50 protein-coding genes and 1 tRNA gene (1 of these 51 cut by a window edge) are annotated in these 57,671 nt (G+C 72.7%); 30 read left to right on the top strand and 21 right to left on the bottom strand.

Annotation, left to right across the window (positions count from 1 at the left end):
- From HUN58_RS07515 to HUN58_RS07490, 6 genes are all read left to right on the top strand, one after another.
- Window positions 1-382: the 3' portion of an amidohydrolase gene (locus HUN58_RS07515; RefSeq protein ID WP_180225577.1), read on the top strand. 812 nt of this gene lie to the left of the window's left edge; 382 of the gene's 1,194 nt are visible here — the last part of the coding sequence; its start codon lies beyond the left edge, outside the window; it ends in the stop codon at window positions 380-382.
- A 107-nt stretch (window positions 383-489) separates the two neighbouring features.
- Window positions 490-1,029, top strand: coding sequence for a hypothetical protein (locus tag HUN58_RS07510; protein WP_180225576.1), 540 nt, complete (start codon window positions 490-492; stop codon window positions 1,027-1,029).
- Window positions 1,030-1,048: 19 nt separating this feature from the next.
- Window positions 1,049-2,272 (top strand): PIG-L family deacetylase, encoded by a 1,224-nt coding sequence (locus HUN58_RS07505; RefSeq protein ID WP_180225575.1) that lies wholly within the window; start codon window positions 1,049-1,051, stop codon window positions 2,270-2,272.
- A 37-nt stretch (window positions 2,273-2,309) separates the two neighbouring features.
- Window positions 2,310-2,627, top strand: coding sequence for a ferredoxin (gene fdxA / locus HUN58_RS07500; RefSeq protein WP_058741473.1), 318 nt, complete (start codon window positions 2,310-2,312; stop codon window positions 2,625-2,627).
- 13 nt (window positions 2,628-2,640) lie between these two features.
- Window positions 2,641-3,759 (top strand): succinyldiaminopimelate transaminase, encoded by a 1,119-nt coding sequence (dapC, locus tag HUN58_RS07495; protein WP_180225574.1) that lies wholly within the window; start codon window positions 2,641-2,643, stop codon window positions 3,757-3,759.
- A 226-nt stretch (window positions 3,760-3,985) separates the two neighbouring features.
- Complete coding sequence (locus tag HUN58_RS07490; protein WP_141863258.1) at window positions 3,986-5,284, top strand: citrate synthase; 1,299 nt, start codon at window positions 3,986-3,988, stop codon at window positions 5,282-5,284.
- A 118-nt stretch (window positions 5,285-5,402) separates the two neighbouring features.
- Here the strand turns inward: HUN58_RS07490 and dapD are convergent, their stop codons facing one another.
- The gene (gene dapD / locus HUN58_RS07485; RefSeq protein WP_180225573.1) at window positions 5,403-6,371 is read right to left on the bottom strand and encodes a 2,3,4,5-tetrahydropyridine-2,6-dicarboxylate N-succinyltransferase; all 969 of its coding nucleotides are present in this window, start codon (window positions 6,369-6,371) and stop codon (window positions 5,403-5,405) included.
- 129 nt (window positions 6,372-6,500) lie between these two features.
- Here dapD and dapE point away from each other — a divergent pair, with 129 nt between their 5' ends.
- Window positions 6,501-7,583: a succinyl-diaminopimelate desuccinylase gene (gene dapE, locus HUN58_RS07480; protein ID WP_180225572.1), complete on the top strand. Its 1,083-nt coding sequence runs from the start codon at window positions 6,501-6,503 to the stop codon at window positions 7,581-7,583.
- Window positions 7,568-8,818 carry a hypothetical protein gene (locus HUN58_RS07475; RefSeq protein ID WP_254631642.1) on the top strand — a complete coding sequence of 417 codons (1,251 nt, stop codon included), beginning with the start codon at window positions 7,568-7,570 and terminating at the stop codon, window positions 8,816-8,818. Before dapE ends, HUN58_RS07475 begins: the two co-directional genes overlap by 16 nt.
- Here the strand turns inward: HUN58_RS07475 and HUN58_RS07470 are convergent.
- Window positions 8,797-9,957, bottom strand: a complete 1,161-nt coding sequence (locus HUN58_RS07470) for an AI-2E family transporter (RefSeq protein ID WP_217488585.1) — start codon at window positions 9,955-9,957, stop codon at window positions 8,797-8,799. The two genes, HUN58_RS07475 and HUN58_RS07470, sit on opposite strands and share 22 nt — an antisense overlap.
- A 145-nt stretch (window positions 9,958-10,102) precedes the next feature.
- On the opposite strand from HUN58_RS07470, the gene HUN58_RS07465 reads away from it, so the two are divergent.
- Together HUN58_RS07465 and HUN58_RS07460 are read left to right on the top strand one after the other, a co-directional pair.
- Complete coding sequence (locus HUN58_RS07465) at window positions 10,103-10,273, top strand: DUF3117 domain-containing protein (protein ID WP_017887054.1); 171 nt, start codon at window positions 10,103-10,105, stop codon at window positions 10,271-10,273.
- A gap of 120 nt (window positions 10,274-10,393) precedes the next feature.
- Window positions 10,394-11,137: an AAA family ATPase gene (locus HUN58_RS07460; RefSeq protein ID WP_180225570.1), complete on the top strand. Its 744-nt coding sequence runs from the start codon at window positions 10,394-10,396 to the stop codon at window positions 11,135-11,137.
- Here HUN58_RS07460 and HUN58_RS07455 read toward each other — a convergent pair.
- On the bottom strand, window positions 11,134-11,766 hold the full coding sequence (locus tag HUN58_RS07455) for an O-methyltransferase (protein WP_058741479.1): 633 nt from the start codon (window positions 11,764-11,766) through the stop codon (window positions 11,134-11,136). The genes HUN58_RS07460 and HUN58_RS07455 overlap by 4 nt on opposite strands.
- Before the next feature lie 65 nt (window positions 11,767-11,831).
- Here HUN58_RS07455 and HUN58_RS07450 point away from each other — a divergent pair, with 65 nt between their 5' ends.
- Window positions 11,832-12,212: a twin-arginine translocase TatA/TatE family subunit gene (locus HUN58_RS07450; RefSeq protein ID WP_058741480.1), complete on the top strand. Its 381-nt coding sequence runs from the start codon at window positions 11,832-11,834 to the stop codon at window positions 12,210-12,212.
- Window positions 12,213-12,433: 221 nt separating this feature from the next.
- Here HUN58_RS07450 and HUN58_RS07445 read toward each other — a convergent pair whose 3' ends face one another.
- The 4 genes from HUN58_RS07445 to HUN58_RS07430 form a co-directional block, all read right to left on the bottom strand.
- Entirely contained in the window at window positions 12,434-13,285 is an 852-nt protein-coding gene (locus tag HUN58_RS07445; RefSeq protein ID WP_180225569.1) for a bifunctional 2-polyprenyl-6-hydroxyphenol methylase/3-demethylubiquinol 3-O-methyltransferase UbiG, read from the bottom strand.
- Between the two features lie 95 nt (window positions 13,286-13,380).
- The gene (locus HUN58_RS07440) at window positions 13,381-14,541 is read right to left on the bottom strand and encodes a P-loop NTPase (RefSeq protein ID WP_180225568.1); all 1,161 of its coding nucleotides are present in this window, start codon (window positions 14,539-14,541) and stop codon (window positions 13,381-13,383) included.
- Entirely contained in the window at window positions 14,534-15,082 is a 549-nt protein-coding gene (locus HUN58_RS07435; protein WP_175326666.1) for a DUF1003 domain-containing protein, read from the bottom strand. The genes HUN58_RS07440 and HUN58_RS07435 overlap by 8 nt, the downstream gene beginning before the upstream one ends.
- Window positions 15,066-16,385 (bottom strand): CBS domain-containing protein, encoded by a 1,320-nt coding sequence (locus HUN58_RS07430; protein WP_058741482.1) that lies wholly within the window; start codon window positions 16,383-16,385, stop codon window positions 15,066-15,068. The genes HUN58_RS07435 and HUN58_RS07430 overlap by 17 nt, the downstream gene beginning before the upstream one ends.
- A 169-nt stretch (window positions 16,386-16,554) precedes the next feature.
- Between HUN58_RS07430 and HUN58_RS07425 the strand changes: the two genes are divergently transcribed.
- The gene (locus HUN58_RS07425; protein ID WP_180225567.1) at window positions 16,555-17,472 is read left to right on the top strand and encodes a general stress protein; all 918 of its coding nucleotides are present in this window, start codon (window positions 16,555-16,557) and stop codon (window positions 17,470-17,472) included.
- A 21-nt stretch (window positions 17,473-17,493) separates the two neighbouring features.
- Here HUN58_RS07425 and HUN58_RS07420 read toward each other — a convergent pair whose 3' ends face one another.
- Both HUN58_RS07420 and HUN58_RS07415 read right to left on the bottom strand, forming a co-directional pair.
- Complete coding sequence (locus HUN58_RS07420; protein ID WP_254631641.1) at window positions 17,494-18,045, bottom strand: GNAT family N-acetyltransferase; 552 nt, start codon at window positions 18,043-18,045, stop codon at window positions 17,494-17,496.
- Between the two features lie 9 nt (window positions 18,046-18,054).
- Window positions 18,055-19,539: an aminopeptidase P family protein gene (locus HUN58_RS07415; RefSeq protein WP_180225566.1), complete on the bottom strand. Its 1,485-nt coding sequence runs from the start codon at window positions 19,537-19,539 to the stop codon at window positions 18,055-18,057.
- Between the two features lie 102 nt (window positions 19,540-19,641).
- On the opposite strand from HUN58_RS07415, the gene HUN58_RS07410 reads away from it, so the two are divergent.
- On the top strand, window positions 19,642-20,514 hold the full coding sequence (locus HUN58_RS07410; protein ID WP_114848970.1) for a PHP domain-containing protein: 873 nt from the start codon (window positions 19,642-19,644) through the stop codon (window positions 20,512-20,514).
- Between the two features lie 174 nt (window positions 20,515-20,688).
- Here the strand turns inward: HUN58_RS07410 and HUN58_RS07405 are convergent, their stop codons facing one another.
- Window positions 20,689-22,185, bottom strand: coding sequence for a DEAD/DEAH box helicase (locus tag HUN58_RS07405; RefSeq protein ID WP_114848971.1), 1,497 nt, complete (start codon window positions 22,183-22,185; stop codon window positions 20,689-20,691).
- Window positions 22,186-22,293: 108 nt separating this feature from the next.
- Between HUN58_RS07405 and HUN58_RS07400 the strand changes: the two genes are divergently transcribed.
- Window positions 22,294-23,010 carry a ferritin-like fold-containing protein gene (locus HUN58_RS07400; RefSeq protein WP_229666750.1) on the top strand — a complete coding sequence of 239 codons (717 nt, stop codon included), beginning with the start codon at window positions 22,294-22,296 and terminating at the stop codon, window positions 23,008-23,010.
- Between the two features lie 43 nt (window positions 23,011-23,053).
- Here the strand turns inward: HUN58_RS07400 and HUN58_RS07395 are convergent, their stop codons facing one another.
- Together HUN58_RS07395 and HUN58_RS07390 are read right to left on the bottom strand one after the other, a co-directional pair.
- Window positions 23,054-23,341 carry a hypothetical protein gene (locus tag HUN58_RS07395; protein ID WP_114848972.1) on the bottom strand — a complete coding sequence of 96 codons (288 nt, stop codon included), beginning with the start codon at window positions 23,339-23,341 and terminating at the stop codon, window positions 23,054-23,056.
- A gap of 1 nt (window position 23,342) precedes the next feature.
- Entirely contained in the window at window positions 23,343-23,567 is a 225-nt protein-coding gene (locus HUN58_RS07390) for a DUF3107 domain-containing protein (protein WP_058741489.1), read from the bottom strand.
- A gap of 105 nt (window positions 23,568-23,672) precedes the next feature.
- Between HUN58_RS07390 and HUN58_RS07385 the strand changes: the two genes are divergently transcribed.
- Window positions 23,673-26,828: a UrvD/REP family ATP-dependent DNA helicase gene (locus HUN58_RS07385; RefSeq protein ID WP_167510022.1), complete on the top strand. Its 3,156-nt coding sequence runs from the start codon at window positions 23,673-23,675 to the stop codon at window positions 26,826-26,828.
- Window positions 26,825-30,088 (top strand): ATP-dependent DNA helicase, encoded by a 3,264-nt coding sequence (locus HUN58_RS07380; RefSeq protein WP_180225565.1) that lies wholly within the window; start codon window positions 26,825-26,827, stop codon window positions 30,086-30,088. Before HUN58_RS07385 ends, HUN58_RS07380 begins: the two co-directional genes overlap by 4 nt.
- A 100-nt stretch (window positions 30,089-30,188) precedes the next feature.
- On the opposite strand, the gene HUN58_RS07375 is transcribed toward HUN58_RS07380, so the two are convergent.
- Window positions 30,189-31,187 (bottom strand): phosphotransferase, encoded by a 999-nt coding sequence (locus HUN58_RS07375; protein WP_180225564.1) that lies wholly within the window; start codon window positions 31,185-31,187, stop codon window positions 30,189-30,191.
- Window positions 31,188-31,307: 120 nt separating this feature from the next.
- On the opposite strand from HUN58_RS07375, the gene nudC reads away from it, so the two are divergent.
- Window positions 31,308-32,243 carry an NAD(+) diphosphatase gene (gene nudC / locus HUN58_RS07370; RefSeq protein WP_141860603.1) on the top strand — a complete coding sequence of 312 codons (936 nt, stop codon included), beginning with the start codon at window positions 31,308-31,310 and terminating at the stop codon, window positions 32,241-32,243.
- 48 nt (window positions 32,244-32,291) lie between these two features.
- Window positions 32,292-34,043 carry an ATP-dependent helicase gene (locus HUN58_RS07365; RefSeq protein WP_114848977.1) on the top strand — a complete coding sequence of 584 codons (1,752 nt, stop codon included), beginning with the start codon at window positions 32,292-32,294 and terminating at the stop codon, window positions 34,041-34,043.
- Here the strand turns inward: HUN58_RS07365 and HUN58_RS07360 are convergent.
- The gene (locus tag HUN58_RS07360; protein ID WP_180225563.1) at window positions 33,928-34,791 is read right to left on the bottom strand and encodes a TOMM precursor leader peptide-binding protein; all 864 of its coding nucleotides are present in this window, start codon (window positions 34,789-34,791) and stop codon (window positions 33,928-33,930) included. The two genes, HUN58_RS07365 and HUN58_RS07360, sit on opposite strands and share 116 nt — an antisense overlap.
- 66 nt (window positions 34,792-34,857) lie before the next feature.
- Complete coding sequence (locus HUN58_RS07355) at window positions 34,858-36,252, bottom strand: zinc-dependent metalloprotease (RefSeq protein WP_180225562.1); 1,395 nt, start codon at window positions 36,250-36,252, stop codon at window positions 34,858-34,860.
- A 146-nt stretch (window positions 36,253-36,398) separates the two neighbouring features.
- Here HUN58_RS07355 and HUN58_RS07350 point away from each other — a divergent pair, with 146 nt between their 5' ends.
- The 4 genes from HUN58_RS07350 to HUN58_RS07335 all read left to right on the top strand — a co-directional run bounded on the left by HUN58_RS07350 (window position 36,399) and on the right by HUN58_RS07335 (window position 41,802).
- Window positions 36,399-37,508: a PDZ domain-containing protein gene (locus HUN58_RS07350; RefSeq protein WP_141860607.1), complete on the top strand. Its 1,110-nt coding sequence runs from the start codon at window positions 36,399-36,401 to the stop codon at window positions 37,506-37,508.
- A gap of 265 nt (window positions 37,509-37,773) precedes the next feature.
- Window positions 37,774-40,761 carry a UPF0182 family protein gene (locus tag HUN58_RS07345; protein WP_180225561.1) on the top strand — a complete coding sequence of 996 codons (2,988 nt, stop codon included), beginning with the start codon at window positions 37,774-37,776 and terminating at the stop codon, window positions 40,759-40,761.
- A 63-nt stretch (window positions 40,762-40,824) separates the two neighbouring features.
- Window positions 40,825-40,901, top strand: a tRNA-Met gene (locus HUN58_RS07340).
- Between the two features lie 88 nt (window positions 40,902-40,989).
- Window positions 40,990-41,802: a carbon-nitrogen hydrolase family protein gene (locus HUN58_RS07335; protein ID WP_141860609.1), complete on the top strand. Its 813-nt coding sequence runs from the start codon at window positions 40,990-40,992 to the stop codon at window positions 41,800-41,802.
- 26 nt (window positions 41,803-41,828) lie between these two features.
- Here HUN58_RS07335 and HUN58_RS07330 read toward each other — a convergent pair whose 3' ends face one another.
- On the bottom strand, window positions 41,829-43,031 hold the full coding sequence (locus tag HUN58_RS07330) for an aminotransferase class I/II-fold pyridoxal phosphate-dependent enzyme (RefSeq protein WP_141860612.1): 1,203 nt from the start codon (window positions 43,029-43,031) through the stop codon (window positions 41,829-41,831).
- Window positions 43,032-43,222: 191 nt separating this feature from the next.
- Here HUN58_RS07330 and HUN58_RS20220 point away from each other — a divergent pair, with 191 nt between their 5' ends.
- From HUN58_RS20220 to HUN58_RS07305, 5 genes are all read left to right on the top strand, one after another.
- Complete coding sequence (locus HUN58_RS20220; RefSeq protein WP_217488584.1) at window positions 43,223-45,244, top strand: S1C family serine protease; 2,022 nt, start codon at window positions 43,223-43,225, stop codon at window positions 45,242-45,244.
- 212 nt (window positions 45,245-45,456) lie between these two features.
- Entirely contained in the window at window positions 45,457-46,500 is a 1,044-nt protein-coding gene (locus HUN58_RS07320; protein WP_058741500.1) for a glycosyltransferase family 2 protein, read from the top strand.
- 9 nt (window positions 46,501-46,509) lie between these two features.
- Window positions 46,510-47,328, top strand: coding sequence for a CDP-alcohol phosphatidyltransferase family protein (locus HUN58_RS07315; protein WP_180225560.1), 819 nt, complete (start codon window positions 46,510-46,512; stop codon window positions 47,326-47,328).
- Window positions 47,325-48,233, top strand: a complete 909-nt coding sequence (locus tag HUN58_RS07310; RefSeq protein ID WP_180225559.1) for a glycosyltransferase family 2 protein — start codon at window positions 47,325-47,327, stop codon at window positions 48,231-48,233. The genes HUN58_RS07315 and HUN58_RS07310 overlap by 4 nt, the downstream gene beginning before the upstream one ends.
- 27 nt (window positions 48,234-48,260) lie before the next feature.
- Window positions 48,261-49,493: a CDP-glycerol glycerophosphotransferase family protein gene (locus HUN58_RS07305; RefSeq protein WP_058741503.1), complete on the top strand. Its 1,233-nt coding sequence runs from the start codon at window positions 48,261-48,263 to the stop codon at window positions 49,491-49,493.
- A gap of 94 nt (window positions 49,494-49,587) precedes the next feature.
- On the opposite strand, the gene HUN58_RS07300 is transcribed toward HUN58_RS07305, so the two are convergent.
- The 4 genes from HUN58_RS07300 to HUN58_RS07285 all read right to left on the bottom strand — a co-directional run bounded on the left by HUN58_RS07300 (window position 49,588) and on the right by HUN58_RS07285 (window position 52,331).
- The gene (locus HUN58_RS07300) at window positions 49,588-49,890 is read right to left on the bottom strand and encodes a hypothetical protein (RefSeq protein WP_144802355.1); all 303 of its coding nucleotides are present in this window, start codon (window positions 49,888-49,890) and stop codon (window positions 49,588-49,590) included.
- A 109-nt stretch (window positions 49,891-49,999) separates the two neighbouring features.
- Window positions 50,000-50,770, bottom strand: a complete 771-nt coding sequence (locus HUN58_RS07295; RefSeq protein WP_058741505.1) for an ABC transporter ATP-binding protein — start codon at window positions 50,768-50,770, stop codon at window positions 50,000-50,002.
- A complete protein-coding gene (locus tag HUN58_RS07290; RefSeq protein WP_058741518.1) occupies window positions 50,770-51,549 on the bottom strand; it encodes an ABC transporter permease in 780 nt (259 codons plus the stop codon). Before HUN58_RS07290 ends, HUN58_RS07295 begins: the two co-directional genes overlap by 1 nt.
- A gap of 86 nt (window positions 51,550-51,635) precedes the next feature.
- Complete coding sequence (locus HUN58_RS07285; protein ID WP_180225558.1) at window positions 51,636-52,331, bottom strand: NTP transferase domain-containing protein; 696 nt, start codon at window positions 52,329-52,331, stop codon at window positions 51,636-51,638.
- Window positions 52,332-52,645: 314 nt separating this feature from the next.
- Between HUN58_RS07285 and HUN58_RS07280 the strand changes: the two genes are divergently transcribed.
- From HUN58_RS07280 to HUN58_RS07270, 3 genes are all read left to right on the top strand, one after another.
- On the top strand, window positions 52,646-53,932 hold the full coding sequence (locus tag HUN58_RS07280) for an ABC transporter ATP-binding protein (protein WP_254631640.1): 1,287 nt from the start codon (window positions 52,646-52,648) through the stop codon (window positions 53,930-53,932).
- Window positions 53,908-55,479, top strand: coding sequence for an ABC transporter permease (locus tag HUN58_RS07275; RefSeq protein WP_180225557.1), 1,572 nt, complete (start codon window positions 53,908-53,910; stop codon window positions 55,477-55,479). The genes HUN58_RS07280 and HUN58_RS07275 overlap by 25 nt, the downstream gene beginning before the upstream one ends.
- Window positions 55,480-55,666: 187 nt before the next feature.
- Window positions 55,667-55,927 carry a DUF3039 domain-containing protein gene (locus tag HUN58_RS07270; RefSeq protein ID WP_114848987.1) on the top strand — a complete coding sequence of 87 codons (261 nt, stop codon included), beginning with the start codon at window positions 55,667-55,669 and terminating at the stop codon, window positions 55,925-55,927.
- 6 nt (window positions 55,928-55,933) lie between these two features.
- Here HUN58_RS07270 and HUN58_RS07265 read toward each other — a convergent pair whose 3' ends face one another.
- Window positions 55,934-57,223: a nicotinate phosphoribosyltransferase gene (locus HUN58_RS07265; protein WP_180225556.1), complete on the bottom strand. Its 1,290-nt coding sequence runs from the start codon at window positions 57,221-57,223 to the stop codon at window positions 55,934-55,936.
- Between the last annotated feature and the right edge of the window lie 448 nt (window positions 57,224-57,671).

The following is a 57,671-nucleotide window of genomic DNA, read 5'->3' as shown; positions in this document are numbered from 1 at the left end:
GTCGATCGAGCGCATCGTGCGTGCGGAGAGCGACGCGGGCGGCCTCCCTGCCCCGACCATCGAGCGGGCGCCGGGGGCCGAGGTCACCGTGAACGACGCCGAGGCCGCTCGGCGCGTGCTCGAGGCGCTGCAGGGCGCGGTGCCGGACGCCCGCGACCTGGAGATCGGCCTCGCGATGGCGTCCGAGGACGTCGGGCAGCTCGCCACCGCGGCCGGCGTGCCGCTCGTGTACTGGTTCACCGGGATCACCGACCCGGAGCTCTTCCGTCGCGGCGACGACGTCCCGAGCAACCACTCGCCGTTCTACGCGCCGCAGGCCGAGACCGCGATCCCGGTCGGGGTCGACGCGCTGACGGCCGCGACCCGCGCCTGGCTGTCCTGACGCGCCCCGCCCGCCGGGCGTGCCCGCCGAGCGTGACCCGGTGGCGGGCAGGCAGGTTCCCAGGGAACGCACGCCGCGCCTCCCGGCTGTCGTCCTATGGTGACCGCATGCGTACGACCCGGACCCTGCTCGCCGCCGTGGCGGCGGGCATCACCCTCGCCGGTCTGACCGGTTGCTCGGCCGCCGACGTCCAGCAGGCGACCGCCCTCGGATCCTCGGTGGCCTCGAACGTCTCCGAGACGGTGCAGGGCATCGACGGCAAGGCGATCCAGGACGGGATGTCCTCGGTCGCGGGCGGCATCGACGGCGCCCTCGACGCGGCCCTCAAGGGCACGGGGGTGACCTCCGACGGCAAGGTCCCGGACGGGTTCCCGACCGCCGATGTCCCGCTCGTCGACGGCACGGTCCTCGGCGGCGGCACCGGGCCGAACGGCTCCGGCTGGGTGGTGCAGGTCCGTGCGGGATCGTTCGACGACTTCGCCGCGGCCGACCAGCGCCTGGCGGACGCCGGGTACACCGAGTCCGCGAAGCGGGCGGACGCCTCGAGCGCGTTCGGGCTGTTCCGGAGCGACGCGCACCGGGTGGTGCTGACGTTCTCGAAGAGCGGGGACGGCGTCACCGCGACGTACATCGTCACCCCGCGGTAGCGAAGTAGCCTTGGCCCTGATGTCCAAGGTCCCCGCCACGCGCCCCGAGCGCGTCCTGTTCGTGCACGCCCACCCCGACGACGAGACCCTCGCCTCCGGCGGCACCATCGCCACGATGCTCGAGCTCGGGGCCGAGGTCACCGTGCTCACCGCCACGCGGGGGGAGCAGGGCGAGGTGCTCGTGCCGGAGCTCGCCGGGATCGCCGGGGACGGCCCCCGCGTCGCCGAGCACCGCGAGACCGAGATCGCCGCCGCGCTCGCCGCCCTCGGCGGTCCGGCGCACCTGTGGCTCGGCGGACCCGGCGCGCGCCCGACCGACCTGGCGCCGCGGCGGTACACCGACTCCGGGATGCAGTGGGGCCCCGACGGGCGGGCGATCGCCGCCGACGACGCCCCGGCAGACTCGCTCACCGCGGCGGACCTCGGCGAGGTCGTCGACGACGTCCGGGCCGCGATCCGGTCGACCGGGGCGGACGCGGTGGTCAGCTACGCGGACGACGGCGGCTACGGCCACCCGGACCACGTGCGCGTGCACCACGCCGCCCGGTACGCCGCCCGTGCCGAGGAGGTCCCGTTCTCGATGATCGTCGACCCCGCGACGACGGAGCCCGACCTGACCGTGGACGTCGTGCCGGTCCGGGCGAAGGTCCGTGCGGCGCTCGAGCAGTACCGCTCCCAGCTGACGGTGGACCCGGCCGCGACCGACGACCCGCGGGCGCTGTCGTGGGTGATGCCGCACGGGGAGCGGCAGCACGCCCGTGACGTCGAGGCCTTCCGACACGACGCCGACCCGGTGCCCGAGACCCCGCAGACCTTCGCGGAGCTGTCCGGCCAGGGCAAGGCCGCGGCCGTCGTCGTGTCCGTGGTCGCCGGACTGCTCGCCGGCGCGCTCGGCACCGTCACCCACCAGCAGACGATCGGGGGCATCCCGGTCGGCATGGTCATCACGACGCTCGTCGTCGTCGGGCTCGTCGTCGGCCTCCGCCTGCTGTTCCGCTCCCGGGTCCTCGTCGCAGCCGCCGGCGTCGCGGTGATCGTCGCGACCCAGGTGCTCGTGTCGGTCGGCGGACAGTCGTCCCCGCTCGTGCTCGCGAACCCCGCCGGGTACGTGTGGACGTTCGCCCCCGCGGTCATCACGCTGCTCGCCCTCGCCTGGCCGGACCTGTCCGGACTCCGGGCCGCCCGGGCCGCCGCCGAGGCGCGGGACGGTGCGCGGTCAGGGTCGGCCCTGCCCCGCGAGTAGGATCGAGAGCGCTCAGTCCGAAGGGAGCACCCGCACCGTGACCTACGTGATCGCCCAGCCCTGTGTCGACGTCAAGGACCGCGCCTGCATCGACGAATGCCCGGTCGACTGCATCTACGAGGGTGACCGGTCGCTGTACATCCACCCCGACGAGTGCGTCGACTGCGGTGCGTGCGAGCCGGTCTGCCCGGTCGAGGCGATCTACTACGAGGACGACCTCCCCGAGGAATGGGCCGACTACTACAAGGCGAACGTCGAGTTCTTCGAGGAGATCGGCTCGCCCGGCGGTGCCGCGAAGGTCGGTGTGATCCACAAGGACCACCCGGTCGTCCTGGCCGAACCCCCACGCGGCTGACCGGCGACACCCCGTGGCGCTCGACCTCCCCGACTTCCCCTGGGACCAGCTCGTCCCGTTCAAGCAGCGCGCAGCGGCGTCCGAGGGCGGCATCGTCGACCTCAGCGTCGGCTCGCCCGTCGACCCCACGCCCGAGGTCGTCCGACGGGCCCTCGCCGACGCCACCGACGCGCACGCCTACCCGCAGGTCGCGGGCACGCCGGCCCTGCGCGAGGCCATCGCCGACTGGTACGGCCGCCGGCAGGGGATCACCCTGACGCCCGACCAGGTCCTGCCGACCATCGGCTCGAAGGAGTTCATCGCGGGGCTCGCGCTGTGGCTCGGCATCGGACCGGGCGACACCGTCGTGTTGCCCGAGGCCGCGTACCCGACCTACGAACTCGGCGCGGCCCTCGTGCGCGCCGAGGCCCTCGCCGCGGACGACCCGGCGACCTGGCCGGCCACGACCCGGCTCGTCTGGTTGAACTCCCCGGGCAATCCGGACGGCCGCGTGCTGTCGGTGGAGCGGCTCCGCGCCGCCGTCGCCCGCGCCCGCGAACTCGGCGCGGTCGTCGTCGGGGACGAGTGCTACGCCGAGCTCGGCTGGGAACCGCCGTACGACACCGCCCCCACGCCGTCGATCCTCGACCCGCGCGTCGTCGGGGAATCGGTGGACGGCGTCCTCAGCGTGTACTCGCTGTCGAAGCAGTCGAACCTGGCCGGGTACCGCGCGGCGTTCGTCGCCGGTGACGCCGCGGTCCTCGCCGACGTGCTCGCCGTCCGGAAGCACACCGGCATGATGCCGCCGCTGCCCGTGCAGCAGGCGATGGTCGAGGCGCTGGCCGACGACACCCACGTGCAGCAGCAGAAGGCCCGCTACCGCGCCCGGAGGAACATGCTCCGACGGGCACTCGAGGACGCGGGCTTCCGGATCGACCACAGCGAGGCGGGCCTGTACCTCTGGGCGACCCGCGGCGAGCCCGCACTCGACACCGTGTCGTGGCTCGCGGACCGCGGCATCCTCGTCGCCCCCGGCACGTTCTACGGCCCGGCGGGGGCCGAGCACGTGCGGGTCGCGCTCACCGCCACCGACGACCGGATCGCGGCGGCGGCGCAGCGTCTGGCGAGCGCCCGACGACTCGCCGGTTCCTGACCCAGCCGCGCCGGGGTGCCGCAGCTGGGACATCCCGGCGACGCGGCCGGAACGTCCACGGGACGCGGTCGGAGCCGGTCCGTCTCCGTGCACAATCCGCGGTTCCCACCAATTCCGAGGGCTCCCGTGGTGCACGACCGACAGTCCCCGCGATTAGGCTGTGGTCGTGACTGACACTGCCAACGACGCTCAGAAGACGGCCACACCGCCCACCACGCCCGTCCCCGTGAGCCCCGCCGCCGCCGAGTCCACGGGCACCGCGACGCTCACGTTCCCGGGCGGCACGGCGGAGTTCCCGATCCTGCCGAGCGTCGACGGCGCGTCGGCGATCGACATCTCGACGCTCAAGAAGCAGACCGGGCTGAACACGCTCGACTACGGCTTCGTGAACACCGGCGCCACGAAGAGCGCCATCACCTACATCGACGGCGACGAAGGGATCCTGCGCTACCGCGGGTACCCGATCGACCAGGTCGCGTCGGGCTGCACCTACCTCGAGGTCGCCTGGCTCCTGATCTACGGCGAGCTCCCCACCGCGGACGAGCTCGCCGGCTTCGACGCTCGCATCCGTCGCCACACGCTCCTGCACGAGGACCTCCGTCGCCTGTTCGACGCCCTGCCGCACTCGGCGCACCCGATGTCGGTGCTGTCCAGTGCCGTCAGTGCCCTGTCGACGTACTACGAGGACGACATGAGCGTCGACGACCCGGAGAAGGTCGAGCTGCAGACCGTGCGGCTGCTCGCCAAGCTCCCCGTCATCGCCGCCTACGCGCACAAGAAGGCGATCGGGCAGGCCTTCCTGTACCCGGACAACTCGCTGTCGTTCGTCGACAACTTCCTGCGGCTGAACTTCGGCACCATGGCCGAGACCTACGTGCCGAACCCGGTGCTGTCGAAGGCGCTCGAGCGGCTGCTCATCCTGCACGAGGACCACGAGCAGAACGCCTCGACCTCGACCGTGCGCCTGGTCGGCTCGACGAAGGCGAACATGTTCGCGTCGATCTCGGCGGGCATCAACGCCCTGTACGGCCCGCTGCACGGGGGTGCGAACGAAGCCGTGCTCGAGATGCTCCAGCAGATCAAGGACTCCGGCGAGCCGGTGTCGCGCTTCGTCGAGCGGGTGAAGAACAAGGAGCGCGGGGTGAAGCTCATGGGCTTCGGGCACCGCGTCTACAAGAACTACGACCCGCGCGCGAAGCTCGTCAAGGAGTCCGCGCACGAGGTCCTCGAGTCCCTCGGCGTGCAGGACGACCTGCTCGACATCGCGATGGAGCTCGAGCAGATCGCGCTCGAGGACGAGTACTTCGTCAGCCGCCGGCTCTACCCGAACGTCGACTTCTACACCGGCATCATCTACCGGGCGATGGGCTTCCCGCCGCGGATGTTCACGGTCCTGTTCGCGATCGGTCGCCTGCCAGGTTGGATCGCCCAGTGGCGTGAGCTCAACAACGACCCGCTCAACAAGATCGGCCGCCCGCAGCAGCTCTACGTGGGGCACCCGGAACGGGACCTGCCGACGCGCTGACCGGTGCGTCCTGCCCGCGCACGCTGGGCAGGTGGCCGGGATGCGACGGACGGGAGGCACGTGGCGGGTCCGCCACGTGCCTCCCGTCCGTCGTCTCGTGCGCTGGGCCGGTCCCCGGCTACGCGTGCAGCGCGGTGTTGAGCTGGATGCCCTCGCCCTTGCGCTGGAGTGCCTCGACGGCACCCGTGACGGAGTTCCGGCGGAACAGCACGTTCGGCGTTCCGGAGAGCTCGGCGGCCTTCACGGTCCTGGGCGTGCCGTCCGGGTCCGGGGCGGCCCCGACCAGGACGACCTTCGTGCCGGCCGTGACGTACAGTCCGGCCTCGACCACGGAGTCGTCGCCGAGCGAGATCCCGAGCCCGGCGTTCGCCCCGAGCAGGGCGCGCTCGCCGAGCGACACCCGGTGGGTCCCGCCGCCGGACAGCGTGCCCATGATCGACGCGCCGCCACCGATGTCCGTGCCGTTCCCGACGACGACGCCCTGCGAGACGCGGCCCTCGATCATCGCGTCGCCGAGGGTGCCGGCGTTGAAGTTCACGAAGCCCTCGTGCATGACGGTGGTGCCCGGCGCGAGGTGCGCCCCGAGCCGGACCCGGTTCGCGTCGCCGATGCGGACGCGGTCCGGGACGACGTAGTCGAGCAGGCGCGGGAACTTGTCGACCGCGTGCACGGCGATCCCGGCGCGCTGCAGGACCGGACGGAGCCGGGTGAGGGCATCGGGGTGCACCGGGCCGGCGTTCGTCCACGCGACGATCGGCAGGTGTCCGAAGACACCGTCCAGGCTGATGGTGTTCGGCTGCACGTGCAGGTGGCTGAGCAGGTGCAGGCGCAGGTAGGCGTCGGGCGTGCTCGCCGGGGCGTCGTCGAGCACGATCGCCGTCGTCACCGACTCGACCCGGACGTCACGCCGCGGGTCGTCGCCGACGTGGGCGCGCAGGTCCTCCGGGAACGCGGCGTCTGCGGGGAGCTCGCCCAGGTGCGTCTCCGGGTACCAGGTGTCGAGGGTGGTGCCGTCGGCGGCGATGGTGGCGAGGCCGTGGCCCCAGGCGTGTGTGGGGCGGTCGGTGGCTGCGGGCGCGTCGGTCACGCGACCAGGGTACCGACCTGCCGGGCCCGGCCACCCGTCCAGCGGGACGGTCGTGGGGGAGGCGATCCGTGCCTCCCGGCCGGTGCCGTGGACCAGCCGACCGCAGGACGCGGCCGGTACGCTGACCGCATGCCGGAGCTGCTCGACCTCACCGCCTCGTCCATCGACATCACCCGCGTGATCTGCGACATCGAGTCGGTGTCCGGGAACGAGGGCCGCCTCGCCGACGCGATCGAGGCGACGCTCGCGCCCCTCGACCACCTCGAGGTGGTCCGCGACGGCGACGCCGTCGTGGCGCGGACGGAGCTCGGTCGGGACCGCCGCGTCGTCATCGCCGGGCACATCGACACCGTGCCGCTGAACCACAACCTGCCGACCGAGTTCCGGACCACGGAGGACGGCACCGAGATCCTCTGGGGCCGCGGCACCGTGGACATGAAGGCCGGCGTCGGGGTGCAGCTCAAACTGGCGTACGACCTCGTCGCACCGAACGTCGACGTCACCTGGGTGTTCTACGACCACGAGGAGGTCAGCGACTCGCTGAACGGCCTCGGTCGACTCGCCCGCACCCGGCCCGGACTGCTCGCCGGCGACTTCGCGATCCTCGGTGAGCCCTCCGGGGCGCAGATCGAGGGCGGGTGCAACGGCAACCTGCGGGCCGAGGTCCGCACGTTCGGCAAGCGCTCGCACAGTGCCCGCAGCTGGATCGGCGACAACGCCATCCACAAGACCGCACCGATCCTGGCCATCCTCGCCGCCTACGAGCCGCGCACGGTGACCGTCGACGGCCTCGACTACCGCGAGGGCCTGAACGCCGTCGGGATCTCCGGCGGCATCGCCGGCAACGTCATCCCGGACGAGGCGATGGTCCACGTGAACTACCGCTTCGCGCCCTCGCGCAGCGCGGACGAGGCCGTGGCCCACATCCGCGAGCTCTTCGACGGGTACGACGTGCAGATCGTCGACCTCGCCGCCGGCGCGCGTCCCGGGCTCGACGCCCCGCTCGCGCAGGACTTCGTCGCCGCGGTCGGCGGGCCGGCCCCGCGCCCGAAGTACGGCTGGACGGACGTCGCCCGGTTCTCAGCGCTCGGCGTCCCCGCCGTGAACTACGGCCCCGGCGAGCCGGTCTTCGCGCACCACGACGACGAGCAGGTCCCAGTCGACCAGATCTCCGCGGTCGAGGACGGTCTGCGGCGGTGGCTGACGGCGTGACGACGGGCTCCGCGCCGGTCGTCGCGGGGCGTCGGCCGGGGGTGCGGTGGCGCGCCCGGTACCGTGCCGTGCCCTGGTGGGTGCGGATCACCGTCGTGTACGTCGTCGCACGGATCGTCACCGGGGCGATGCTCCTGGCCTACGCGGGGCAGCAGGCTGCGAACTCGTTCACGGTCCAGCACCCCTCGTACCTGTCGTTCGCCGCGATCTGGGACGGTGCCTGGTACCGGGTGATCGCCACCGGCGGGTACCCGTCGACGCTCCCGGTGGACGCCGCCGGGCACGTCACCGAGAACGCGTGGGCGTTCATGCCGGCGTACCCGTTCCTGGTCCGCGGGCTGATGCTCCTCACCGGGGCGTCGTTCGAGGCCGTCGCCGTGACCGTGTCGCTGGTCGCCGGGTGGGGTGCCGCGCTCGTGTTCCGACGGCTGCTCGGACGGTTCCTCGACGACGGCCGGGCGACGTTCGCCACGGTGCTGTTCTGCGTCGCGCCGGTGTCCGCGATGTTCCAGGTCGCCTACGCAGAGTCGATGGGGATGTTCCTGCTCCTCGTCGCCCTGCTGCTGCTCGTGGACCGCCGCTGGTGGACGATGCTGCCGGTGGTCCTGCTGCTCGGCATGACCCGGCCCACCGGACTCGCGTTCGGGCTGCTCGTGGCGCTGTTCCTGGTCGTGTGGGCCGTCCGCCCCGCCTGGGTGCGCGAGTACGCCCGCCCGACCGTCCGCACCGCCCTGCCGCCGCTCGTGGTCGGCGCGGTGTCCGGTCTCGTCGGGCTCGCGTGGCCGGCGATCGCCTGGGCCGTGACCGGGGTGCCGAAGGCGTACACCGACACCGAGCTCGCCTGGCGGTCGTCGTACATCGGCTGGCAGGAGCTCGTGCCGTTCACCCCGTGGGTGCAGGGCTTCGGCTGGTGGTTCCGGCAGCCGGCCGGCGGCATCCTGCTCGCCGTGGCGGTCGTCGGGTTCGCCGTCTTCGTGTTCCAGCCCGCTGCCCGTCGGGTCGGGCTCGAGCTGCGGCTGTGGGCGGTGGCGTACGTCGTGTACCTGCTCGCGGTCTTCTTCCCGCAGTCGAGCACCTGGCGCATCCTGCTGCCGATCGCGCCGCTCCTGGGCATCGTGGCGCTGCCCCGGTCATCGGTCTACCGGGTGCTCCTCGTCGCCGCGTGCCTCGTGCTGCAGTGGATGTGGCTCGACGCGTGCTGGTTGGTCGACGGCTACGACTGGACGCCGCCGTGATCGCCCTCGCCGCCGTGATCGACCTCGCGGTCGTCTGACTCCTCGGCGGAGGCCGTGGCGGACGGGTCCTCGCCCGGGCGCCAGTCGGCCGCCGCGTGCACCATCGCGTTCACCGTCGCGATGAACGGCACCGCGAAGAAGGCGCCGACGACGCCCGCGATGGTGGTGCCCGCGGTGACGCCGAGCACGACGCCGAGCGGGTGCACCTTGACGGCGCTGCCGGTCAGGAACGGGTGCAGGACGTGGCTCTCCAGCTGCTGCACGACGATCACCACGGCGAGCATGATGAGCGCCGGCACCAGTCCGTTGAAGACCAGCGCGATGACCACGGCGACGATGCCGGCGACGATCGCGCCGACCACCGGGACGAACGCCCCGAAGAACACGATGACGCCGATCGGCACGGCGAGCGGCAGCCCCAGTGCGAGCGCGCCGATGACGATGCCGAGTGCGTCGGTCACCGCGACGATGAGCTGCACGCGGATGAAGCTGGTGAGGGTCTTCCACCCCGCCTGACCGGCCGCGTCGATGCGGCCGCGGGAGCGCCGCGGGAAGATCCGGACGACCCACGACCAGATCCGGTGCCCGTCGATCAGCACGAAGATCGTCGTGAAGACCACGATGAACAGCCCCTCGAGCGCGTGCACCAGTCCGCTGCCCGCCTCGGCGGCGCCGGACAGGATCGACGTGGCGTGGGTCTGCAGGAACTTCGTCGCCTCCGCCAGGTACTTCGTGACCTGCGCCGAGGTGATGCCGAACGGCTCGGACGCGAGGAGGGTCTGGAAGGTCTGCACGTTGCTCGTCAGGCGTCGCTCGAGCGTCGGCAGGTCGTAGCGGACCTGCGCCGTGACGACGAGCGCCAGGATCCCGAGCACCACCACGACCGAGATGCAGGCCGTCAGCACCGCGAGCCACTTCGGCCACCGGTGTCGTTGCAGGAACGCCGAGAACGGGGCGAGCAGCGCGCAGACGAGCAGCCCGACCAGGAACGGCACCACGATGTCCTGCAGCAGGACCACCAGCGCGACGACGACGGCCAGGGCTGCCACCGTGACGAGGAAGCGCCACGAGAAGGCACCGGCGATGCGCATGCCCGTGGGCACCGCCTCGGCGACCGGGTCGGCCTGTGGACGGAGCATGGAGCGGATGTTCGGCATTCACCAAGGTCACCATTCGGAGCCGCGAGAACGTCGCATTCCGACACCCCCAACCTGGGCGGTTTCGCAGTTGCCCCCTCGGTACGGGATAATGGGCGAGCATCTTCTGCACGAAAGGGGACATCTGATGGCAGCGATGAAGCCGAGGACCGGTGACGGGCCGATGGAGGCTGTCAAGGAGGGTCGACTCATCATCGTGCGGGTTCCGCTCGAAGGTGGAGGCCGCCTGGTGGTCTCGGTCAACGACGCCGAGGCCAAGGAACTCCACGACGCACTCGCCGAGGTCGTCTCGGCGTAGTTCTGTCGAAGCACCACCGACAGGAGGCCCGGAGCGCGTACGCTCCGGGCCTCCTGCGCGCGCGGCCGGCCGGGCCCGTGCGCCCCTGCGCCTGTCGGTGCTGCCCGCCAGGATGGTGCCGTGCCCCGCACCCGCCTGCCGATCCGCCGCGTCGAGGAGTACGCGCCCGACCCGCTCCCGCGCGGCGCCTGGCCCGCCACGCTCGCGCCCGTCCGGCAGCTGCTCGACGACGGGTTCGACCTGGACCCGGTGACCGTGTTCGTCGGCGACAACGGCGTCGGCAAGTCCACCCTGGTCGAGGCGATCGCCATCGCGTTCGGGATGGGACCGGAGGGCGGCTCGACGATGTCCGGTCACAGCACCCGCCCCAGCGAGTCGCAGCTGTGGGAGCACCTCGTCCTCGTGCGGGAGCCCGGTGCGGCCAAGAGCGGCTTCTTCCTGCGCGCGGAGACCATGCACGGGGTGTTCACGTACCTCGAACAGCACGGCGGTGGTCGACCCGAACCGGTGTTCCACGAGCGGAGCCACGGGGAGTCGTTCCTCGACTTCGTGATCGACCGGTCGCAGTGGCCCGGGCTGTGGATCCTCGACGAGCCGGAGTCCGCGCTGTCGTTCTCCGGGTGCCTCGCGCTCATCGGGCTGCTGCAGTCCATCGTCGAGACCGGTCGCGGGCAGGTGCTCCTGTCCACGCACTCGCCGGTGCTCGCGGCGTGCCCGGGAGCCGCCGTGCACGAGGTCGGCCCGTGGGGGATCCGGCGGACGGCGTGGCAGGACCTCGACCTGGTCCGCGACCAGCGGGCGTTCCTCGCGGCGCCGGAGCGGTACCTGCGCCACCTGGACGCGGGCGGCGGGGACGGTCCCTAGGCGCTGACCTTCGTCATCTGCAGCAGGCCGTCGCCGGCGGGCGAGAGCGCGCTCCGCACCGCCCCGGACGTCGACACCTCGGTCAGGAGCAGCCGGAAGTCCGTGGTCGCGCGGTCCCGGCGCACCGGGTCCGCCACCCGACCGCGCCACAGGGCGTGCGGCACGAGGACCGTGCCCCCGACCCGGGCGAGCCGCAGGCCGTGCTCGACGTACTCGATGACGTGCTCCGGGTCCGCGTCCACGAGCACGAGGTCGTACGACGCCTCGTTCATGCGGGGCAGGACCTGGTTCGCCCGACCGGGGATGAGCCGGACGCGGGCGGGGGCGGTGCCGGCGGCGATGTAGGCGTCGCGGGCGTACTGCTGGTGGTCGACCTCGACGTCGATCGTCGTGAGCGTGGCCTCGGGCGCACCGCTCAGCAGCCAGAGACCGGACACCCCGAGCCCGGTGCCGATCTCGATGATGCTCGTGGCGCGCGAGGCGGCGGCGACCACGGCGATCTGTGCGCCGATGGCGGGCGAGATCGCCTCGACCCCGAGCTCCAGGGAGTGCTCACGCGCTCGGGCGATCACCTCGGGTTCCGAGACGATGTCCTCGGCGAACTTCCAGTTCGACTCTTTCTCTGACACGCACACTCCGTTCGGAGGACAACTCTACGGGTGTGGCGCAGTGGGGACGGGTTACGCTCGTTTGCGTGTCCATCGACTTCAACAAGATCCTGATCATCGGGATCATCGCGGTGCTGCTCCTCGGTCCGCAGCGCCTGCCGATGTACGCGCAGAAGCTCGCCGAGTTCGTCAAGGCGGTACGCCGCTTCGCGGACACCGCGAAGGACCGCATGCGCGAGGAGATGGGCCCCGAGTTCGACGACGTCGACTGGCAGAAGCTCGACCCCCGGCAGTACGACCCGCGTCGCATCATCCGCGACGCCCTCCTCGACTCCCCGTCCAGCACCGCGAGCGGCATGGCCGCGGTCGAGACCGCGCAGGTCACCGCGTCGAAGGTGCGCGCGACGGCACCGGTGGTGCCGCTCGCCGCGGGCGAGGCGGCACCCTTCGACGCCGAGGCGACCTGACGCCCGTTCCGTGACCCGGTGACGGACGGGAGGCACGGTGCCGGCTGGCACCGTGCCTCCCGTCCGTCGGCGGGTCGCGCCGGGCCGGTCCTTCGAGCCCATCGCAACCGTCCTGGGATGCCGATCCGCGCATTGGAGGGCGGAAGGAACGGCACCCCACGCGCGGATCGGCCCCCGACGCGCAGATCGGCCTCTGAGGCGCGGAACGGTCTCCGACGCGGTCAGTCCTTCGTGGCGACGACCGTGAACGTGGTGGGCAGGCGGTCACGGTCCTCGGCGGGCCAGACCCACGAGCCGTGCCCGTCCTCCTCCATCCGGGGGCTGAAGCGCCAGGGGAGCGTGCGTCCCTCGTCGAGCAGCCGCAGGCGGAGCCCGGCGCCGAGCAGGGCGTTCACGACCTCGGACAGCGGGTGCGGCCAGTCGTACGTGCGGGTGTTCGCGACGGTGCCCTCGCCGGCGTAGGTGCCCGCGTCCTCCCACTGCTGGGCCGTGCCGTCCGGGAAGTACCGGTACCGCGTCACGAGCTCCGGGGCGCCCTCGTCGAGCGCGTACAGCGCCGGGTGCCCGTCACGGATGAAGAACACCCCGCCCGGCCGCAGGAGCGCTGCGACCTGCGCGGCCCAGCGGTCCAGGTCGGCGAGCCAGCAGATCGTCCCGATGCTCGTGTAGACGACGTCGAAGTCGCCGACCACGGCGGCGCGCGCGTCGAGCACGTCGGTCTCCACCCACGTGACGTCGAGGCCGAGCCGCTCCGCGAGCGCGGCGCCGGAGGCGAGTGCCGGGGCCGAGAAGTCCACGCCGGTGACGCGGGCGCCCTCGCGTGCGAGCGAGACGGTGTCGGTGCCGATGTGGCACTGCAGGTGGCAGACGTCCAGCCCGTCGAGCGAGCCGGACGGCAGCCACCTGCTGAGGACCGGCAGGTCGTCGCGCACGACGTCGGAGCGGTGCGCGGGGTCGTCGAGGGCGGCGACGTCGTACGCGCCCTCGTGGATGGGCACCCGGTCGTCCCAGTTCGCGCGGTTGGTGTCGCGGGCGGCGTCCCAGTCGACGGTGACGTGGTCGGTGTTGCTCATGCCCGCCACGCTAGCGAACCGTCCGCCGTCCGCCGTCCGCCGTCGGTCGTCCGCCGTCGGCTGTCCGCCGTCCCCCGCCGGTCGTCCGCCGTCGGTCAGGACAGCGAGAGCCCGAGCTTCCGGCCGGCCAGCCCGCGGCCCATCGTCGTGATCGTCGCCGCGATCTCCTGCAGGGCGACCGCCGCGCGGTCCTCCGGGGCGCCGAGGACGACCGGCAAGCCGGTGTCCCCGCCCTCGCGGAGGGGCACCGACAGCGGCACGCGACCGAGCACCGGTACGGGGACGTCCTGACCGCGCGACAGCCGTGCGGCGGTCTCGTCGCCCCCGCCCTCGCCGAACAGGTGCAGCACGCTGCCGTCCGGCTGGACGAGCCCGGCCATGTTCTCGACGACGCCGATCACCCGCTGCCCGGTCTGGCGCGCCACGACCCCGCTGCGCTCGGCCACGTCGGCCGCGGCCGCCTGGGGTGTGGTCACGACGAGCACCTCGGCGTGGGGGAGCAGCTGCCCGACCGAGATCGCGACGTCCCCGGTTCCCGGCGGCAGGTCGAGCAGGAGCACATCGAGGTCGCCGAACCACACGTCGGTCAGGAACTGCGCGACCGTGCGGTGCAGCATCGGGCCGCGCCACGACACCGCGGTGGAGACGTCGTCGACGAACATCCCGATCGAGACGACCTTCACGTCGTGCGCGACCGGCGGCAGGATCATGCTGTCCACCCGGGTCGGCCGGGGCGCGACGCCGTTCGCGTCCGTCAGGCCCATCAGCCCGGGGACGCTGAACCCGTGCACGTCGACGTCGACGATCCCGACCCGCTGTCCGGCGGCGGCGAGGGCCGCGGCGAGGTTGACGGTCACGGTGGACTTGCCGACGCCGCCCTTGCCGCTGGTCACGGCGATCACCCGGGTCAGCGAGTCCGGCGTGAACTGCACCCCGCGCGGGCGGTCACCGCGGAGCCGTTCGGTGAGCGCGGCCCGGGTCGCCGGACTCATCACGGAGACGTCGACGTCGACGTGCCGCACGCCGTCCACGGATCCGGCGGCGGCACGCACGTCGCGCTCGATCGTGTCGGCGGCCGGGCACCCGACGATCGTGAGCTGCAGGTCGACGCGCACGGTCCCCTCCGGCTGCACGTCGATCCCACGGATCATGTCGAGCTCGGTGACGGGCCGACGGATCTCGGGGTCGAGCACGCGGCCGAGCGCAGCGAGGACCGCTGCGCCCAGACGTCCGTCCGGCTGCTGGGGGTCAGCCACGGGTCCGGGCGCTCCCCGTCTCGTCGTCGAAGGCCTCTGCGGCGTCCCGTCGGTCGAGCTCCTCGAGCAGCGACCGGATCTCGGCGCGGATGAAGTCCTTCGACGCCATCTCCCGCATCGCCAGGCGGAGGGCGACGACCTCGCGGGCGAGGTACTCGGTGTCCGCCAGGTTCCGCTCGGCGCGCTGCCGGTCCTGCTCGAACTGCACCCGGTCGCGGTCGTCCTGCCGGTTCTGCGCGAGCAGGATGAGCGGCGCCGCGTACGACGCCTGCAGGGACAGCACGAGCGTCAGGGCCGTGAATCCGATCGAGGCCGAGTCGAACTGCCAGTTCGCCGGGGCGACCGAGTTGTAGATCATCCAGACGGCACAGAACAGCGTCAGGCCGACGAGGAACCAGGGCGTGCCCATCGCGCGGGCGATGCCCTCGGTCGCACGACCGAAGGTGTCGCCGCGGCCACGGCGGCGGGTCGGGAGCACGCGCGTGCGCATGCCCTTCGGCGAGTCCAGGCGCTCCTGGCGGGAGTCATCCGTTCGGGCCACGAGTGGTCCTCCTTCCCGTGGTCACGGGCGTCTTGCGCGGGCGTTGGCGGAGTCGCGAGGGGGAGTCACCCTCGCCCTGACTTCGCCAGTCGTCCGGCAGGACGTGGTCGAGGACGTCGTCGATCGTCACCACCCCGACCAGACGGTGGGCGTCGTCGACCACGGGGACGGACACGAGGTTGTAGGTCGCCATCACCCGCGTGACCTCGGCGGCGCTCGCGTCGACGCGCACCGGTTCGGTCTGCTGGTCGATGAGCGTGCCGAGACGCTCGTTCGGCGGGTAGCGGAGCATGCGCTGGAAGTGCACGAGCCCGAGGAACCGGCCGGTCGGCGGCTCGTACGGGGGGAGCGTCACGCAGACGCTCGCGCCGAGGGCCGGGGCGAGCTCGTGCCGACGGATGAGCGCGAGGCCCTCGGCCACGGTCGCGTCGGCGGAGACGATCACCGGCTCGGTGGTCATGAGGCCGCCGGCGGTGTCCGGCTCGTACTCCAGGAGCATCCGGACGTCCTGCGCCTCCTCTGGCTCCATGAGCTGCAGCAGGGCCTCGCTCCGGTCGTCGGGGAACTGCGCGAGCACGTCGGCGGCGTCGTCGGGCTGCATCTGGTCGAGGACGTCCGCGGCGCGGGCGTCCTCGAGCCGGGTCAGGATGTCGATGCGCTCCTGGTCGGGCATCTCCTCGAGCACGTCGGCCAGTCGGTCGTCGGGGAGCTCCTCGGCGACCTCGAACCGCCGCTCCTCGGGCAGGTCGAGCAGCGTCGACGCGAGGTCGGCCGGCAGCAGGTCGGAGTACGCGGCGATGACGTGCTCGGCGGACTGGGCCTCGCCGGGGAGCTCGTCCTCGGTGACCTCGTTCCAGGTGGCGAACGTGGTCGGGCCCTTGCCGAACGGCGACGGCGTGGTCTTCGGCTTGCGCAGGAAGAGCTGCGACACCTCCCAGTCGCCCTGCCCGCGGTCCTCGATCGCGACGTCCTCGATCGTGGCGCGGGTGCGCTCCTTCTTGATGAGGACCTTGCGGCCGAGCATCTCGGCGATCACCCGCACCTCGCCGCCGCGCTGCTCGAAGCGACGCATGTTGACGAGCCCGGTCGTGATGACCTGCCCCGCGCCGATCGAGGTGATCCGGCCGATGCTCACGAAGATGCGGCGCTTGCCCGGGACCTCGACGATGAGCCCGACCACATGGGGAGGGTCGACGCGACGGTAGACGACCAGGACGTCCCGGACGCGGCCCACGCGGTCGCCCGCGGGGTCGAAGACGGAGCACCCGGCGAGGCGGGCGACGAAGACCTTCGTGGCGCTCACCCGTCCAGCGTAGTCGCTCGGCTCCCCGCCGACCGGGCGGCGGGTCGGCCGCGCCTGAGCGGGTGCAGATGTGCGGGCCGCCCGAGCGGTGCCCCGTCGCGCGCTGGCGGCCGGGGATCTCCCGGGAGGCGTACGTGCGATCGCAAGGTGTCCGGTGGATGATGGCTGGGTGAGCAACCAGAGCCCGTTCGCCGGACGCACCGCCCAGGCCTTCCCCACGCTCCCGCGTGGCGACGTCCTCGGGACCTACGACAGCTACCCCGACGCACAGCGCGTCGTGGCGAAGCTCGCCGAGGCCGACTTCCCGGTCGCGAAGATCGCGATCGTGGGCAACGACCTCAAGACCGTCGAACGCGTCACCGGCAAGATGACGTACGGCCGCGCCGCCGTCGCCGGTGCGCTGTCCGGTCTCTGGCTCGGCATCTTCTTCGGCATCGTCCTGACGCTGTTCTCGCCGAGCGCCGGTGGCCTGATCATCGCCGCCGCGATCATCGGTGCGGCGTTCGGCATGCTCTACGGCATCGTGTCGTTCGCGATCACGAAGCGGCAGCGCGACTTCACGAGCGTGCACCAGGTGCTCGCCACGAACTACCAGATCGTCGTCGACCCGCAGCTGACCGGTCAGGCACAGCGGATCCTCGGCCAGCACGGGCAGGCCTCGTCGACGCACTGGAACGACGCTCCGCAGCCGGGGGCGCCCGGCACGCAGGCGCGGCCCTTCCAGGGCCAGCAGCCGTGGCGTCCGGGTCCGTCCCAGGGGTCGCCCTACGGCGGCCACGCCACACCGCACCAGACTGGAGGCGCGCAGCAGCCGGGTGCGTCGACTCCCGCTCCGCAGACGGGCGCGCCGCGTTACGGCACGAACGACGGTCCCCGCTACGGCGAGACGCCGGAGACCGCGCAGCAGCGCCCGCCGGCCGTCGACCCGCGGGTGCCGAACGCGCGTCCGGACGAGCCGCCGCAGTACGGCGAGCGGGTGTCCGGCCAGACGCCGACCGTCCCGGCCCAGCCGGACGCGCCGCGTTCTGCTCCCGGGCAGGACGAGGCTCAGCAGCGCGACGCAGATCGGCGCGACGACCGGGCCTGAGCCGCTCCCCGGCCGTCGGTCCTACAGGACCTTCGAGTAGCAGATCGACCGCGCGGCACCGACGTACGGACCGAAGTTCGCGATCCGGGTGAAGCCCTCGCGCTCGTAGAACCCGATCGCGCGCTTCTGCTCGTCGCCGGTCTCGAGCACGAGCGCCGGGGACCCGAGGTCGATCGCGGCCTCTTCGAGCCGGCGGAGGATCGCCGACGAGACGCCCGCGCCCCGGGACTCCGGACGCACGTACATGCGCTTGATCTCGGTGATGCCGTCCTGCACGATCCGCAGGCCGCCGCAGCCGAGCGGGGTGCCGTCGGCGTCCCGCGCGAGGAAGAACACCGCGATCGAGTCCGCCGTCGGCTTCTCGCCCGGCTCGGTGTCGCCGCCGTACGCCCGGTCGATCTCCAGACGCTGCGCGGCCCGCAGGCGCTGGGCGTCGGGGGAGTCGAAGTGCTCGACGTCGATCGCGAGCTGGTCCGTCGTCGGGACGGTCTGCTGCGCCGGCGTGGTCTGCGACGGCGTGGTCTGCGACGGCGTCGACGTGGTCTGCGACGGCGTGGTCGGGGGCGTGGTCACCCGCTCAGGCTAGCGGCCGGAGCGGGCGATCCACCCCTCCACTTCCGAGGGGGTCCGGGGGATGCCGACGGACAGGTTCTCGGCGCCGTCCTCGGTCACCAGGACGTCGTCCTCGATGCGGACGCCGATGCCGCGGAACTCCTCCGGGACGGTCAGGTCGTCCTGCTGGAAGTACAGGCCGGGCTCGATCGTGAACACCATGCCGGCCTGGACGGTGCCGTCCAGGTACATCTCGCGGCGGGCCTTCGCGCAGTCGTGCACGTCCAGGCCGAGGTGGTGGCTCGTGCCGTGCACCATGTAGCGGCGGTGGAACTGGTTGTCGGGCTGCAGCGACTCCTCCGCGGTACCAGGCAGGAAGCCCCATTCGGCGGTCTTCCGCGCGATGACCTCCATGGCCGTGGCGTGCACCTCGCGGAAGGTGATGCCGGGCTTGACGATCGCGAACGCGGCGTCCGCGGCTTCGAGCACGGCCTCGTAGACCATCCGCTGCACGTCGGTGAAGGTCCCGGAGACCGGGAGGGTGCGGGTGATGTCGGCCGTGTAGAACGAGTCGACCTCGACCCCGGCGTCGATGAGGATCAGGTCGCCCGGCTGCACGGCGCCGTCGTTGCGCGTCCAGTGCAGGATGCAGGCGTGGTGCCCGGACGCGGCGATCGTGTCGTAGCCGACCGTGTTGCCGTCGGCGCGGGCGCGGCGGTTGAACGTGCCCTCGACGATGCGCTCGCCGCGGGGGTGCTCGAGCACGGCGTCGAAGTCACCGATGACGTCGTCGAAGCCGGACTTCGTGGCCTGCACGGCCTTCCGGAGCTCCCGGACCTCGTACGCGTCCTTCACGAGGCGGAGCTCGGACAGGTCGCGGGACAGCACATCGTCGGTGGTGGGGGCGGCGTCGGTCTCCGGGGCGCCGCCGACCGCGGTGCCGAGCCGGGCGTCGAGCGACCGGGTGAGCTCGTCGTCCGCGTCGCGCACGACGAGGACCGAGGCGTCGAGGTCCTGCGCGACGGCGTCGAACGCACCGAGGTCGGCCGTCGCGATGCCGAGGTCCGCCGCGACCTCGTCGAGGGACGGACGCGGGCCGACCCAGAACTCGCCGATCTCCGGGTTCGCGTAGAACTCCTCGGAGTCGCGGCCGGCCGTCGCGCGGAAGTACAGCGTGGCGTCGTGCCCGGGGCCGTTCGGCGTCAGCACGAGGACGGAGCCGACGACGGTGTCGGTGCCCCAACCGGTCAGGTGCGCGAAGGTCGAGTGCGGGCGGAACGGGTAGTCGCAGTCGTTCGACCGCACCTTCGCCTGGCCTGCGGGGACCACGATCGTGCGGCCGGGGTGCAGCTCGGAGATCCGGGCTCGACGCTCGGCGGCGAACGCGGCCTGCTCGCGCGGCTCCGGGAGCGGGCGCTCCCGGTCGGCCCACTGCGACGCGATGTGGTCCTTGAACGTCGAGGACCCGGGGGTCGTGGAACGGTTGCTCGTCGCGCGGGGAGTCGTGTCGGCCATGCGTCCCATCATCGCACCGACCCCGCGGCCGCACCGACCCGGTCCGCCGACGACCTGGGTCCGCGGCCTGAACGGCCGTTCACGTGTCGGTACGATGAACGGGTGCCCGATCCGTTCATCGACCTGCACGCCCACTCGAGCGTGTCCGACGGCACCGAGCGGCCGGCGGAGCTCGTCGCCGCAGCCGCCGCGGCCGGGCTCGACGGCGTCGCCCTGACGGACCACGACACCACGGCCGGCTGGGACGAGGCGATCGCCGCCGTCGCCGCGCTGCCGATGACCCTGCTGCCCGGGCTCGAGCTGAGCACCCGGGTCGGGTACCGCAGCGTCCACGTGCTCGGGTACCTCGTCGACCCGACCGATCCCGGGCTCGTCGCGGAGACGACCCGCATCCGCGACGGACGGTTCGCCCGCGCCCGCCGCATGGTCGACCGGATCGGCCAGGACCACCCGATCACCTGGGACGACGTGATCGCGCAGTCCACCGACGGCGCAACGATCGGCCGCCCGCACATCGCGGACGCGCTCGTCGCCGCGGGGCTCGAGTCCGACCGGAGCGCGGCCTTCCGCGGCATCCTGCACCCGGCGTCCGGGTACTACGAACCGCACGACGCACCGTCGCCGTTGCACGGGGTCGCGCTCATCCGCGCCGCCGGCGGTGTGCCCGTGATCGCACACCCGGCGGCGTCCTCCCGCGGGATCGTGATCGACGAGCCGATGCTCCGGGAGCTCGTCGACGCCGGGCTCGGCGGCCTCGAGGTCGACCACCGCGAGAACCAGTCCCACGGCAAGCGCACCCTGCTCGACTGGGCAGCCCGCCACGACCTGTTCGTCACCGGGTCGAGCGACTACCACGGCACCGGCAAGCCGAACCGCCTCGGCGAGCACCGCACGGCCCGCGTCGCGTTCGACGCGATCGTGTCCCAGGCGACCGGCAGCGCGCCGGTGCACGGGCCGGGCTCCCGCCTGGCCTGAGTCCGCTCGCCTGCCGCTCTGCCTCGCGGGGTGGCACCCGCCCCGTCGATGGATCAGTCGTCGTCGGGTCCGCGCGCGCCGCCCGACCGTTCCTGCTCCGTCGTGGGCCGGAAGGTAGGCGGGGACGACGAAGGCCCCGTCGCGTCAGCGACGGGGCCTTGCGGACGGGAGGCGCTACTCGCCCTCGCCGGCTGCCTGCGGTGCCGAGGCGGTCGCCTCGGACCCGGCGCCGCCACTGCGGCGACGGCGACGGCGACGACGCTTCGCGGCGCCGTCGGTCGAGGTGCCATCGCCGGCGGACTGCGACGCCTCGGTGGTCGGTGCCGGTGCGGCCGAGGACCGTGCATCCGAGGACGTGGCGCGCGGGGCGGACTGCTGCGTGCCTCCAGTCCGGGTGCGGGACCGCGAACGCGAGCCGCTGCGCTCACCTGCGGGCTTGTCGGAGCGGCGCTGCTCACCGGAACCGGCAGCGGCGGCGTGCGACGACGCACCGGGGAGGCGACCCTTCGTGCCGGCCGGGATGTCCAGGTCGGTGAACAGGTGCGGGGACGACGAGTAGGTCTCGACCGGCTCGGGGATGCCGAACTCGAGCGCCTTGTCGATGAGCGTCCACTTGTGCAGGTCGTCCCAGTCGACGAACGTGACCGCGATGCCGGTCTTGCCGGCACGGCCGGTGCGCCCGGCGCGGTGCAGGTACGTGTCCGGGTCGTCCGGGATCGTGTGGTTGATGACGTGCGTGACGTCGTCGACGTCGATGCCGCGGGCGGCGACGTCCGTCGCGATGAGCACGTCGCGCTTGCCGGCCTTGAAGGCGGCCATCGCGCGCTCGCGCTGTTCCTGGTTGAGGTCACCGTGCACGGCGGCGGCGTTGAAGCCGCGGTCCTTCAGTTCCTCGACGAGCTTCGCGGCGGCGCGCTTCGTGCGCGTGAAGATGACGGTCTTGCCGCGACCCTCGGCCTGCAGGATGCGGGCGATGACCTCGTCCTTGTCGAGCGAGTGCGCGCGGTAGATGACGTGCTTGATGTTCGCCTGCGTCAGGCCCTCGTCCGGGTCCGTCGCGCGGATGTGCACCGGGCGGGACATGAAGCGGCGGGCGAGCGCGACGATCGGCGCCGGCATGGTCGCCGAGAACAGCATCGTGTGACGCACGGCGGGGACGGCCTGGAAGATCCGCTCGATGTCCGACAGGAAGCCGAGGTCGAGCATGCGGTCGGCTTCGTCGAGGACGACCTCCTGCACGTGGGAGAGGTCGAGCAGGCGTTGGCGCTGCAGGTCGATCAGTCGCCCCGGGGTGCCGACGACGATCTGGGCGCCGGCCTTGAGCTGCTCGATCTGGCCCTCGTACGCCTTGCCGCCGTAGATCGAGACGATCGTGGTCGGGCGGTTCGAGGTGGCGAGCTCGAGGTCCTCGGTCACCTGCACCGCGAGTTCACGCGTGGGGACGACGACGAGCGCCTTGACGCCGGGCTCGGGGTCGGCCCCGAGGCGCTGGATGAGGGGGAGGCCGAAGCCGAAGGTCTTGCCGGTACCGGTCTTGGCCTGGCCGATGATGTCCTGGCCGGTGAGGGCGAGCGGGATCGTCTGCTGCTGGATCGGGAAGGGCTCGCTGATGCCCTTCGTCGCGAGCGCGTCGACGATGTCCTGCTCGATGGAGAGGTCTGCGAAAGTCAATGGATCACCTTGGTCCTGGTGGGAGTCCCGGCCAGTCTACCGGCGAGGTCGGCCCGCCCCGGTCCACGGGCGTCCGGAGCAGGCCGGGCCGGCCCGTATGCTGTGTCCGTGGTGTCGTGGTGGAACCGGAAGCGCGCTGCGCAGCTCGCCGCCGCGTGGCTCGCGTCGCGCAACCCGCGCGGCGCCTCGCCAGTCGAGCGGCTGCAGCTCGACGACGTCAGCCCCGAGCTCGACGTCTTCCTCGGGCAGGCCGCGTACCTGCAGCTCTCGCTGTACGAGACGATGGGCCGTGCCGGTGCCGCTGCGCCGACGATGTCCGGTCGCCTGGTGACCGGCGTGCTCGCCACGGCCGCCCTGGACCGGCACCGTACCCTCGTCGCCGAGATCGAGCGGTCCGGCGGTGACCCGGCTGCCCTGATGGAGCCGCACCGCGCCGCGATCGACCGCTTCCTGCTCCGCACGAGCGGCGCGGACTGGTACGAGTCGATGCTCACCGGGTACGTGACCGCGGGCATCCTCAACGACCTGTTCAGCAGCCTGCTCCGCTCCCTGCCCCTGGACGTGCGGCAGCGCCTGCGCTCCGTGTACGACGGGCGTGAGGAGCGCGCGGTCGTCGACGAGCTCGCGGCGCACATCGAGCAGGACCCGCGCGTCGGCTCGCGGCTCGCGATGTGGGGGCGTCGTCTGGTCGGCGACACGCTGCTCGTGGCTCGGTCGGCACTCGCGTCGCACGCCCGGCAGGACCAGGCCCGGCTCGAGCCGGTGTGGACCGAGCTCATCGCGGCGCACACACGCCGGATGGACGCGCTCGGGCTGACGGCCTAGTCGTCGGCCACCGCCGGCCTGGTCGGCCGCTGCGTCGGCGCGTTCAGGCCTTGGCGTGCTCGAAGTACGTGTCGTCGGCTGCGGAGCGGCGCCGGCCGAGCACCCACTCGGCCACGACGGCCACGAGCAGCGCACCGACGAGCGCGACGACCCAGATCCAGGTGCCGTCGTAGCGCCAGCCGGCCCAGGTCAGGGCTTCCCAGACGACCGCGGCCACGACGCCGCCGACGACCGGGCCGAGCAGCACGCCGCGCGTCGACCGCCACGGCACCACGACGTGCGCGACGGCCCCGAGGATGAGGCCGCCGAGCACGGCGAAGAGCAGCTCCACGTCAGGCGACGAAGCCGATGCGGCGCGACTCCTCGGCGCCGACCTCGACGTAGGCCAGCGAGGCGACCGGCACGATGAAGCGACGGCCCTTCTCGTCCTTCAGCGACAGGTGGGTCGACTGCGACTCCAGGGCCTGTGCGACGGCCTGCTCGATCTCCTCGGCGGTCTGGGCGGTCTCGAACGCGATCTCGCGCGGGCTGTTGATGATGCCGATCTTGATGTCCACGTGCTCAGCGTACCCATGCGTCCCCCGGCCGGATCGACCGTTCGCCGCGGGCGCACGCGTTGGCGCGGGACCGTGGCTGTCGGCCGTGCTCGGTAGCGTGTGGCCGTGCCCCGGACCCTGCTGACGACCACGCCCGACGACACCGACGTCGTCCGGCCGCTCGGGGCGGACCCGGCGCAGGACGCCGTCCTCGCGCTGCCGGACGGGGCCCACGCCGCGGTCCTCGGTGCGCCGGGGACCGGGAAGACCACGACGCTCGCCCGACTCGTCGCCCGGCGCATGAACCGGTCGGACGCGGTCTCGTCGGACGGCCACGCCACGGTCGTCGCACTGACGTCGGCGCGCACCGCCGCCACGGCCCTGCGGGACCGACTGGCCGCCACGGTCGACCGGGTGGTCCCCGGTGCCCTCGCGCGCACGGTGAACTCGCTCGCCTTCCAGGTCGTCGCGCACGCGGCCGCCGCCCAGGGTCAGGACGCGCCGACGCTCCTGACCGGTGGCGAGCAGGACCGGATCATCGGTGACCTGCTCGCCGGGCACGACGCTGACGGCACCGGGCCCGCGTGGCCGGAGCCGATCACCGCGGTCGTCCGCGAGCGCGCCGGGTTCCGGACGGCGCTCCGGGACGTCATGATGCGTGCGGTGGCGGCCGGCATCGAGCCCGAGGACATGCGGGAGCTCGGGGACGAGGCAGGACGACCCGAGTGGCGTGCGGTCGGGGACTTCGTCGACGAGTACCGCGCGGCGCTCACCGCGTTCCGCTCGACCTCGCTCGACGCGGCGGAGCTCGTCGCGTACGCCACCGCCGCGGTGCTCCGCGGGCAGGTCCCACCGAGCGTCGCGGCACTGCGGCTCGTGGTGGTGGACGACACCCAGGAGCTGGTCGAGGGCGAGGTCGCACTGCTCGGCGCGCTCGCCCGGTCCGGCACGCAGGTCGTCGCGTTCGGCGACCCGGACATCGCGTCCTCGGCGTTCCGCGGAGCCGAACCGGACGTGCTCGGTCGGCTCGCGGTGCGCCTCGGTGTGCCGCGGGTCGAGGAGATCGTCCTCGGGACCGTGCACCGGCACCCGGCTCCGATCCGCGAGCTCGTCGGCGCCGTGACGGGCCGCATCGGCGCCGCGGCGGCCGGTCGCCAGCGGACGGCCGCCGCGTCGACCACCGACGCCCGCTCCGACGCGGTGCTGCACCTCGAGGCGGGCAGCCGGTCGGCGCTCGTCGTCGCCGTGGCCCGACGCCTCCGTGAACACCGCCTGCTCGACGGGGTGCCGTGGCACCGGATGGCCGTCGTCACCCGCAGCGGTGCGGCGATCCCCGAGCTCGTCCGTGCGCTCTCCGTCGCCGAGGTCCCCGCCACCGCCGGTGCCGCTCCGGTCCGACCCCGCGACGACTCCGCCGCACGTGCGCTCCTCGACGCTGCCGCGGTGTCGCTCGACGTCCTGCCGCTCGACGCCGACCTGGCCACCGCGTTCGCCACGGGACCGCTCGGCGGACTCGACACCCTCGCGATGCGCCGACTCCGACTCGCCCTGCGCCGCGAGGAACTCGCCGGTGGCGGGACCCGGACGGCGGACGAGCTCCTCGTCGAGGCGCTCGGGGCGCCGGAACGGCTCGCGACCGTCGACGCCGGGTTCGCCCGTCGCGCCACCCGTCTGGCCCGCAGCCTGGTGCAGGCGCGTGCCGACGCGGACGGCGGGGCGAGCATCGAGGAGATCCTCTGGGGACTGTGGGAGCGCAGCGGGCTGGCCGGGGTCTGGGGAGGACAGTCGGCGGCGGGCGGTGTCGGTGCGGCCGAGGCCGACCGGCACCTGGATGCCGTGGTCGGGCTCTTCACCGCCGCGAAACGCTTCGTCGAGCGGACGCCGGACGCTCCGGCACGCGTCTTCGTCGACGACCTGCTCGGGGCGGACCTGCCCGAGGACTCGATCGGACCCGACCGGACCGCTGGGCGGGTCCGCGTGCTGACCCCGTCCGCAACGATCGGGCTCGAGTGCGACGTCGTGGTGGTCCTCGGGCTGCAGGACGGCGTCTGGCCGAACACCCGCGTCCGGGGCAGCCTGCTCGACCCGGACGGGCTCGTGCGCGCCGCGAACGGGATCGCCCACGGTCCCGTCGACGACCGTGCCGCCGTGGTCGCCGACGAGCTGCGGCTCTTCGCCCGTGCGGTGTCCCGCGCCACCACCCAGGTCGTCGTCGGCACGGTCGCGAACGACGACGAGGCGCCGTCGCCCTTCGTCCGGCTCGTCCCGGTGCCGCCCGACCGCCAGCCCGCCGCGCACCCGCTCTCGCTCCGCGGGCTCGCCGGGTCGCTGCGGCGCCGGGTCGTGACGACCGGCGACCCCGAGGCGGCGTCGGCCCTCGCCCGGCTCGCCGAGGCCGAGGTGCCGGGCGCCTCGCCGGACGACTGGTACGGGCTCGCCGAGCCCACGACCGACGACCCCCTCGTCGACCTCGACGCCCCGCCGGCACCCCTGCACGAGGGCGGCGAGCCGGTCGCACCGGCGGTCTCCGTGTCGCCGTCGCGGATCGGCACGTTCGAGGAGTGCCCGGTGCACTGGTTCGTGCAGACCTTCGGCGGTGGCGCTCCGAGTCCGGCGATGGGCATCGGCACGATCGTGCACGAGACGATGGAGCACGCGACCGACGTCGACGTCGAGTCCCTGTGGGCACGGGTCGAGGCGCGGTGGGGCGAGCTGACCTTCGAGTCGCCGTGGGTCGCCGACCGCGAGCGGGCCCGGACCCGTCGGATGATCGAGGGCCTCAGCGACTACCTCCGGACCTTCGCCGGGGCGGGGCGTCGACTGCTCGGCGCGGAGACGTCCTTCGCGCTCGAGACCGGCCCGGCGCGGCTGCGGGGGAGCATCGACCGGATCGAGGTCGACCCGGACGGGCGCGTCAGCGTCGTGGACCTGAAGACCGGCCGCTCGATGCCGAGCGAGAAGAACGATATGCCCGCGCACCCGCAGCTCGGCGCGTACCAGCTCGCGGTCGAGGACGGTGCGGTCGAGGGTGTCCCGGCCGGGTCCTCGATGGCCGATGCACGACTCGTGTTCGTGCAGAACCCGCGGAGCGGCTCGGCCTACTCGGAGCGCACGCAGCACGCGTTCGACGACGAGGCGCGTGCGGCGTACCGCGAGCGGCTGCACGAGGTCGCCCGGGGCATGGCGGGTCGGACGTTCCTGGCGCGCGTCGACGATCACTGCGCCAAGGCCCGGACCGGGGTCGAGTGCCGGATCCACGTGGTGGGGGAGGTCACCTGGTGACGACGGACACGAGCGGAACGACGGACACGAGCGACGCCGGGGCGCTCCCCACCGTCGGCGCGCCCCGGACGTCTCAGCACGACGCGGACGCCATCGCCGACGCCCTCGGACGCCCCCGCCCGACCGCCCAGCAGCGCGCCGTCATCGAGTCCCCGCTCGCCCCGGCGCTCGTCGTCGCGGGCGCCGGCAGCGGCAAGACCGAGACGATGGCGTCGCGCGTCGTCTGGCTCCTCGCGAACGGCTTCGTCCGACCGGCCGAGATCCTCGGACTGACCTTCACCCGCAAGGCCGCCGGAGAGCTCTCGGTCCGGATCAACGACCGCATCCGTGCACTCGAGGACGTCGGACTGCTGGACGCCGGCGACGCGTTCGAGGCGCCGACCGTGTCGACCTACAACGCCTTCGCGAACGCGGTGTTCCGCGAGAACGCCCTGCTCGTGGGGCGGGACGGCGAGTCCCAGGTGCTCACGGAGCCGTCCGCCTGGCAGCTCGCGCGCCGGGTCGTCGTGGCCGCCCGGGACGACCGGCTGGCCGGACTCGACCGCGACGTCGACACCGTCACGGCCGCCGTCGTCGCCCTCGCCGGTGCCGTGTCCGAGCACCTGGTCGACCCGGACAGGCTCCGTCGCTTCGCCGTCGACTTCGGCGCCCTGCTCGAGCTGCCGGGCAACAACCGCGGCAACCCGTACAAGGCGGTCACCGACGCGGTGCGTGCCGTCGGGGCCCTCGAGCCACTCGTCGAGCTGGTCGAGGAGTTCCGGCGGCAGAAGGTCGACCGCGGCTTCGTCGAGTTCTCCGACCAGATCGCGCTCGCCCTCGCTGCCGCCGAGTCCGCCCCCCGCGTGGTCGAGGACCTGCGCACCCGGTTCCGCGTCGTCCTGCTCGACGAGTACCAGGACACCTCGGTGGTGCAGACGCGCTTCCTCGCCCGGCTGTTCCGGGGCCACCCGGTGATGGCGGTCGGCGACCCGCACCAGTCGATCTACGGCTTCCGCGGTGCGAGCGCGGCGAACCTCGCGCGCTTCCCGCGGGACTTCGGCGACGGTGACACCGTCCCCGTCACGTTCGCGCTGTCGACGAGCTGGCGGAACCCGGTGGACGTGCTGGCCGGGGCGAACGCCGTCGTCGGGCCGCTGTCCGACGCGTCCGAGGTCGCCGTCGAGCGCCTCGCCCCGCGACCCGGTGCGGACGCGGGCACCGTCGACGTGGCCTTCCCGGAGACCCTGCCGGAGGAAGCCGACGCCGTCGCCCGGTGGTTCGCCGCACGCCGCGCGGCCGACCCCGCCGGCTCGATGGCGCTCCTCCTGCGCTCACGGAAGGACCTGTCCGCGTTCACCGGCGCCCTGGCCGACCACCGCGTCCCGTTCCACGTGCTCGGCACCGGCGGACTCCTCCAGCGGCCGGAGATCGTCGACCTGGTCGCCTGCCTGCGGGTGCTGCACGACCCGGCCGCCGGGAACGACCTCATCCGCCTGCTCGTCGGTGCCCGGTGGCGTGTCGGTGCCGCGGACGTCAAGGAGCTGCACGGTCTCGCGCGCTGGCTGTTCAGCCGCGACCACACCCACCAGCGACTCGACGACGACGTGACGGCGGCCTTCCGGGCGTCGGTCGCGGTGGGCGAGCACGGGTCGATCGTCGACGCCCTGGACTTCGTCGCCACCGCCCCGGACGAGCACGGCGCGCTCGCCGCGATCAGTCCGGTGGGCCGGGCCCGGATGCGCGCGCTCGGGCAGCAGCTCGCCGCACTGCGCGCCCGGGCCGCCGGCGACCTGGTCGACTTCGTCACGCTCGTCGTGCAGGAGATGCAGCTCGACGTCGAGGTCGCGGCGCACGAGCAGGGGAGCGGCGCGTTCCTGGACGCCTTCGTCGACGAGCTCGCCGGCTTCGTGACGACCGACGACCGCGCCCACCTCGGGGCGTTCCTCGGGTGGATCGACGCGGCCGCGCGGCGCGACGACATGGGGCCGCGGTCCGAGGAGCCCGAGGCCGGCACGGTCCAGATCCTGACGATCCACGGCTCGAAGGGTCTGGAGTGGGACGCCGTGGCCGTGCCCCGGCTCGTCGAGGGCGCGCTGCCGGCCCGGCCGCAGGAGGGTTCGTCCGGCTGGCTCGGCTTCGGACGCCTGCCGTACGAGTTCCGCGGCGATGCCGAGGAACTCCCGCGGCTCGACTGGCGGGGACGCGCGTCCCAGAAGGAGGTCGTCGACGCGATCGACGCCTACCGCGAGCAGGTCGCCGCACGCAACGAGGACGAGGAACGCCGGCTCACATACGTCGCTCTCACGCGGGCGCGGCACGACCTGCTCGTGTCCGGCTCGTTCTGGGCCGGTGGCGTCCGGCCGACGGAGCCGAGCCGGTACCTGCGCGACCTGGTCGACGCCGGGGTCGTCGGTGCCGACGCGGTCCCGGACGGCACCGTGCACGCGGAGGACCTGCTCGGCACCGACGGCGCTGTCCAGTCCTGGCCGCACGCCCCGTTCGGTTCCCGGGGGACGCGGGTCGTCGCGGCGGCCGAACGGGTCCGGAACGCCAACCCGGGAGCGGCCGGCCGCTTCGCCGCGGACATCGACCTGCTGCTGGCCGAACGCCAGGCCCAGCGGTCCGCCCGGCACGCGGTCGCGATCCCGCACCGCGTGCCGGCCTCGGGCTTCAAGGACTACCTCGCGCAGCCGGAGCGCGTCGCGGAGCGGCTGCGACGGCCGATGCCCGAGCGGCCGTACCGGGCGACCCGCCTGGGGACGCTCTTCCACCAGTGGGTGGAGCAGCGCGTGGCCCGTGGCGGATCGCTCGAGACGCTCGACGCCTGGGACGGCGAGCTCGACCTCGATCCCGACGAGCTCGGTGCGGCCGACGCGGACGCGGCGGTGACCGACGACGACGCCCGCCGACTCGCCGCGTTCCAGGAGACGTTCTCCCGGTCCCGCTGGGCGGACCGCGTGCCCGTCGAGGTCGAGCGCGAGATCCACATCCCGTTCCTCGGGCACAGCGTCGTCTGCAAGCTCGACGCGGTCTACGAGATCGACGGGCGCGCCGAGGTCGTCGACTGGAAGACGGGGAAGGCGCCGTCCGGCGCCGACGACCTCGCGGCACGGCAGCTGCAGCTCGCGCTGTACCGCGTCGCCTACGCCGAGTTCACCGGGCGGCCGGTCGACGAGGTCGATGCCGTCTTCTACTTCGTCGCGGACGACCTCGAGGTGCGGCCGACCGACCTGCTGGACCGGGACGGGCTCGAGCGCGCCTGGCGCGCGGCCCTCGGCTGATCCGGGCGCGACCCGGTGCGGACTGGAGGATCGTGGCGGCGCCGCCACGCGCCTCCAGTCCGGCAGTCCGTCAGCCCGCAGTCCGCAGCCGGTCGGGCCGTCAGCCGTGTCGGCGCTCGGTGGAGGAGAGCAGCTGCTCGACCTCGCCGATCTCCATCGTGTCCGGCGAGACCGACTGGAGCGGTGCCGCGCTCGGCGTCTGCACCGCGTCGACCAGGCGGTGCATCATCGCGACGGCGTCGTCGACGACCTCGGTGCTCTTCGCCTGGACCCCGTGCAGCAGCCACTGCGCGGTCTCGAGCTCGTGGTACACCCGAGCGCGCTGTGCGAGCTGGCGGTCCCGCCCGCCACCCGCTGCCTGGTAGGCGGCGAGCACGGTGTCGAACGTGTCCGCCCGACCGGCGAGCACCCACGCGAGGTCCTTCGCCGGGTCGCCCAGCCGGAGCTCGCCCCAGTCGAGCATGCCCGTGACGGTGTCGCCGTCGACGAGCAGGACACCGGTGCCGAGGGCGCCGTGCACCACGGTCGGCGTGAACTGCCACAGCTGCTGGTCGCGGGCCGCGCCCTCCCAACGCTCCTTGAGCGCCGCCGGGACGAGCTTGGTCGCGACCGCGCGGTCCATCACGGAGACGGCCGAGCGCAGGACTTCGAACGGGGTGAGCGACGGCAGACCCGCGTCGGTGACGAAGCTCGTGGGCAGCAGGTGCACCGCGGCGACGGCGCGACCGACCGACGCGGCGAGCTCCGGGCGTTGGCCGAGGTCACGGAGCGCGGGGTGGGTCCCGGGCACGTACGACGTGACGATCGCGCGGGTCGAGCCGATCGGAGCCTGGCCGCGGTACTCGGCGACGGCGAAGGGCAGTCGCGTCCGGATGCCGGCGCTGAGCGCGCGGATCGCGACGAGGTCGGCGGACTGACGCGCTTCGGCCCGCTGGTTGCGCGGACGCCGGATCGCGGACAGGGTGCCGTCCGCCTCGCGCAGCACGGCGGACTCGAAGTCACCGGACGCGGCGGAACCGAGCGGACGTGTGCCCGTCACGAGCAGGCCGGACACGGCCGTCGTCGCCAACGCGGCTAGAGTGAACTGGGATCCCGCCATGCCCCTCAGGGTAGGTCCGCGGTCGACGTGCGAGCGTGCGCCACGCTGGCCTGTGGAACCCCGGGGACGCTCCACAGGCTCCCGCCGAGAAGACCACGCCGACCCGAGGAGCCCTCCGCCGTGACCGTCGAGTTCGCCGCCAGACTGCCGCTGTCCCGCAACGAACTCGACCGCGATGCGGAGTTCCGGACCACGCCCGACCTCGACCGCGTCCTGCGCGACGACCCGGCGACCCGCTGGCTGCCCGTGCACCGGGGCGAGCTCCTGCGCGAGACCGACGGCGCGCTGCGGTTCGTGCGGGCCGAGGCGGTGCCCGAGGACGCGGTGACGCTGTACCTGGGGCGGGCCGTCGTGGACGCTCCCGACGCTCCCGCGGGCACACGCTTCGTCGCCGTGCTCGTCGACGACCGGACCGCGACCGCGATCGAGCCGGACGACGACGCCTGGGTCAGCCTGCGCATGTTCGGCACCGAGCTGTCCGCCCGCGACCAGGGTCTCGCGGTCGAGGCGGTGGCGATGGCGAACTGGCACGCGGTGCACGGGTTCTCGCCGCGCACCGGCTCCGCGACCGAGGTCGTCACGGGGGGCTGGGTCCGCCGCGACCCCGAGGGGCACGAGCACTTCCCGCGCACCGACGCCGCGATCATCGTCGGGGTCACGGACGCCGACGACCGGATCCTGCTCGGCTCGAACGCCGCGTGGGACGCCGACCGCTACTCGCTGCTCGCCGGGTTCGTGGAGCCGGGGGAGTCGCTCGAGGACGCCGTCCGCCGCGAGGTCTGGGAGGAGTCCGGTGTCCGGGTCGAGGAGCCCGAGTACCTCGGTTCGCAGCCCTGGCCGTTCCCGGCTTCCCTGATGGTCGGGTTCCGTGCCCGGGCCGTGGACGGTGACCCGTCGACCGCGCGTCCCGACGGTGTCGAGATCCTGGACGTGCGGTGGTTCTCGCGCGACGATGTCCGCGAGCGCGCCGGGGACACCCTGCTGCTGCCGGGGCGGACGTCGATCGCCCGCGCCATCATCGAGGAGTGGTACGGCGAGCCGCTCGACCTGCCGTGAGCGGGTCCCGTCGGTGCGGGGCGGCTCTTCCGTGAGCGGGGCTCCGTCGTGAGCGCCGACCCGCGCGTCGCCGTGGACGGGGTCCGACCGCCGTCACCGGACGAGCTCCTCGCCGCCCTCGACACCGAGCAGCGGACCGTCGCCCGGACGCTCCTCGGCCCGGTCGCCGTCCTCGCGGGTGCCGGCACCGGGAAGACCCGCGCCATCACCCACCGGATCGCCTACGGCGTCGCCACCGGGACGTACTCGCCGAGCCACGTCCTCGCGCTGACCTTCACCACGCGTGCCGCCGGCGAGCTGCGGTCGCGGCTCCGGGCCCTCGGCGCCGGGGCGGTGCAGGCGCGGACGTTCCACGCCGCCGCGATGGCGCAGCTCAGCTACTTCTGGCCGGACACCATCGGCGGGCACGCCCCCCGGATCGTCGAGTCCAAGGGGCGGGTGATCGCGCACGCCGCCGACACCGTCGGCCTGCACGTGGACACCCCGGTGCTCCGCGACCTGGCCGCCGAGGTCGAGTGGCGCAAGGTCCAGATGCTGTCCTACGACGAGTACGAGGCCGCCGCCGCGGACCGTGTGATGCCCCGTGACACGACTCCGCGCCGGGTCGTCGACCTGATGCGCGCCTACGAGCAGCTCAAGGACGACCGCCGCCAGCTGGACTTCGAGGACGTCCTGCTCGCGACGCTCGGCATGGTCGAGTCCGAGCCGCGGGTGGCGTCGTACGTGCGGCAGCAGTACCGGTTCTTCGTCGTCGACGAGTACCAGGACGTCTCGCCCGTGCAGCACGACCTGCTCCGGGCGTGGCTCGGCGGTCGGGACGACGTCTGCGTGGTCGGTGACGCCAGCCAGACGATCTACTCGTTCGCGGGCGCGTCGAGCCGCTACCTGCTCGGCTTCGGCTCCGAGTTCCCACGGGGCTCGATCGTGCGCCTCGAGCGGAACTACCGCTCCACGCCCGAGGTCGTGCAGGCGGCCAACACCCTGATGCGCGGGCAACCGGGTGCCCTGGACCTCGTCGCGCAGACCACCGAGTCCGGACCGGCACCGGGGGTGCTCGCGTGCGTGCACGACGGCGACGAGGCGCAGACCGTGGCCCGCCGCATCGCCGAGACGGTCGCCGCCGGCGCGTCCTTCGGGGACTGCGCCGTGCTCTACCGCGTCGGGGCGCAGGCCGCCGCACTCGAGTCGGCGCTCGGCCGCGCCGGCATCCCGTACCGCGTGCAGGGCGGCACACGGTTCTTCGACCGGCCTGAGGTCAAGCTCGCCGTGCACCACATGCGCGGCGAGGCCGTCCGCCGGACCGACGACGAGCTGACCCGTCGCGTGGGGCTCGTCCTGCAGCTGAGCGGATGGACGCCGACCGCACCGGAGGGCTCCGGAGCCGTGCGCGACCAGTGGGAGGCGCTGCAGGCGATCATGACCCTGGCCGAGGAAGCGCCGGCCGGCACGACCATGCAGCAGTTCACCCAGGACCTGGTCGACCGTGCCGCGACCCACCACGAGCCCGAGCTCGACGCCGTCACCCTGGCGACCCTGCACTCGTCGAAGGGCTTGGAGTGGCCCCACGTCGTCGTGGTCGGCGCCGCCGAGGGGCTGCTGCCGATCTCGCACGCCACGACCGACGACGAGGTCGAGGAAGAACGTCGGCTGTTCTACGTCGGTCTGACCCGTGCGCGCCGGTCCGTCACGGTGACGTGGTCCCGGCAGGGCTCCACGCGTGCCGGAGCCCGGGCGCCGAGTCGGTTCCTGGCAGCGCTCGACACGCGCAGCGAGGGTGCGGCGCCACCGGCTGCACGCTGACCGACAGGTCGTCCCGGTCGAACACCACCTGGTCCGCCCGGGGGTGCTGCGTCGTCGACGGTAGGCGCTGCACGAGCATCCGCGTCGCCGCCGCGGCCACCGCCGCCGTGCGCCAGGGGGAGAGCGGCGCTGCCGGACGCCCCCAGACCTGTGCGGCCACGGCTGCCCAGGCCGGGTCGGCGTCGACGCGGGCGTACTCGACGCACTGCAGACACGGCCCGGTGCCGGGCACCACGAACGGCCCGAGCCGGACCCGTCCGTCGCCGACCACGAGCGCGAGGTGCGGCGTGCCCCGTCGGGTCCACGCCGCGCGGAGTGCCGGGTCGACGACGTGGTCGGCCACGACCAGGGCCAGCCGGGGCTCCGGCTCGGGGAAGGACACCGGCCCGCCGAGCGGCGCCGTGGTCCGGACGACGGTCACGCCCTCGCCGAGGAGCATCTCCGCGACGGTGTCGGCGAGCGGACCGGCGCCGTGCACCTCGACCCGGGCGAGGGGCTCCGGGAGCACGTCGACGGCAGCGGGCGAGGCCGTCCCGAGCACCCGCGCCGCGACCTCGGGTCGGCAGCCGACCGTCCGGGCGAGCGCGGCCAGGGCGTCACGCGCGGTCTCGCGGCGCAGCGCGCTCAGGAACCGTTCCTCGGCCGTGGTCGGCACGGGGACCACGGCGCGCGGCGGGTCGACCCCGAGCTGGACGGTCGCCGGGTCACGCCAGACGAACTCGAGGGTCGGGTCGATGCGGATGCCCATGCCCCGACGATGACGGACCCGCCACCCCGGTGGGGGCGACGGGTCCGATCTGTGGAGAAGTCGGGGTCAGCGGGACGGGGTGTCCCCGTCGGACGTCGGGGGCTCGTCGACCCCGCCCTGCTCGTCCTCGTGCGGGCGGTCGCCCGTCGAGTCCGCCAGCAGGTCGGCGAGGGCCTTGTCGAACGCGTCGTCCTCGGCCGAGCGACCCGGGTTCCGGAGCCGGAGCACGAACGCCTCCGGGTCGTCCACGTCCTCGGAGGTCGGGACGGCGTCGAAGTGCGCCCAGAGCGCGTCGCGGTCCTCGGCGCCGAGTTCCTCGGTCACGCGCTGCCACAGCGCCGCGGCCTCGCGCAGTCGGCGGGGCCGGAGCTCCAGGCCGACGAGCGTGGCGAACGCGGACTCCGCCGGGCCACCCGAAGCACGACGGCGGCGGACCATCTCGGCGATCGCGCCGGCGCGCGGCAGCCGGACGGTCGCGGCCGCGGTGACGGTGTCGACCCAGCCCTCGACGAGCGCGAGCATGGTCTCGAGCCGGGCGAGCGCCGCCTCCTGCTCGGGAGTGCGCGGCGGGATGAGGGCGCCGGACGCGAGCGCGTCGCGGAGCTGCTCCTGGTTCGTGGGGTCGATCTCGGACGCGAGTTCCTCGACGCGGTCGAACGGGATGTGGATGCCCCGCGCGTAGTCGGTGATCGACGTGATGATGTGCAGCCGGAGCCAGCGGGCCGACCGGAACAGCCGCGCGTGGGCGAGCTCCCGCACCGCGAGGTAGATCCGGACCTCGTCCTCGGGGACGTCCAGGCCCTCGGCGAACTCGGCCACGTTCTGCGGCAGGAGCGCGGCGACCTGCTCGTCGAGGAGCGGCACGCCGACGTCGCCACCGGACACGACCTCCTTCGAGAGCTGCCCGACGACCTGCCCGAGCTGGATCGCGAACAGGGCCCCGCCCACGCCGCGCATGGCCTTCGAGACGTCCCCGAGCATCGCCTTGAGCTGCTCGGGTGCGCGCTGCTCGATGGCCTCGGTCAGGGCGTTCGCGATGCTCAGCGCGACCGGCTCGGCGATCTGCGCCCACACCGGGGTCGTCGCGGTCGCCCACTGCTCGCGCGTGAACGTGCTCGGCGTCGCGGTGAGCTCGGGGACCGAGGTCGCCTCGTCCAGCCACAGGGCCGCGACCTGGAACGCCTGGTCCGTCGCCTGCGCGGTGGCGGGGTCGACGGGGTGCTGGCCGTCGCGGGCGATGGCGGTCGCCCGCTCCGCCGCGACCGTGAAGTCGATGCCGTCGCCGCCGGACTGCGCCGCGCGCTGCAGCTGGCCCATCAGGTTCGCGACGAACGCCGGGTCGTTCGGCAGCCCCGCGGCGCCCGCGAGCTGCGACGGGTCGATCTGTCCCTCTCCGGAGAGCAGCTTGCGCAGCATCTCCTGGAAGTCGTCGTCCGGCCCCGGCTGCGGTTGATCAGGCATGCCGACTACGCTAACCGCTGCTCACGGGCCCGCGCCTGGGATGCTCCCGTGGGGACGCCCGGACCGCTGCGCCCACGGCGAACAGCCCGCCAGACGACGGGCGCACAGCCCGCCAGCAGGCGGCCGCACCCTGTGGAAGGACGTCCGTGACCCTCTTCGCCCCCGCTCCCCGCCGTCGCTCGCGCGCCCGGACCGTCGGGTGGGCGTTCGTCATCGGGGCCGTGGTGCTCGGACTCCTCGCGAGCTTCCTGCCGAGCCCGTACCTCATCGAGGTGCCCGGCCCGGTCTACAACACCATCGGCACCCAGCGGCAGGGGAGCGGCAAGGACGCGAAGGACGTCGAGCTCATCCAGATCGACGGCGCGGAGACGTACCCGACATCCGGTGCGCTCGACATGCTCACCGTCGGCATCCAGGGCGACGCCACGAACCGTCCGTCCTGGACGAGCGTCGTCCGCGCACTGTTCTCGCGGTCCGAGGCGGTCATCCCGGCCAGCGCGATCTACCCGGAGGGCACGACCACCCAGCAGGTGAACGAGCAGGACGCGGCGGACATGCAGTCCTCGCAGCAGTCGGCGGTCGCCGCGGCGCTCATCCACCAGGGCGAGGAGCTGCCCACGCGGCTCGAGGTCGGCTCCGTGCAGCCCGGGTCCGCGGCGGACGGCACCATCCGGAAGGGCGACGTCATCACGGCGTTCGACGGCGAGCAGCTCACCACGAACGTCGACGCCGGCACGCTGCGCGCCGCCGTGGCGAAGCACGGCACGTCCTCGCCCGCCACCGTGACGATCGAGCGGGACGGCGTGAGCCGCCAGGTCGAGGTCACCCCGCGCGACGAGCAGGGCACCGCACTCCTCGGCGTCGGCGTGACCGAACGCTACGACTTCCCGTTCCAGGTGAAGATCGCGCTGCAGGACGTCGGCGGGCCCTCGGCCGGCATGATGTTCGCGCTCGGGATCATCGACGAGCTCACCCCCGGCAAGCTCAACGGCGGGAAGCACGTCGCCGGCACCGGCACGATCACCGCGGACGGCGAGGTCGGCGCGATCGGCGGCATCCGCCAGAAGCTCTACGGCGCGAAGGACGCGGGGGCGACGGTCTTCCTCGCACCCGCCGACAACTGCGACGAGGTCGTCGGTCACGTCCCGGCCGGGCTCGACGTCTACAAGGTCGCGACGCTCGACCAGGCCGTCACGGACCTGCAGACCATCGCCTCCGGGAAGAGCACCGACGGCCTCGCACGCTGCGGTTCCTGACGGCACGGTCCCGACCCGGCCGCGCACGCCGCGACGTGCGCGCACGTCGCGATCCGTGCCTCCAGGCCGTCTGCCGGGAGGCACGGACCACCTTCCTGAGTTCCCGTACAGTTTCACTGTCGGTGGCGACCAATAGGATCGACGCACTGACGGCCCGCCGCGCCGGGCCCGCCGGTCCGACACGTCAGGAGCACATCAAGTGACGACAACCTCGTCCACCTCGGGACCCTCTTCCTCCGGGCGGCGTTCGCCGCGGGTCCCGATCGTGGTCACGATCATCGTGCTGGCCGCACTGGTGATCGGCTTCTTCATCTTCGCCAGCCTGTACACCGACTATGCGTGGTTCTCCCAACTCGGGTTCCAGCAGGTCCTCACCACCCGGTGGATCGCAGGCACCTCGATGTTCGTCGCCGGCTTCCTGGGGATGGCCGCGCCGGTGTACGTGAGCATCGCGCTCGCGTTCCGGTTCCGGCCGGTCTACGCCAAGCTCAACTCGCAGCTCGACCGCTACCAGCAGGTCATCGAGCCGCTGCGCCGTGCGGTCATGATCGGCATCCCGGCGGTCCTCGGCGTCTTCGCCGGGCTCTCCACGGCCGGCCGCTGGAGCATGGTGCTCGAGTACTTCAACCGGACGTCGTTCGGCAAGACCGATCCCCAGTTCGGCCTGGACATCGGCTTCTACGTGTTCGAGCTGCCGTTCTGGCGCGCGATCGTGGCGTACTCGTCGGCGGTCGTGCTCATCGCCGGGATCGCGGCGCTCGCCGCGTGCTACCTGTACGGCGCACTCCGGTTCGGCGGGCGCGAGGTCCGCATCTCCCGCGCCGCGCGCATCCAGCTCGCGGTGACCGCGGCCGTCTACGTGGCCCTGCAGGGCGTCAGCCTGTGGCTCGACCAGTACGCGGCCCTGACCAAGGACAACCCGCTCATCACGGGTGCGCAGTACACCGACGTCAACGCCGTCATCCCCGGTCGCGAGATCATGGCGGGCATCGCCGGGATCGTCGCGGTCCTGTTCGTCGTCACGGCCGTCATCGGCCGCTGGCGCATCTCGATCGTCGGCACCGGGCTGCTGCTCGTCGCGGCGATCGTCATCGGCGGCATCTACCCGTGGGTGGTCCAGCGGCTGCAGGTGAAGCCCTCGGAGCGCACCTACGAGTCGGCGTACATCGAGCGGAACATCAAGGCCACGCGGGACGCCTACGACGTCGCCGACGTGCAGGAGCAGAACTACGACGCGACGACCGAGGCGAGCTCGGGCGCCCTCGCGCAGGACGCCCAGACGACGGCGAACATCCGTCTCATCGACCCGAAGATCGTGTCGGACACCTTCAGCCAGCTGCAGCAGTACCGGCAGTACTACCAGTTCCCGAAGGAGCTGGACGTCGACCGGTACGACGTCAAGGGCCAGACCGAGGACACCGTGATCGCGGTGCGCGACATCGACCTCGACGGCCTCAGCGCCCAGGCGAACACGCAGTACAACCGGACCTTCGTCTACACGCACGGCTTCGGCGTGACCGCGGCCTACGGCAACCAGCGCGCGAGCGACGGCAAGCCGGTGTTCCTCGAGTCGGGCATCCCGTCGAGCGGCGCGCTCGGCGACTACCAGGAGCGCGTGTACTTCGGCGAGACCTCGCCGCCGTACTCGATCGTCGGCGGGCCCGAGGGCTCGAAGAACATCGAGCTCGACTACCCGTCCGGCTCGGACGACGACAACGGCGGCAACGCGACCACCACCTACCAGGGCAACGGCGGTCCGAGCCTCGGCAACTTCTTCAACCGGCTCGTCTACGCGGCGAAGTTCCAGTCGGAGCAGATCCTGCTGTCGAACGCGGTCAACAAGGACTCGCAGATCCTGTACGACCGCGACCCGATCCAGCGCGTCCAGAAGGTCGCGCCGTACCTGACGCTCGACAGTGACGCCTACCCGGCGGTCGTCGACCACCGCATCCAGTGGGTCGTCGACGGGTACACCACGAGCAACGCCTACCCGTACTCGCAGAGCCAGAGCCTGTCGGACAGCATCAACGGCACGGAGTCGTCGACGTTCCGCACCGACCAGGTGAACTACATCCGGAACTCGGTGAAGGCCACGGTCGACGCCTACACGGGCAAGGTCACGCTCTACGCCTGGGACACGCAGGACCCGGTGCTCAAGACCTGGCAGAAGATCTTCCCGACGTCGATGCAGCCGGTGTCGGAGATGAGCGCCGAACTGCTCGACCACGTGCGGTACCCGACGGACCTGTTCAAGGTCCAGCGGTCGATCCTCGGCACGTACCACGTGACGAACGCGAACTCGTTCTACTCGGGTGACGACGCGTGGAACACCCCGCAGGAACCGACCTCGGGCACGAACGACGCCGACACCGCGGACGCGCAGACGACGACGAACGCGCTCGGGACGCAGACGACCGCGAACCGGTCCAACCTGCAGGACCCGTACTACCTGACCATGAAGGTGCCGGGGCAGGACACCGCGTACTCGCTCTACACGACGTACATCCCGCAGCAGTCGGCCGGAGCGAACAACCGCAACGTGCTGACCGGGTACCTGGCGGTGGACTCGGATGCCGGTGGTGCCGGCAAGGGCGAGAAGGCCAGGAACTACGGCAAGCTCACGCTCCTGACGATGCCGAAGACCGACAACATCCCGGGTCCGGCGCAGGTGCAGAACCTGTTCAACGGTGACACCACCGTGTCGCAGGAGCTGAACATCCTGAAGCGGGGCAACTCGACGGTGAAGCAGGGCAACCTGCTGACCCTGCCGGTCGGCGGCGGGTTCCTCTACGTGCAGCCCGTCTACGTCCAGTCGACGTCGAGCGGTTCGTACCCGCTGCTGCAGAAGGTCCTGGTGGCCTTCGGCGACAAGATCGCCTTCGAGGACACTCTCGACGAGGCGCTCAACAGCCTGTTCGGCGGCAACTCGGGTGCCACGGCCGGCGACCAGGGCGCCGCGAACGGATCCGGGTCGGGCGACAGCGGTTCGGGCGACACCGGCTCCGGGAACTCCGGGTCGAGCGGCTCCGGGTCGACCGACACGGGTTCGGGCTCGTCCGGTTCGACCGGGGGCTCCAGCTCCGGGAGTGCGACCGACAACGCCGCGCTGCAGCAGGCCCTCGCCGACGCGAAGTCCGCACTGCAGGACCGCCAGGACGCCTACGCGAAGAACGACCTGGTCGCTGCGGCAGAGGCCGACCAGCGCCTGCAGGAGGCCATCCAGGCGGCGACCGAGGCCGAGGGCGGGAACTGACACGCCGTGGCGGGGCACTCGATTTGTGCCCCGCCACGGGCGTGTGTAGGCTGTTCAACGTGCCGCGGGGTGGAGCAGTTCGGTAGCTCGCTGGGCTCATAACCCAGAGGTCGTAGGTTCAAATCCTGCCCCCGCAACCAAGCGTCACACGAAGGCCCCGGTCCAGTCGGACCGGGGCCTTCGCCGTTCCCAGTGTCCGCCGACGCCTTCCGTCGCTACGCTCGGCGGATGAGCACCCTGACGATCGCCGCCGCTCAGTTCGCGCCGGTCGACGACCCGACCGCCAACCTCGAGACCGTCCGTCGCGCAGCCGTCGACGCCGCTCGGCGCGGAGCGGACCTGCTCGTGACCCCGGAGTACACCTCGTACTTCACCGCGGACATCGACGACCGGTTCGTCGCCGCGGCGGAGCCCCTCGACGGGCCGTTCGTCACGGGGCTGGCCGACCTCGCGCGGGAGACCGGGATCGCGATCGTCGCCGGCGTCGCGGAGGTGGGCGAGGGGGAGCGGTTCCGCAACACCCTCGTCGCCGTGCTGCCCGACGGGTCGATCGGCGCGACGTACCGCAAGGTCCACCTGTACGACGCGTTCGGCTCCCGGGAGTCCGACCGCATCGAGTCCGGTGCGACCGACCAGCTGCCGGTCGTCACCGTCCAGGGAGTCCGGGTCGGCCTCGAGACCTGCTACGACCTGCGCTTCCCCGAGGTCACGCGTCGCCTCGCCGCGGCCGAGGGCGGTGCGGCGGACGTCGTCCTCGTCCCGGCGGAGTGGGTGCGGGGTCCGGGCAAGGAACACCACTGGCGGACGCTCCTCACCGCCCGCGCGATCGAGAACACCGTGTGGGTCGTCGGTGTCGGGCAGACGCCGCCGGTGGGCATCGGTTCGTCCGTCGTGCTCGACCCCTCGGGCGTCGCGGTCGCGGCGGCAGGGGCGACACCCGGGCTGCTCGTGGCGACCGTCGACACCGCCGTGACCGACTCGGTGCGCACGGTGAACCCGTCCCTGGGCCTGCGGCGGTACGACGTCGTGCCGCGCGGCTGACGTCACCGAGCGACGGCAGCTCCCGCTCAGGACCGCGCGCGGAGCGCCCCGAGCCGGCCCACGGCGTCCTCGAGCACGCTCCGGCGCTTGCAGAACGCGAAGCGCACGAGCGAGCGGTAGCCCGGCGCGTGCTCGGGCCGCACGAACGCCGACACCGGCACGCCGACCACACCCGCGAGCCTGGGGAGCTCGAGGCAGAGCGCCCGGGCATCGTCGTACCCGAGCGGGGCGGCGTCCGCGATGACGAAGTACCCGCCGTCCGGGTGCAGGACGTCGAACCCCGCCTCCAGCAGCCCCTCGGCCAGGAGCGCGTGCTTCGCACCGAGCTCGGCGGCGATCCCGTGGAACACGGTGTCCGGCAGGCGGAGTCCCGCGGCGACGGCGGGCTGGAACGGGGCGCCGTTCACGAACGTCAGGAACTGCTTCACCGCCAGGACCGCGTCCACCAGCGGCGCGGGAGCGGTGAGCCAGCCGATCTTCCACCCCGTGGTGCTGAAGGTCTTGCCAGCGCTCGAGATCGAGATCGTCCGGTCCACCGCCCCGGGCAGCGCCGCGATCGGCACGTGCGGGACGTCGAAGGTCAGGTGCTCGTAGACCTCGTCCGTGACGACCAGGGCGTCGTACCGCTCGGCGAGCTCGACCACGGTCTCGAGCACCGCGCGCGGCAGCACCCGTCCGGTGGGGTTGTGCGGGGTGTTCACGAGGACGACGCGGGTGCGGTCCGAGAACGCGGCGCGTAGGACGTCCTCGTCCGGCAGGAAGTCGGGGGTCGTGAGCGGGACGGTGACGTGCGTGCCGCCCGCGAGCCGGACCAGGGCGCCGTAGGCGTCGTAGAAGGGCTCGAAGGTGATCACCTCGTCGCCGGGCTCGACGAACGCGAGCAGCGTCGCCGCGAGGGCCTCCGTCGCGCCGGCGGTGACGAGCACCTCGCGATCAGGGTCGACCGACAGGCCGTACCAGTGCGCCTGGTGCTCCGCGATCGCCGCACGCAGCTCGGCGGTGCCGCGTCCCGGCGGGTACTGGTTGACGCCGGCACGGACGGCGGCGACGGCGGCGTCGAGCACCTCGGCGGGTCCGTCCTCGTCCGGGAAGCCCTGCCCGAGGTTGATCGCACCCGTCGCCGCGGCGAGGGCGCTCATCTCGGCGAAGACCGTCGGGGCGGGCGACCCGTCGGGCCCCAGGAGCATGGCTCCCTCGGCGGCGCGGAGCCACGGTCCGGTGCGGTGCATGTGCGTCCTCCCGATGCGCCGGACGCCCTCGGTGCGCCGGGTGCACCCAACCTAGTGCGCGTGCGGACCGGATCCCGGGAACGGCTGCCCAGCCCACGCATAGGATCGCCATAGGCCGCTCGCAGCCCCAGCAGGAGCACCGCTCAGGTGGGTCCGGAAGACTGCACGAGCTTGAAAGGAGCACGTCCAGCATGACCGACACCACGCCACACGGCCGCGGCGACGACGATCGTCCCGAGGACCTCCACCGTCAGGGCTCAGCAGAGGACGCCACCCACGGGACCGCCGACCACGGCGAGCCGACGCGGGACGACTCCGGACAGCCGAGCGCAGCCACGGGCTCGCCCGACCACGACCACACCGACGTCATCGAACCCGGTGGTGCGAACGAGACCGACGTCCTGTCGACCTCCGGCGACCACCCGACGGACCGGTACACCGCGCCGTACCCGACGATCGCGGGCGATGCTGCTCCCACCACCGGTGGGTACGGCTCGCACACGACGCCGTACGGCCAGCAGAGCCAGCAGGACCAGTACGGTCAGGCCCCGACGAGCCAGTACGGGCAGCAGAGCCAGTACGGCCAGCAGGACCAGTACGGTCAGGCGCCCACGAGCCAGTACGGGCAACAGAGCCAGTACGGGCAGCAGAGCCAGTACGGCCAGCAGGACCAGTACGGTCAGGCGCCCACGAGCCAGTACGGCCAGCAGAGCCAGTACGGCCAGCAGGACCAGTACGGTCAGGCCCCGACGAGCCAGTACGGCCAGCAGAGCCGGTACGGGCAGCAGCCGCGCTACGGCGAGTACGCCCAGGACAGCACGAACACCGCCGGTACCAGCGCCTACGGCTCCTCGCAGTACGCCTCCGCCGCTCAGCCCGGCTCCTCGCAGGCCCCGTCCTCGGCGACGAGCGCCTTCGGAGACGTCGACGGCTCGAACCAGCGCAACGGCCACTACTTCGGCGCGCCCCCGACGGCCGGCGACGGCACCGCGACGGCCACGAAGACGAAGGACGGGCGCAACAAGCTCGTGCTCCCGATCGTCGCCGGCCTGGTGCTCGCCGGGCTCGTCGGCGGCGGTGCGGGATGGGCCGCCGGGGCTTCGCAGGCCGGTGGTGGCACGGTCGTCGGGTCGAGCTCGTCGCAGAACGGCGGCAACCTCACGGTCAACGACTACAACAACGCCACGGTCGTCACGGCCGTCGCTGCCCAGGCCACGCCGTCGGTCGTCACGATCAACGTCTCCGCGGGCTCCGAGGGCGGCACCGGTTCCGGCGTCGTCTTCTCGAAGGACGGTTACATCGTCACGAACACCCACGTGGTGACGCTGGACGGCGACAGCGGCAACGGCACGATCACGGTGACGACCTCCGACGGCAAGATCTACCCGGCGAAGCTCGTCGGCACCGACCCGACCGTCGACCTCGCGGTGATCAAGATCGACGCGACCGACATGAAGCCGATCACGTTCGCGAACTCGTCCGACCTGAACGTCGGCGACACCGCGGTCGCGATCGGCGCACCGCTCGGCCTGTCGAACACGGTCACCGACGGCATCGTCTCGACGCTGAACCGCAGCATCCAGGTCACGTCGAGCGCACCGAGCCAGGGCGGCGACTCGAACGAGGGCGGCAACGGCAACGGCGGCCCGTTCGACTTCTGGGGCAACGGCGACAACGGCAGCAGTTCGTCGTCGAACACCACCGTCTCGCTCCCGGTCATCCAGACCGACGCGTCGATCAACCCGGGCAACTCGGGCGGTGCGCTGCTCGACTCGAAGGGCAAGCTCATCGGCATCAACGTCGCGATCGCCAGCGCCGGCAGCTCCTCGTCGTCCGAGGGACAGTCCGGCAGCATCGGCGTCGGCTTCTCGATCCCGTCGAACCTGGTGCAGCGCGTCGCGAACGAGATCAAGGACAACGGCTCCGCCACGCACGGTCTCCTCGGTGCGACGGTCGGTGACGCGGCGGAGGACGCCAGCGCCAAGCAGATGGGCGCCCTCATCAAGTCGGTCTCGTCCGGCGGCGCGGCGGCGAACGCCGGCCTGCAGAAGGGCGACGTGGTCACCAAGATCGGGTCCGCCACGGTCTCCGACGCGACCGACCTCACGGCGCAGGTGCGCTTCTTCGCCGGTGGCGCGAAGACGACGATCACCTACATCCGTGACGGCCAGACGCGTGAGACGGACGTGACGCTCGGCACCTACAAGGGCTGACGCAGGTCCAGGACGGACGGGAGGCACGGTGCCAGCTGGCACCGTGCCTCCCGTCCGTTCCGGTGTCGACCCGAGACGGCGCCGTACCCGCAGGAGCAGGGGAGCGGCCCGGCACGTGGGCGGCCTGGCCGCTTGATAGGCTCGGGGTCGCTCTGCGGGGCGGGCGCCGTCCGCGGTGCGCCCCGCGCACCAGTCAGGACCCCGAGGTACGCATGCAGACAGACGGACAGCCCCTGCCGGGGGTCTCGTACGTGATGCCGGTGCTGAACGAGGTGACCGAGGTGCGTGCCGCCGTCGGCAGCCTGCTCGAGCAGGACTACGCCGGCCCGTTCGAGGTCATCCTGGCCCTCGGTCCGTCGATCGACGGCACGAACGAGCTCGTCGCCGAGATGAGCGCCGCCGACCCCCGGATCCGGGCGATCGAGAACCCGGTCGGTTCGACGCCCGCCGGGCTCAACGTGGCGATCCGGGCGTCCGTGCACCCCGTGGTCATCCGGGTCGACGCGCACTCGGTGCTCCCGACCGACTACACACGCGTCGCCGTCCGCGTGCTGACCGAGTCGGGCGCGGACAACGTCGGTGGGATCATGCACGCCGAGGGGCGGACGCCCTTCGAACGCGCCGTCGCCCACGCCTACGGCAGCCGCGTCGGTCTCGGGGGCACGCCCCACCACGTCGGTGGCAAGGCCGGACCGGCCGAGACCGCGTACCTCGGTGTCTTCCGGCGGGACCGGCTGTTCGAGGTCGGGCTCTTCGACGAGGGCATCAAGCGCGGACAGGACTGGGAGCTCAACCGTCGTCTGCGGCAGACCGGTGGCACCGTGTGGTTCACGCCGGAGCTGGTCGTGACCTACCGCCCTCGCCCGAGCCTGCGCCGACTCGTCCGGCAGTTCGTCGCTACGGGGCTGTGGCGCGGCGAGCTCGCCCGCCGCTTCCCGGCGAACAACGGCGTGCGCTACTTCGTGCCCCCCGCGATGGTCACGGCGGTCGCGCTCGGGCTCGTCGCCGGGGTCGTCGGCGTCGTGGGCGCCCTGCTCGGCAGCCCGCTGGCGTGGGCGATGACCGGGTTCGCCGTCCCCGCCGTGTACCTGCTCTTCGTCGTCGTCGGCTCGGTCGTCGTCGCGCGGCGCTCGGGGCTCGCGACCCTGCTCTGGCTGATCGTGGTGCTGCCGTGCATCCACGTGGGGTGGGGTGTCGGCTTCGTGGTCGGCTTCCTGACCCGGACCTCCGAACTGACCACCCACACGGGACGGTGACCTGGACCCTTGACCGACGACTCCACCGCACGCGGCTCCGCCCGTCCGACGTCCATCGCCGAGCTCCGCGCGGTCGCGCAGCCGGACGAGGTCCGTTCGCGAGCCAACGCCGAGCACTGGACCGCCTCGCTGTACCTGCGTGACGTCTCGCCGTACCTGACCTGGGTCCTACTGAAGACCCGCGTCAGTGCCAACCAGGTCACCGGGCTGATGATCCTCGTGGGGTGGAGCACCGCCGCGGCGCTGCTCGTCCCGGGGATCTGGGGCGCGCTGCTGGCACTCGTGCTCGGGCAGCTGCAGATGCTCGTCGACTGCTGCGACGGCGAGGTCGCGCGCTGGCGGGGGACCCGGTCGCCCGCCGGGGTGTTCCTCGACAAGGTCGGGCACTACACGACTGAGGGACTGATCCCGATCGCGCTCGGTGTCCGGGCGGCGACCTGGCCGGTGCAGGGGGCTGACTGGATGTGGACCACGATCGGCTGCGCGCTCGGCCTGGTCATCGTGCTGAACAAGGCGCTCAACGACATGGTGCACGTCGCCCGCGCGAACGCCGGACTCGCGAAGCTCGTGGACCGCCGGGACGCGGGCACCGCGCCGTCCGGCCGTCGACTGGCCACGCTCCGCAGGGCCGCCCGGTTCCTGCCGTTCCACCGCCTGTACCACTCCGTCGAACTGACGATCCTGGCGTTCGTGTTCGCGCTCGTCGCGCTCGTGGTCGGTCACCCGCTCGCCGACCGTGTGCTCGTCGGCGCGCTGCTCCCGCTCGCCGTGCTCGCCACCGCCGGGCACTTCCTGGCGATCATGTCGTCGAAGCGGGTCCGCGCGTGAGCCAGGGCACCGTCCGTCGGCACGCCGCCCCGTATCGTGGACGCCCGCGCATCGCCGTGGTGGTCCTGACGCAGGGCACCCGGCCCGCCGACCTGCGACGCGGGATCGACAGCGTGCTCGCCCAGCGGGACGTCGACCTGGACGTCGTGTGCGTCGGCAACGGCTGGGAGCCGACCGACCTGCCCGAAGGGGTCCGTGCGCTCGCGCTGCCGGAGAACCTCGGGATCCCGGCCGGACGGAACGCGGGGGCCGAGGTCGTCGACGGCGACCACGTGTTCTTCCTGGACGACGACGCCTGGGTGCCGTCGGACACCTTCCTGCGCGACGCTGTCGAGATGCTCGACCGCGACCCGTCGCTCGGCCTGGTCCAGCCGCGGGTCGTCGACCCGACCGGTGCGGCCAACCCGCGGCGCTGGGTGCCGCGCATCCGGAAGGGCGACGCCGCCGACTCGTCCCCGGTGTTCTCGGTGTGGGAGGGCGCGGTCGTCCTGCCGATGGACGTCTACCGGGCCGTCGGGGGATGGGGCGCCGAGTACTTCTACGCGCACGAGGGCATCGAGCTCGCCTGGCGTGTGTGGGACGCCGGACGCCGGGCCTGGTATGCCGGGGACCTCGTCGCGAACCACCCCGCGATCGACCCCGCTCGCCACACGGAGTACTACCGCCTGAACGCCCGGAACCGGGTCTGGCTCGCCCGACGCAACCTGCCGGCACCCCTGCGTCCGCTGTACGTGGGTTCGTGGGCAGCGATCCAGGTCGCGCGGTGGTGGCGACACCCGGCCCGCCTGCGCACCTGGTTCGCCGGCGCCCGAGAAGGCTGGACGTCGGACTGCGGGCCGACCCGCACGATGGGGTTGCTGACCGTCGTCCGCATGACGCTCGCCGGGCGCCCGCCCGTCGTCTGAGTCCGATCCGATCGCCCGAGGAGCACCATGCCGATCATCCGTGACGCCACGACCGCCGTGCGGCTCGTGCAGCGTCTCCTGCGGTCCCGTCGGAGTCGCCAGCAGCTCGCGCGCCGCCTGCGAACGCAGTCGCGACTCGCGCCGGGGTCCGTCGAGATCGCCGTGTACTTCGCGGACGGACCGGTCAACATGTACCAGGTGCGGCAGTGGTACGCCCCGCTCGCCGAGCTCGCGGCCGAGCACCCGGTCGCGATCCTGTCCCGGAGCCCCGGCACGATGCTCGCCCTGCTCGACGAGTCGCCGGTGCCGGTGGTCTACGCCCGCCAGGTCGTCGACCTCGAGCGCTTCGTCGACGAGCAGGCACCGAAGATCGTCCTGTACGTCAACCAGAACGCGCGCAACTTCCAGATGATGCGGTACGGGCGGATGTGGCACGTCTTCGTCAACCACGGCGAGAGCGACAAGATGTACATGACCACGAACCAGTTCAAGGCGTACGACTACGCCCTGATCGCCGGGGACGCCGCTCGGGACCGGCTCGCGGACGCGCTCTGGGACTACGACCTGGACCGCCGGACGATCGCCATCGGACGCCCGCAGGCCGACCACTTCGCGGGCGACGTGCCGTACCCGGAGGACGACCGGACCGTCGTGCTCTACGCCCCCACGTGGGAGGGCGACCGTGCCGCGGCTGCGTACGGGTCGATCGCGAGCCACGGCGTGGAGCTCGCCGAGCGGCTCCTGGCGTCCCCCCGGCACCGGCTCGTCTACCGTCCACACCCGCGGAGCGGCGTGCTGGACGCGGACTACCGCGCCGCCCACGAGCGGATCGTCGCCGCGATCAGCGCCGCCAACGTCGCCGACGCCACCGCACACCACGTGTACGACGACGGCCCGGAGCTCGGATGGCAGCTCGCCGCGGCGGACGTCGCGATCACCGACATCAGCGCCATGATCTACGACCGGCTCGCGGTCGGGAAGCCGCTGATCGTCACGCGCCCGGTGGCGAGCGGTGCGGACGTCGACGAGCGCGGGTACCTGTCGGACGCGAACTGGTTGCTCGCAGACCAGGCCGGGGACGTCGTCGCCCGGGTCGACGCCGCCGCGAACGACGCCGAAGAGCTCGCGAAGCTGCGGCACTGGGTCGAGCGGTACTTCGGGGACACCGCGCCGGGCGTCGCGACCCGACGCCTGCACGAGGCCGTCGACCGGCTCGTTGCGCGGTGGCACGAGGTGGCCGCGGAGCACCGGGCCGGCTGAGCGCTCCGCCGCGGGTCTGGGGGAGCGGTCCGCCCGGCGGCCGGAGGCGCAGCCGACCGAGTGCTGTCGGGTCACGGCGCGGCGCCCCGGTACGTCAGGCCGCACGGCGGTCCCCGACCAGCGACATGCGCCACAGGTACTCGGAGCGGTCCGGGCGTCGCCAGCGGACGACGACGACACCGGTGTCCTCGGGGTCGGCGCCGAAGACCGCGATGGACAGGGACCGTCCCGGGTCGAGCTGGTTCACCGCGAGCGGCGGGCAGTACCCGTTGCCGAGGTGCGTCAGCGAGATGGCGTGGAGGGGTTCGGATCCGGTGTTCACCAGGTCGTAGCGACGAGGTGCCCGGGAACGATCGACGGTGAACGGGACTGCGTAGGCCGTGGTCGGGTGGTGCATGCCGGTCACGCTAGGGGGAGGGTCCGACGTCGGGGCCGTTCGGGCCGCGGTGGGGCTGGCGCCTGTGCAGGGGGTCGGTCGGGGGACCGGGTGTGGAGGAGGGAGCGGGTCAGACGCCGTAGTCGGCGGCGTACGCGGCGAGGGCCTTCTCGATGGTGTCGTCGAGCTGGAGTCGACCCTTGTCGAGGTACAGCCCGCGGTCGCAGAAGCGGCGCAGGTCCTTGTCGCTGTGCGAGACGAAGAACAGCGTGCGCCCGCCAGCCAGGAGCTCCTCGATGCGCTTGTAGCACTTCTCACGGAAGGCCTTGTCGCCGACGGCCAGGACCTCGTCGACGAGGATCACCGGCTCGTCGAGGCGGGAGATCACGGCGAACGCGATGCGCACCTTCATGCCGCTCGACAGGTGCTTGTACGGGGTGTCGACGAAGTCCGCGATCTCGGCGAACGCGATGATCTCGTCGAAGGCGTCGCGGATCTCGGCCCGGCTCATCCCGTGCAGCCCGGCCGTCAGGAAGACGTTGTCGCGGACCGTCAGGTCGCCGACGAACCCGCCGGTGATCTCGATGAGCGGTGCGACACCGGCACCCACCCGCACCCGCCCCTCGTCGGGGAGCATGACCTGCGCGACGAGCTTGAGCAGGGTGGACTTGCCCTGGCCGTTCCGACCGACGACACCGATCGCCTCGCCCGGGCGGACGTCGAACGACACGCCCCGGAGCGCCCAGAACTCGTCCGCGCGCTTGCGGCGGGAGCTCCCGGCGAACAGGTCCTTGAAGCTGCGGCTCGCCCGACGGTTCCGCTTGAACCGGATGCCGGCGTCGCGCACGGAGATCACGGGGGCGGTGGTGGCCGCGCGCTCGCGGGGCTCGGTCGAGGTCATCACAGCTCCTTCAGGACGCGGTGCTCGCTGCGGCGGAACACGACCAGGCCGACCGCGAGGACGACGATCGTGACGAGGACGGACACGAGCACCTCGAACCAGTTCAGCTGGTTCGGGAAGAACGCCGAGCGGTAGATGCCGAAGATGCCGCTCAGCGGGTTGAGCGCCGCGAGGTCGCGCAGCTTCTCGGGGAGCGCGGTCGTGCCGTAGATGATCGGCGACGCGTAGAAGAAGAACCGCAGCACGAGCTTCACCGCGCGCTCGAGGTCGCGGAAGAACACCACGAGCGGCGCCACGATCAGGCCGATGCCGTAGACCAGGCCGGCCTGCAGCAGGATCGCAAGCGGGTACAGGGCCAGACCCCAGTGCACGTGCGCCCCCGTGGCGATCGCGAAGACCGCGAGCACCGGCAGGCTCAGCAGGAACTCGATGCCCTTCGACGCGTTGACCCGCGCGACCCAGATGCTCCGGGGGATGGTCGTCGATCGGATCAGCTTGGCCTCGCTCGTGAAGGCCCGGGTGGAGTCCGAGACGGCACCGGTGAACCACATCCACGGCAGGAGCGCCGACAGCAGGAAGACGATGTACGGCTCTTCGCCGACCTTGCCGCGGTGGAACACCTGCGTGAAGACGAACCAGTAGATCGCCGACATGACGAGCGGGTCGAGGATCGACCAGAGGTAGCCGAGCGCGGACGTCGAGTAGCGGACCCGCAGGTCGCGGGAGGTCAGCAACCACAGCGCATGCCGGTAACGGCGTACCGCGCCCCGGTTCACCAGGGGGCCGGTGGTCCGGGACGCGGTCTGCGCACTCGCTGTGGTCACGGTGTCCCTTCGGGCGGAACCGCCCAGGGGGTCATGACGGTTCAGGCGAACAGGTCGTTCGCGCGCTCGAGGTCTTCCGCGAAGTCGATCTCGACGGCGTACAGGTCGGAGATGTCGACCGGCGACCAGCGTAGCCCGTCCTCGGCGATGGCAGCCTCGATGCCGCCCTCGAAGTACTCCTGGTCGTCGACGCGCCCGAGCTGACGGATGAGCGCCTGCTTGTCGGCCGACGAGACGTAGTTGATGCCGACCGCTTCGCCGAGACCGCCGACGACCTGCTTCGACAGCTTGTGGATGCAGCCCTGCGCGTCCACCGTGTACTTGACCTCTTCGTCGGAGACCTTCTCGGTGTTCACGCTGACGAAGGACCGGTCCTGGTCCATCATGTCCGCGGCGCGGACGAGCGCGCGCGGGTCGAAGACGACGTCGCCGTTCATCCAGAGGACGCCGCCCTTGCCCGTGGCCTTGAGCGCACGGAGCAGGGACTTCGAGGTGTTCGTGGAGTCGTAGGACTCGTTGTAGACGAAGTTCGCCTCGGGGAAGGCCTCGACGATGTACTCGGACTTGTAGCCGACGACGATCGTCACGCGGGCGCTCGAGGCGAACGCGGCGCGGATGTTGTCGAACTGCTGCTGCATGATGGTGCGGCCGTCGCTGAGTTCGGTCAGCGGCTTCGGCAGGCTGCGCCCGAGGCGGCTGCCCATCCCCGCTGCGAGGATGACGATCTGCGTTGTCATGCTGGTCCCTTCCGGTGTCCGCCCGCGCGCCCCGTGGGGCACGGGCGGGCCTCGTCGAGTCTGCTCGCTCCAGGTCTGCGTTTCCCGTGAACGCGCCGCTCCCGCGCGGATCGGCACGGGGCGGATCGGCAGGGCAGACTGTCTCGGGACCGGTTCTGAGCAGGTTTCCAAGTGGTGAACACTCCGTCGTGCCCTGGTGAATGATACGGAACGAGTCGGGATCGGGGTACGGCATCGTCCGGTTCGTGCCCGATTCGTGACCCGGGCGGCGAGCGTGTCCCGCCGTGTCCGGAACCCGTTGGTACGGTGGGGCGGTGGCAGCGGCAGATGACGACGACGTGTACGTGACGTCCGACGCTGCGTGGATGACCGAGGTGGACGATGCCGAGGGGGACGCCACCGACGACGACTTGGGGGACGGGGATGCGCGCGACGCCTCCGCTGGTGACGGCATGACCGACGACACGACGACGACGGTCAGCGACCCGGCGGTGACGGAGCCTGCCACGGCGAGCACGATCGCGGCGAGCACGACCGCCGCGGGCCCGTCGCCCGCCAGCCGTCCGGCGCCGCGCAAGGGCAAGGGGCGCGGGCGCGTCTCCCGACCGGTCCAGACCGCCGCCGTGCGCGACGACGCGGCAGCACGTGATGCGGCGATCGAGCAGACGACCACGTCTGGGCAGACCGCGGCGCCCGCGAAGGACACGGCATCCGAGCAGTCCTCGGCGGCCCCGACGGCGGCGGACGACGCCGGCACGACCGCGGCGCAGAAGAAGAAGCGCGTGCCGAAGCGCCAGCCCGCCGCCCGCGAGACCCCGGCCGCGACGAAGACCCCGCAGCAGCCCGTGGTGCTCCGTGCGAGCGGCCTCGTCAAGCGGTACGGCCAGACCCTCGCGGCGGACGAGGTCGACCTCGAGATCCGCCAGGGCTCGATCTTCGGCGTCGTCGGCCCGAACGGCGCCGGCAAGACCACCACGCTCTCGATGATCACCGGTCTGCTGCGCCCCGACGCGGGCACGGTCTCGGTGCTCGACCACGACGTGTGGTCCGACCCGACGGCCGCCAAGCGCGACCTCGGCGTCCTGCCCGACCGGCTCCGGTTGTTCGACCGGCTGACCGGCGGGCAGCTCCTGCACTACTCCGCGACGCTCCGCGGGCTCGACGGTGCGACCGCCCGGAAGCGCAGCGCCGACCTCGCCCAGGCGTTCGGCCTCGGTGAGGCGCTCGGCCGTCAGGTCGCGGACTACTCCGTCGGCATGGCGAAGAAGATCGCCCTCGCCGCGACGCTCATCCACTCGCCGCGCGTCCTGGTCCTCGACGAGCCGTTCGAGTCCGTCGACCCGGTCAGCGCCGCCACGATCACCGAGATCCTGCGTCGCTACACGCGCGGCGGCGGCACCGTGGTGCTCTCGAGCCACTCGATGGAGCTCGTCCAGCGCACGTGCGACTCGGTCGCGATCATCGTCGGCGGTAAGGTCCTCGCCTCCGGCACGATGGCCCAGGTCCGCGGTCGTCGGAGCCTCGAGGACAAGTTCGTCGAACTCGCGGGCGGCCGCGTCGTGGCAGAAAGCATGGAATGGTTGCACAGCTTCTCCGACTGAGGGTCGACCTGCTCGCGGGCGGTGTCCGCGGGGGAGCCCGGCAGTCGGTCCTCGTCGTGCTCGGCAGCCTGCTCGGCCTCGTCGCCGCGGTGTTCGTCGCCGGTGAGCTCCTCGGACTCCGGTCCGCGCCGGTGGAGGTCGCGCGCTCCGTCGCGGTGCCGGTCGGGGCGTTCCTCGCGGTCGCCTTCACGGTCGTGCCGCTCGTCGTCGGCGGGACGGACCAGTTCGACCCCCGACGCTTCACCGTCTTCGGCCTCGACCGTCGCCAGCTCGCGGTCGGCCTCGGTGTCGCCGGCCTCGTCGGCGTACCCGTGCTCTCCGTGGCGATCGTCGCGGTCGGGCAGGTCGGGGCGTGGTCGCGCTCCGGCGGGCTCGGCGTCCTGGCGGTCCTCGCCGCGCTCCTCGGGACGCTCACCTGCGCCTTGCTCGCCCGCGTCGGTTCCGCCGTCGGTGCCGCCCTGATCGGCCCGCACCGCTCCCGTGACGCCGGGTGGCTCGCCGCCCTGGTGGTCGTCGTGCTCGGCCTGCCGGTCGTGTCGCTGCTCGTCCGCGGCCCCTGGACCGACGCCACGAGCGCCGAGGCCTCCCGCGTGGCCGACGTCGCCGGGTGGACCCCGTGGGGTGCCGCGTGGGCGGTGCCCGCCGACGTGGCGAGCGGCCGGGTCGGCGAGGGGGTGCTCAAGCTCCTCGTCGCGCTGGTCACGCTCGGGCTCCTCGGACTCGCCTGGTGGGCCCTCGTCGGGCGTGCGCTCGAGACCGTCGACGGCCGCGCCACGGCTCGTCGCTACCGCGGCCTCGGCTGGTTCGCCCGCCTCGGGTCCACCCCGGTCGGCGCCGTCGCGGCCCGTGCCCTGACCTACTGGGCGCGGGACCCCCGCTACCGCATGTCGTACCTGGTGATCGTGTTCGTGCCGATCGTGGTGATCCCGCTCGGGGTCGCCGGGGTGCCGTGGCACTGGACCGCCCTCGTGCCGCTGCCGCTGATGGCATTGATCGCCGGGTTCCTGCCGCACAACGACGTCTCGTACGACAACACCGCGGTGTGGCTGCACGTCGCCTCGGGAGCGCCCGGGTGGAGCGACCGCCTCGGTCGGCTCGTCCCGCTGCTCGTCGTCGGGCTCCCCGCCGTCGTGCTCGGCGCGGCGGTGTCCGCGCGGCTGTTCGGCGACTGGACGGCCTTCCCGCTCCTGGTCGGCGTCGCCGGCGGGGCGCTGCTCGCGGGCCTCGGTCTGTCGAGCGTCGTGTCGGTCCTGCTGCCCTACCCGACGGTCCGTCCGGGCGACCACCCGTTCCAGCAGCCCCAGGCCGCCGGCACGACGGCAGCGGTCGCGCAGACGACGATGGTGGTCGGGATCCTCGTCGCGGCGATCCCCGCGGTCTGGCTCGCGGTGCTCGCGCTGACCGACGGTCCCGACCCCTGGGCGGTGCTCACGCTGCTGGTCGGCCTGGGCGTCGGTGCGGTCGTCCTCGTCGCGGGCGTGGCCCTCGGCGGTCGACTCTTCGACCGCCACGGACCCGACCTGCTCGCCGCCGCCCAGCGGAACTGACCCGAGCGACTCGACCCGCGCACGCCGTCCGGATCAGCCCGATCCGCGCTCCCGACCCGGCGCAACCCGACCCGAGCGCCGACCGGCGCGGCCGACGCGACCGCATGCCGGACGGGAGGCGCGTGCCGGCCCCGCCACGATCCTCCCGTCCGGTGCGTCGGCAGCCGCACCGTCGTACCCTGGAGCCATGAGCATGACGGAACCCGGCGGCGGCCTCGACGTGATGGACCGCGAGCTCGAGAAGCTCCTCGAGGAAGAGGCGATCGAGCCCGGCGACCACGAACGGTTCTCGCACTACGTCAAGAAGGACAAGATCCTGCAGTCCGCCCTGACGGGGAAGCCCGTCAAGGCGCTCTGCGGCAAGAAGTGGATCCCTGGTCGCGACCCGGAGAAGTTCCCGGTGTGCCCCGACTGCAAGGCCATCTACGAGAAGATGCGGGCCGAGTAGCGCCGCTCAGATCACGAGCGTCGGGATGGCCGGGTCGCCCCGACCGATCCGTGACGCGTCGACCGGCAGCTCTGCCTTCGCACGCTCGTGGTGCGCGCGGGCGGCCTCGACACCGGCGACCCCGGTGAAGGCCGGGTCGACCTCGCCGTGGTCGACCACGGGCACCAGGAGCGGCCGCTCGTCCGGGCCGACCTGTCCGGTCGTCAGCACCACCTCGGCCGTTGCGACCCCGTTCCGGAGCCGTCGACCGGCTTCCTTGCGGCCACCGGTCGAGGCCTTGTCGGCGGACTTCTTGGCCACCGGCACCCAGTCGCCACCGCCGGTGGACTCGTGCGCGACGAGCTTGAACACCATGCCGGCGGCGGGGTGCCCGGAACCGGACACGACGCTCGTCCCGACGCCGTAGGAGTCGACCGGGGCGGCCCGGAGCGCGGCGATCGTGTACTCGTCGAGGTCGTTCGTGACCGTGATCTTCGTCGCCGGGGCGCCGAGCCGGTCGAGCTGTGCCCGGACCGACGCGACGACGGACGGCAGGTCGCCGCTGTCGATGCGCACCGCACCGAGCCGGCCGTCGGTCAGACGGACGGCGGTCTCGACCGCGGCCTCGATGTCGTAGGTGTCGACGAGCAGGGTCGTGGCGTCGCCGAGGGCGTCGAGCTGTGAGCGGAACGCGGCCTCCTCCGAGTCGTGCAGGAGCGTGAACGCGTGCGCGGCGGTGCCCATCGTCGGGATGCCCCAGGTGCGCCCCGCCTCGAGGTTGCTCGTCGCACCGAACCCGGCGATGTACGCGGCCCGGGCGGCGGCGACCGCGTTCCACTCGCCCGTCCGGCGGGAGCCCATCTCCGCCAGCGGCCGGCCGTCCGCCGCGGAGACCATGCGGGCGGCGGCGCTCGCGATCGCGGAGTCGGCGTTGTGGATGCTCAGCGCGAGGGTCTCGAGCACGACGGACTCGGCGAACGTGCCCTCGATCTGCAGGATCGGCGAGTTCGGGAAGAAGACCTCGCCCTCGCGGTAGGCGCGGATGCTGCCCGTGAAGCGGTAGTCGGCGAGCCAGGCCGCGGTGCCCTCGTCGATGACCCGGCGGTCGCGGAGGAACCCGATCTCGGCGTCCCCGAACCGGAAGTCCGTCAGCGCCGTGAGGAACCGTCCCAGCCCCGCGGCGACGCCGTACCGGCGGCCGTCGGGCAGCCGGCGGGTGAAGACCTCGAAGACGCACCGCCGGTCGGCGGTGCCGTCCTTGAGGGCGGCGTCCACCATGGTGAGTTCGTACTGGTCCGTGAGGAGCGCGCTGGTCACCTCCCCGACACTACCCAGCAGCGGCCTGGAGGCGCGGGGCGCGCCCGGCAGGTCGGCCGTGGTGGGCGCGAGGGCGGCTGGGGTGCGGGCGTGCGGGGCGGGCGAGCGCGAGCGGGGAGCGCGAGCGGGGAGCGCGAGCGGGCGGAAGGTGCGGGGCGGTGGGCTGTGGTGGCGCGGTTTCCGCCCGTTCGCGTGGCGGGGGGGGCGAGGTGCTCGGCGGGCTGGGCGTGCGGGGAGCGCGAGCGGGCGGAAGGTGCGGGGCGGTGGGCGGTGGTGGCGCGGTTTCCGCCCGTTCGTGTGGGGGGCGGGGAGAGGTGCGCGGCGGGCTGGGCGTGCGGGGAGCGCGAGCGGGCGGAAGGTGCGGGGCGGTGGGCGGTGGTGGCGCGGTTTCCGCCCGTTCGTGTGGGGGGCGGGCTGAGGCGGGGCGGGGGGGGGCGGACCGCGGGTG

Source organism: Curtobacterium sp. Csp1, assembly GCF_013347185.1.
This window is presented reverse-complemented; position numbering and strand designations above follow the sequence as displayed.

Coding starts and splice junctions, on each gene's coding strand:
- HUN58_RS07510 (WP_180225576.1), top strand. CDS start 490: ATGCGTACGACCCGGACCCTGCTCGCCGCCGTGGCGGCGGGCATCACC.
- HUN58_RS07505 (WP_180225575.1), top strand. CDS start 1,049: ATGTCCAAGGTCCCCGCCACGCGCCCCGAGCGCGTCCTGTTCGTGCAC.
- dapE (WP_180225572.1), top strand. CDS start 6,501: ATGCCGGAGCTGCTCGACCTCACCGCCTCGTCCATCGACATCACCCGC.
- HUN58_RS07470 (WP_217488585.1), bottom strand. CDS start 9,957: ATGCTCCGTCCACAGGCCGACCCGGTCGCCGAGGCGGTGCCCACGGGC.
- HUN58_RS07465 (WP_017887054.1), top strand. CDS start 10,103: ATGGCAGCGATGAAGCCGAGGACCGGTGACGGGCCGATGGAGGCTGTC.
- HUN58_RS07445 (WP_180225569.1), bottom strand. CDS start 13,285: ATGAGCAACACCGACCACGTCACCGTCGACTGGGACGCCGCCCGCGAC.
- HUN58_RS07415 (WP_180225566.1), bottom strand. CDS start 19,539: ATGGCCGACACGACTCCCCGCGCGACGAGCAACCGTTCCACGACCCCC.
- HUN58_RS07375 (WP_180225564.1), bottom strand. CDS start 31,187: ATGGCGGGATCCCAGTTCACTCTAGCCGCGTTGGCGACGACGGCCGTG.
- HUN58_RS07360 (WP_180225563.1), bottom strand. CDS start 34,791: ATGGGCATCCGCATCGACCCGACCCTCGAGTTCGTCTGGCGTGACCCG.
- HUN58_RS07355 (WP_180225562.1), bottom strand. CDS start 36,252: ATGCCTGATCAACCGCAGCCGGGGCCGGACGACGACTTCCAGGAGATG.
- HUN58_RS07335 (WP_141860609.1), top strand. CDS start 40,990: ATGAGCACCCTGACGATCGCCGCCGCTCAGTTCGCGCCGGTCGACGAC.
- HUN58_RS07330 (WP_141860612.1), bottom strand. CDS start 43,031: ATGCACCGCACCGGACCGTGGCTCCGCGCCGCCGAGGGAGCCATGCTC.
- HUN58_RS20220 (WP_217488584.1), top strand. CDS start 43,223: ATGACCGACACCACGCCACACGGCCGCGGCGACGACGATCGTCCCGAG.
- HUN58_RS07320 (WP_058741500.1), top strand. CDS start 45,457: ATGCAGACAGACGGACAGCCCCTGCCGGGGGTCTCGTACGTGATGCCG.
- HUN58_RS07305 (WP_058741503.1), top strand. CDS start 48,261: ATGCCGATCATCCGTGACGCCACGACCGCCGTGCGGCTCGTGCAGCGT.
- HUN58_RS07300 (WP_144802355.1), bottom strand. CDS start 49,890: ATGCACCACCCGACCACGGCCTACGCAGTCCCGTTCACCGTCGATCGT.
- HUN58_RS07295 (WP_058741505.1), bottom strand. CDS start 50,770: ATGACCTCGACCGAGCCCCGCGAGCGCGCGGCCACCACCGCCCCCGTG.
- HUN58_RS07285 (WP_180225558.1), bottom strand. CDS start 52,331: ATGACAACGCAGATCGTCATCCTCGCAGCGGGGATGGGCAGCCGCCTC.
- HUN58_RS07275 (WP_180225557.1), top strand. CDS start 53,908: ATGGTTGCACAGCTTCTCCGACTGAGGGTCGACCTGCTCGCGGGCGGT.
- HUN58_RS07270 (WP_114848987.1), top strand. CDS start 55,667: ATGAGCATGACGGAACCCGGCGGCGGCCTCGACGTGATGGACCGCGAG.